Below are 57,671 nucleotides of genomic sequence, written 5' to 3' on the forward strand. Positions count from 1 at the left end.
GCGATGGTGTAGTCCTTCTTCAATTCCACCATCAGCTCCTCCACCCGGCGGGTCGCGATGGGGTCGAGGGCCGAACAGGGCTCATCGAGCAACAGCACTTCCGGCTCGGTGGCGATGGCGCGGGCGATACATAACCGCTGCTGCTGACCACCAGAAAGCGACAAGCCACTGACCTTGAGCTTGTCCTTGACCTCATCCCACAGCGCCGCGCCTTGCAGGGCGTGCTTGACGCGGTCGCCCAGGTCGCCTTTGTAGCGGTTCAGGCGCAGGCCGAACGCGACGTTGTCGAAGATGCTCATGGAAAACGGGTTGGGCTGCTGGAACACCATGCCGATGTAGCGGCGTACCACCACCGGGTCGACGCCCTTGCCATACACGTCCTGGCCGAGGAAATGCACGTGGCCCTCGAAGCGAAAGCCCTTCACCAAATCGTTCATGCGGTTGAGGCTGCGCAGCACAGTACTTTTGCCGCAGCCCGACGGGCCGATAAACCCGGTGATCTTGTTTTTTTCAATCGGCACATGGCTGTCACGCACCGCCATGAAGTTGCCGTAGAAAATCCTGTCCAGCTTGCAGTCCATGACCACAGGCGACTGGGTGACAAACGGAGCGGCTATTTGCGCAGTTGAGACGTTCAAAATTCAGATGCTCCCGTTCTTAATACTTGGGCTTGCCGAAGATACGGCTGACAATATTGACAACCAGCACAATCATCACCAACACCAAAGAGGCCGCCCAGGCGAGCTCAAGCTGGTTGTCGAACGGCATGCCGGAGAAGTTGTAGATCAGCACCGCCAGCGAGGCCGTGGGGTTCATGACCGCGAGGTCGCCGTCGTGGTAGATCCAGTAGTTGCTGAACAGCGCGGTAAACAGCAGCGGCGCGGTTTCGCCGGCAGCCCGGGCCACGGCGAGCATCACGCCGGTGAGGATCGCCGGCAGGCCGGTCGGCAAGATGATTTTCCAAATCACCTGCGAGCGCGTGCAGCCCATGCCGTAGGCGGCGTCCTTCATGATCTTGGGCACCATGCGCATCGACTCTTCGGCGGTGAGCACCACGATCGGCAGCATCAGTACCGCCAGGGCTACACCGCCCGCCGGCGCCGAGTAAGTACCGGTGGTCATGACCACCAGGGCGTAGGCGAACACCCCGGCCAGGATCGACGGCAGGCCCGTGAGCATCTTTGCGGCAAAGCGCGCAGTGTTCGCCAATTTGCTGTCCGGCCCCAGTTCGGCCAGGAAGATCGCCGCCATGATGCCGACCGGTACCGCGATGGCAGCAGCAATACCGACCATCACAAAGGTGCCTGCCATGGCGTTGCCGAAACCGCCGCCGGTTTCGAAGCCGGTGGGCGGCAGTTCGGTAAACACTTCCAGGCTCAGGCGTGCGCCGCCACGGGTGATCAGCATGTAGAGCACGGAAATCAGCGGCACGCTGGCCAGCAGCGCACCCAGCCAGACCAATGTGGTCAACACTAGGCTGCGCAGGGCACGGCCTTCGAACTTGCGCTGCAGGCTGGGCACCGCGGTGATCGGGGACGTGAGGTCAGTCATTGTTTAGTACCGCGCTGGGCGTAGAGCATGATCATGGAACCGATGACGTTCACCAGCAGCGTGATAAACATCAGCACGAGCGCGGCGTACATCAACACCTCGATCTCATTCGGCCCGGCTTCGGGAAAGTTCAGCGCCAACAAGGCCGCCAAGGTATTGGCCGGCGCAAACAGCGACAGTGAGATGTTGTTGGCGTTGCCCACCAGCATCGCCAGCGCCATGGTTTCACCCAGCGCGCGGCCGAGGCCGAGCACCAGCGAGCCGAAAATACCGGTGGCGGCAGAAGGCACCATCACCTTGAGAATCGCCTCCCAATGGGTAGTCCCCATACCGTAGGCAGCCTGCTTGGTTTTCATCGGCACGCTGGTCAGGGCGTCCTGGGACACGGCGGCAATCGTCGGCAGAATCATGATCGCCAATACCAGCGCCGCAGGCAGCAACCCTGGCCCGCTCAAGGAGGTGCCGAAAAACGGGATCCAGCCCAGTTCACTATTCAACCAGGTGGTCAGTGGCCGGATCGCCGGGATCACCACGTAGATGCCCCACAGGCCATACACCACGCTGGGGATGGCCGCGAGCAACTCAACGATGGTGCGAAACACCGCCGCCAGCTTCGCCGGCAGGAAATCCTGAGTCAGGAAAATCGCCATGCTGACGCCGAAAACCCCTGCAATCAGCAGCGCAATCAGGGCGCTATAGAGCGTGCCCCAAATCGCCGGCAGGATCCCGTACTTGCCTTGGTTGACATCCCAGACACTGCCAAAAAGCACGTCGAAACCGTGCTTCTCCATGCCGGGAAGGGCCTTGCGTCCCACCTCGAATACCAAGGCTGCGACCAACGCCAGAATCAGTACCACCCCGATTCGCGCGAGCCCACGGAAGGTGCGATCGACCAGGAAGTCTTTTGCAGAGGGGGGTTGGCAGGCAGAATCCGGGTTAACCGGAACGACGAAAGGTTTGATCATGGGCGAATTCCGGAACAAAGGGGGAAACGCTCCCGGCCTGGCTGACAGCCCAGGCCAAGAGCGACCTCACGGGTGTTACTGGATGTTGGCGGAAGCTTTACGCACCTGATCGACCACCGATTGCGGCAGTGGGATGTAGCCCATCGAGTCGGCGATTTTCTGCCCCTCGGTCAAGCTGTACTCGACCATTTCGCGCATGGCCTTGGCCTTGGCCGGATTACCGTTGTCCTTGCGGAAGATCATCCAGGTGTAGGACGTGATCGGGTAGGACTTGGCGCCGTCCGGGTCCGGCAGCCAGGCCACCAGGCTTTCCGGCATCTTCACTGCTGCCAGGGCCTCGGCACCGCTCTCGGCGTTCGGCACCACGTACTGGCCGGCCTTGTTCTGCAACTGGGCGAAGTCGACCTTGGCCAGCTTGGCGAAGCCGTACTCAATGTAGCCAATCGCGCCTGGTGTCTGGCGTACGGTGGCCGTCACGCCATCGTTCTTGGGCGACTTGATGAATTTGTCGCTGGCAGGCCAGTTGACCGTGTTGCCCTCGCCCAGCGCCGTTTTGAATTCAGGATTGATGGTCGCCAAATGCTTGGTGAACACCGCCGTGGTGCCGCTGGAGTCTGCACGCACTACCACGGTGATCGGTGTATCGGTCAGTTTCAGGTCCGGGTTGGCGGCGACTATCTGTGGGTCGTTCCACTTGGTGATCTTGCCCAGGAAGATATTGGAATACACATCGCGTGGCAGCTTGAGGCCCTTGGGGTTGCCCGGCAGGTTATACGCCAGCACGATTTCACCCGCGGTCATCGGCAGCAATTGCACGCCTTCGGCCACCTTGGCGATGTCTTCATCTTTCATGGCCGAATCACTGGCGGCGAAATCGACGGTTTTATTCAGGAAGTCCTGCACACCTGCGCCGCTGCCCTTGGATTGATAATCCACAGTGACGCCAGCGGTCTTCTTGCTGAAGTCCTTGAACCAGGTGAGGTAGATCGGTGCAGGGAAGCTGGCACCGGAGCCGGTGAGGCGCACGTTTTCGGCGGCGAAGGTCATGGAGGAGGCACACAAAGAAACCGTAACGGCCAGTGCTGCAGACTTCATCAAGCTTTTCATTAAAAGAACTCGTTGTGGTGACGGGCTCCCGAACTGTGCAGCAGGGTTGTTACATTTTTATGAAAATTGAGTGGCGAACCGGGGTTTTGTCCCTGTTTGCCGCTACAACGATGTATTTTCGGGCGATTGGTTAGTAACAAATTGCGTCTAAAATGCTGCGATCCCCTATGGCGGCATAGGTATCTACACATCTTTTGATACGGCGCTGTACCTGTGGCGAGGGAGCTTGCTCCCGCTGGCGGCCTCAGGGCCGACCCGGGTGCTGGGTCAGATCGAGTACATATCCGTTATTTAGGTAACGGCCACTATTGGTTCCGCTCTTACAGCGGCTCACTTTTGAAAAGCGCAAAAGTGAGCAAAACGCTCTTGCCCCACCACTCGGCACCTCGCTCAGGCTCGGCGTGCCCGTAATCCGACAGGGATTTGGGGGGCCGCCGCCACGCGCCATCCATGGCGCGGGGCGGCTAAACCGGCATCCCTGCCGGTTTACCCCCCAAACCCCTGTCGAATTCCGGCCAGCGTGGTTTAACGGGGCGCCTAAGATCAAAAGCAGATCAAGATCAAGAGCAGCTCGCTTCGCATCGTGGTTACCGTAGGGGGCTGCGAACTGAAGTTGTGTAGATACCCATGCCTATGGCGAGGGCGCTTGTTCCTGCTGAGCTACGCAGCAGCCCCGCCCCCGCAGGGCTCATGGCTGGCGACAAATCAAGGCGGCCCCCCTGATCTCGGCGCCATCGGCCGTTTCCTTGCCATCAGCCACAGCCATGCTGTCTGCCCCAAGAACCGCCGCCTGGTTGAGCGCCCGTCGCAAGGTGTCATCCGGCCCAGCCCCCTGCACGGTGAACATTTCAATCAGTCGACACTGGTTCGAAGACGAGGCAGTGACCAGGTTGACGTTAAAACCGCGCTCGGTCAGTTGGGTGGAACACGCAGGCAATACGCTTACCGCCGCAAATGCCAGCGTTACCGGAAAAAGATTGTGCGTTGATACCCCGCCACGCCGACCCGCCAGCGTTCGGCAACGGCGTAGGACACCGCGAGGTTACTGTGAATGGCTTGGCCCGGCTGGAGACTGCTGGCGTTCAGGACCGAGGCCGGGTCGTGATTACGACTGGACCATGCGTAGTTGAAACGGCCGCTCACCTCCAGGCGATCGGTCAACTCCCAGGTAAATACGTAATGAGGGTTGAATACCCAGACACAGAAACGGGCTGACGACCATGTCGCCCTGGCGGGTGCGGCGGCCCTCGGGGCCATGATCGATATCCAGTTCCAGGTTCACCAGCGGCAACAATACCTCAGCGCCGTAATTGGCCCCCAACAGCGTCTTGTCACTGAAGTAGGCCAAGTGCGGCAGCACCGTGGTGCTGTGCACCTGCTGGCGCCCGGGCAGCGAATGGCCGTGGGCATCGTAGGCCGAGTGGCTGCGGTAATACTGCACTGGCAACTCGAACAGCGCGCCGGGGCCGGCGACCCCGTCCATGAAACTGGCATTGCCCAAGGCCAGGGGCGGCAGGCTGACACTGTCCGCCTCGCTGGTGGCGCAGGCCAATGCCGAGCTGATGCCCAGAACCCGAATCCACTGTGTTTGACGCATACAGCACCTTCATTGACTGCCGATTAAAAAACGGCGAATGGGTAATCCACGATCACCCGGTACTCATCGGCATTCGAGTTGCCACGGGTATTGCCCGGCGCGGTATAGCCTTGGCCGGATCGATGCGCGGCCCAGCGCAATGTGACGTTCAAGCCCTTGGCCTTGCCGCCCGGCACCACATAACGCAGGGCGACGTCGCGTTCCCAGTGGTGCGCATCCTTGCCCGCAGCGTTATAGATGTAGCCGTAGCCGGTGCTGTTGGGGTCGACTCGCGTCAGATCCGCTTCACCCCGGGTGTAGGAGGTGCTGAGCTGAAAGTCCGGCGCGTTGATGAAGGCCAGGCTGGTCTGGTATTGGATCTTCCACGACTTTTCACCCGGGGCATTGAAGTCGGCGTATTGCTGGGAATTGTTCAGGTACATGAACGTGCGGTCGTCCAGCACGACGTAGTCGAACGGCGTGTCGCCGTCGACCTTCTGCACACCGAGGGTCAGGCTCTGGCCTGCGCCGGACAGGGTCAGGCCGCCGGTGTAAGTATTGTTGTCGATGCGCCCCAAGTGGCTTTGGCCCTGGTCACGGGTCTTGAAGTAATGCACATACGGCGTCAGCGTGACCCCATGGTTCAACGTGAAGGGGTAGCTGACCCCAGCGTAATACTGGCTCCAGATATCGCTGAGCTGGCCGCCATACAGCGTCAGCGTAACCCCGCCCGGCGCACTGTAAACGCCGCCCAGCCAGCTCATGTGCGAACTCTCGCGCTCGGCCGCCACACCGGCCTTGTTGCCAGTGCCGTAACTGGTGGTCAGGTGGCTCTGGCCGCTCTGGTTGCGCAGGCGTGTGGAATCGACCCAGCCGGTGTCGAGGGTCAGGTTTTGCAAGCTGTAGTTCTTCAGCGTGACGCCACGAAAAGTCTGTGGGAACACCCGGCTCACACCGCTGGCCACCAGTGGGTTATCCAGATACTGGTCACCTGCCTGCACCAAGCTGCCAAAGCCGCGCAGCTTGAGTGCCGCGCCCGCTGCCGAGAAGTCAGACTCCGGAGCCTTTTTCGAATCCAGCGGCAGCAAACCCGCCCCGCCACTGCCTCCACCGCCATCGAGCTTGAGACCATAGAACCCATGCACATCGACCCCCACACCAATCGGCGTGTCGGTGTAACCCGAGCGAAACGACAGGTACACACCTTGCACCCATTCACGCTGATCCAGGCGCGACGGCGTGTTGTGGTTATCGCGGCCCAGGTAGTAATTGCGCAGCAGCCCATTGAGGGACGAGCCGCCGACAAATCCCGGCGTCACCGCCAGTTCGGCTTTCTGTCGTTCATTGATACCGGTGCTGAGGTTATCCCGTTGGCCCAAGGAGTTATCGGCCTGCACGCCCGCCGCCGAGAGTGACACCGTGAGCGATATGGAGACACGCACGATCCGCTTGAAAATAGGCATCAGCGTTGCTCCTGTGGTTGTTCAATCACCGTCACGGTCGCCGTAGTGCCCGCGCGCAAGCGGCCCTATCCCAAGAGCAAGTGCAAGCTGCCAATACATCGGCAGCCTGCATTCCAGGCTTACTTGCCTTCAGTCAACGCGTTGTAGCTGGTGAACAGGTTGCGGTAGTCAGGGATGTGGTTGGAGAACAACGTCCCCAAGCCTTCGATATCGTTGCGCCAGTCGCGGTGCAGCTCACAGGCCAGGCCGAACCAGGTCATCAGCTGCGCACCATTGGCCGACATGCGGGCCCAGGCCGATTGCTGGGTCAGCTCATTGAAGGTGCCGGAGGCATCGGTCACCACGAACACTTCAAAGCCTTCCGCCAGCGCCGACAGCGCCGGGAATGCCACGCACACTTCGGTCACCACGCCGGCAATGATCAGTTGCTTCTTGCCGGTGGCCTTGATGGCCTTGACGAAGTCTTCGTTGTCCCAGGCATTGATCTGCCCAGGACGGGCAATGTACGGAGCGTCCGGGAACAGCGCCTTGAGTTCCGGTACCAGCGGGCCATTGGGGCCGGTTTCGAAACTGGTGGTCAGGATGGTCGGCAGCTTGAAGTACTTGGCCAGGTCAGCCAGGGCCAGCACGTTGTTCTTGAACTTGTCCGGGTCGATGTCGCGGACCAATGACAGCAGGCCAGCCTGATGGTCGACCAACAACACAGCGGCGTTATCTTTGTCCAAGCGAACGTAAGGTGTAGACATCGTGATACTCCTGATAAAGAAGGTGACGCCCCGAGTGGGCGCCCGGTAAAGAACCCAGCGTGTTTACTTGCGCTGTGAGTCTAGTTCTTCGTGATTGTTTGCCACTTCCTGAGCCTTGATGTAGCTCTCGATCAGCAGTTGGTAGTGCGGCATCGCCTGGGTGTAGACGTTCGCCCACTCCTGGGCATCCGGACGGTTCCACGAACCTTGCAACTCCGAGAGCGTGCCCATGATGTCGATCGGCACCGCGCCGGCTTGGGCCAGGCGCGCGATGGTCAGGTCAGTGGCCAGCTTGGAGTGGTTGCCCGAAGCGTCGACCACCGCAAACACCTTGTAGCCTTCATGCACCGCCGCGATGGACGGAAACGCCAGGCATACGCTGGTCAGGGTGCCGGCAATCACCAGGGTCTTCTTGCCGGTGGCTTTGACGGCGGCGTGAAACTCAGGGTTATCCCAGGCGTTGATTTCGCCGCGACGGGCGACGTACTTGGCGTGGGGCGCGGCTTCGTGGATTTCCGGGATCAGCGGGCCATTGGGGCCTTGTGGAACCGAAGCGGTAGTGATGACCGGGATTTTCAACAGGGTCGCGGCCTTGGCCAGCGCGATAGCGTTGGCGCGCAACTGAGGAACATCAATGTCCTTGACGATCTGGAACAGACCACTCTGGTGGTCGATCAGCAACATGGCCGTGTCGGCGGGATCAATCGTCGGCTTTTGACCATTGAAGTTTGCAGCGTTACCTGATGCAGTCATTTGCATTTCCTCTTTGCTTGGATAGACCTCCCTGGAATGGTGTGCCGGAACAGTGCCCGGCAGTGTCTGCACTTCCTGTATAGACACGCTCCGACCGGTATCCAAGACTTGCGCCTGTAGGACACCTGCGAAAAAACAATGGAGCCACCTTAATCATCAGGTTCAGGGTTAGGTAGTGGCTGAACCGGGCCGCTGCATCTCAAAAATGGAACGATGTACCGCCCCTTGCACATTGGCTCAGGCTCGCCTCAATGGCTGGCCATGCCAGCCATATGCATCATCCAGCGCAAGCCACTCGCAAGGATGCCGAGGGCGAGCACGCTGGCGAACCAGATAGCGATCAGCCACAACACCCGCTGGTACCAACGGCCAGCAGGCAGCGGCTTTTCACCCTTAGTGGTAGCCATCGCCAATCCTCACTTTGCCGCGGAATACGTAGTAGCTCCAGCAGGTGTACATCAGGATGATCGGCAGGATGAACAGCGTGCCGATCAGGATGAACAGCTGGCTCGAAGGCGGCGATGCAGCGTCCCACAAGCTGATGGATGGCGGCACAATGTTCGGCCAGATGCTGAAGGCCAGCCCGATATACCCCAGGAACACCAGCATCAGGGTGAATACGAACGGCCAGTGCGAGTGGTGTTGGCGCAACGTTTTCAACAGCCCCACCAGTGCCAGTACGCCCAGCAGCATCAGACCGCCAAACACCACAATGTGCGCCTGGGCAAACCAGCGCAGGGCGATTTCCGGGTGCAGCCACGGCGTCCACACGCACAGCACCGCCACCACCGCCATCAGCGCAAAGGCCAGGTAGCGGCTGAACAGGCGCATGCGCGATTCGAGCATGCCTTCGGTCTTGACCAGCAACCAGGTGCTGCCCAGCAACGCGTAGGCCACTACCAACCCAATCCCGCAGAACAGCGGGAACGGCGAGAGCCAGTCGAGGCTGCCCCCGGCAAACTGGCGATTGACCACAGGAATGCCGGCGATGTAGGTGCCGATCACCACGCCCTGGCAAAAGGTCGCCAGGAACGAGCCGCCGATAAACGCCATGTCCCAGATATGCCGCTTCTGCGGGCTGGCCTTGAAGCGAAACTCAAACGCCACACCACGAAAGATCAGCCCGGCCAGCATGAAAATCAGCGGCAGGTACAACGCCTCCAGGATCACCGAATACGCCAGCGGAAACGCCCCATACAACGCCGCGCCGCCGAGTACCAACCATGTCTCGTTACCGTCCCATACCGGCGCCACGGTGTTCATCATCACATCGCGCTCCTGCTCGTCCGGGATCAGCGGAAACAGGATGCCCAGGCCCAAATCGAAGCCATCCATGATCACGTACATCATCACCCCGAAGGCAATGATCACGCCCCAGATCAACGACAGGTCTATACCTACAATGCCCATGTGCAATCCCCTTGATCAGTTGGTGTGGTCGCCGGACGCGAGCGTCTCGGTGACGGCGGACAGGGGGCGGCGTGGTGTGCGCTCCTGGCCGGGGCCGCCCTGTGGCGGTTGGTCGTGATGGGGCTGCGGGCCCTTGCGCACCAGCTTCATCATGTAGCCGATACCCACGGCAAATACCGAGAAGTAGATCAGTACAAACAACGCCAGGGAGATGCTCAATTGCGTGACGCTGTGATTGGACGCCGCGTCTGCAGTACGCATCAGCCCGTAGACCACCCACGGCTGGCGCCCTACTTCAGTGGTGATCCAGCCGGCCAGCATGGCGATCAGCCCGGTCGGCCCCATGAACAGCACCAGGCGCAGGAATAACCGATTGCGATACAGCGCGCCGTTACGGCGCAACGCCAAGCCCAGTATCCCAGTGAGGATCATCAACATCCCCAGCCCGGCCATGATCCGGAAACTGAAGAAAATGATGGTTGAGTTCGGCCGATCTTCCTTGGGGAAGCTCTTGAGCGCCGGGATCTGTTTGTCCAGGCTGTGGGTCAGGATCAGGCTGCCCAGGTACGGGACTTCTATTGCGTAGCGGGTCTTTTCGGCCTCCATGTCAGGGATACCGAACAGCACCAGCGGCGTCGCGCCGTTACCGACGTTTTCCCAATGCCCTTCAATCGCAGCAATTTTCGCCGGCTGGTGCTCCAGAGTGTTCAAACCATGGGCATCACCGACGACCGCCTGGATCGGAGCCACGATCAACGCCATCCACAACGCCATCGAGAGCATTTTACGCACTGCCGGGGTGTCGTTTTTACGCAGCAAGTGCCAGGCCGCCGATGAGCCGACGAAGAACGCCGTGGCAACAAAGGCAGCGATTGCCATATGCGCCAGGCGGAACGGGAACGACGGGTTGAAGACGATGGCGAACCAGTCCAGCGGCACCACCCGGCCATCGACGATGGAGAAGCCCTGGGGCGTTTGCATCCAGCTGTTGGACGCCAGGATCCAGAACGTCGAGATCAACGTCCCGATGGCGACCATCACCGTAGAAAAGAAGTGCAAACCGCGCCCCACCCGGTTCCAGCCAAACAGCATGACCCCGAGGAAACCCGCTTCCAGGAAGAACGCCGTCAGCACCTCATAGGTGAGCAACGGCCCGGTGATGCTGCCGGCAAAGTCCGAGAAACGACTCCAATTGGTGCCGAACTCGTAGGCCATGACCAGGCCCGAGACCACGCCCATGCCGAAGTTGACGGCGAAGATCTTCGACCAGAAGTGATACAGGTCCTTGTAGACCGCGTTGTTGGTTCTCAGCCACAAGCCTTCGAGCACCGCCAGGAAACTGGCCAGGCCGATGGTGACAGCGGGGAAAATAATGTGAAACGAGACCGTGAAGGCGAATTGAATTCGCGCAAGGTCCAGCGCCTCGATATTTAACATGGCAATACCCTTATGGAAACTTGATGCGCACGCGCACCCAGATCGGCGTGCCTCTGGCCTGGTGGCCTGGGGCAAGCGGATGTGCAGTGATCAGGGAAAACCAGGGCGCCATACTGGCCGCCCCGGTACGACTCAAGCGCCGTGGGACTGGATCAGATTGCTGACCGGCGCGGGTTCAAGCCGGATGGCGATGAACTTCGACGTCGGGGTAAACGTACGGTCGCCATAGCTTTCCAGCGGCACCAACGGGTTGGTTTCGGGGTAATAGGCGGCGGCCTGCCCGGCGGGAATGTCATAGGCGATCAAGGTGAAGCCGCTGACCCGACGCTCACGGCCATCGCCCCACAGCGAGACCATGTCGACTTTCTGCCCCGGCTCGTAGCCCAGCTTGCGGATGTCCTGTTCATTGACGAACACCACATCGCGCATGCCATAGACGCCGCGATAACGGTCATCGAGCCCGTACAGGGTGGTGTTGTACTGGTCGTGGGAACGCATGGTCTGCAGGATCAGCTCCGGCTTGACGTCCAGATTGCGCACGCCTTCGCTGACCAGGTGCGCCGGCAACACGCTGGAGACAAACTGGGCTTTGCCGCTGTCGGTTTTCCAGATGCGTCGCGCTGCGTCGTTGCCCAGATGAAAGCCGCCCGGGTGCAGCAGTTTGGTGTTGAAGTCCTTGAAGCCGGGAATGGTGTCGGCAATCAAGTCGCGGATGCGGCCGTAGTCGGCCACCGTCCACAGCCAGTCAATCGGGTGATTGCCCAGGGTCGCATTGGCGATCCCGGCAATGATGGCGGGTTCCGAACGCATCAGCGGCGACTTGGGTTTCAGCTGGCCGTGGGAGATGTGCACCATGCTGAAGGTGTCTTCAACGGTCACGCCTTGCGGGCCTTGTTCCTGGATGTCGATATCGGTGCGGCCCAGGCACGGCAGGATCAAGGCTTCGCGGCCCGTCACCAGATGGCTGCGGTTGAGCTTGGTAGCGATGTGCACAGTGAGGTCGCACTTGCGCAGTGCCGCGTGGGTGCGCGGGGTGTCCGGCGTCGCTTGGGCAAAATTGCCGCCCAGGCCGATGAAGACCTTGGCGCGCCCTTCTTCCATGGCCGCAATCGCCATGACCGTGTTGTGACCATGGCGGCGCGGGACCTTGAAGTCAAAGCGTGCTTCCAATGCGTTGATCAACTCCGGCGGCGCCAGTTCGTTGATGCCCATGGTGCGGTCGCCCTGCACGTTGCTGTGGCCGCGCACGGGCGATAGCCCCGCCCCTGGCCGGCCGATATTGCCGCGCAACAGTTGCACGTTGATGATTTCCTGCACGGTCAGCACCGAGTGTGTGTGCTGGGTCACGCCCATCGCCCAGCACATGATCACCCGCTTGGCGCGTCGGTACATGCGTGCGGCCAGCTCGATATCCTCAAGGCTCAGGCCCGATTGCTCGACGATATGCTCCCATGAGGTGGCGTCCACTTGCGCCAGATAGTGCTCCAGGCCCGAGGTGTGCTGGGCAATGAAAGCGCGGTCGAAGACTGCCTCGCCATCGTTCTCCAGGGCTTCACGTTCCCATTTGAGCAGGAACTTGGCGATACCACGAAAGGCCGCCATGTCGCCTCCCAAGGCCGGGCGAAAGTACGCCGACGAGGTAGGTTCGGAACCGTTGGTGAGCATCTCCAAGGGATGCTGCGGGTGTTGGAAACGCTCCAGCCCACGTTCCTTGAGCGGGTTGAAACAGATCACCTGGGCACCGCGCTTTACCGCCTCGCGCAGCGGTTCGAGCATACGTGGGTGGTTGGTGCCGGGGTTCTGGCCGATGACGAAAATCGCGTCGGCTTCCTCCAGGTCATCGAAGGTCACCGTGCCTTTGCCCACGCCAACACTGTCGTCCATGCCCAGGCCGCTGGCTTCGTGGCACATGTTCGAACAGTCGGGAAAGTTGTTGGTACCGTAGGCGCGAACGAACAGTTGGTACAAATAAGCCGCTTCGTTACTGGCGCGGCCCGAGGTATAGAACTCGGCCTGGTCCGGCGACTCCAGTTCGTTGAGGTGCTTGGCGATCAGGGCAAAGGCATCGTCCCAAGTGATTTCGACATAACGGTCCAGGGAGTCGTCATAGCGCATCGGGTGTGTCAGGCGGCCCTGGTATTCGAGCCAGTAGTCACTTTGCGCTGCCAGCGACGACACCGTGTATTTGTTGAAGAACGCCGGATTGACCAGGCGCCCGGTGGCTTCCCAGTTGACCGCCTTGGCGCCGTTCTCGCAGAACTTGACCATGCCGCTTTCCGGCGACTCGCCCCAGGCGCAACCGGGACAGTCAAAACCGCCGTTCTGGTTGGTCTTGAGCATCGCACGGATGTTCTTGAGCGCGTTTTCACTGCCCAGCCAGTTTTTCGTCACCGCGATCAGCGCGCCCCAACCGGCGGCAGCCCCCTTGTACGGTTTATAACGTTCAACTTCGCTCATGATGTTTCTCCAGGACTTCACGCATAGGCAGCGCCTAACTTAAAGCCTTTATTGATGGTTATTTTCAGGCATTGCAGAACGCAAACAGTGTTTTCACCGATCTTTCCACGGTCTGGAAATCGGTTTACATATTCAGGCTAGGCCCTGCAAAAACATCTGTCTAATCACAAATAACGACCACGCCATCGACACCATCTATCAACATTAAAATCTTTATTTTTCATAGTGATACGAACCTAAAAAGCTCAAATAAAATCGCTATAGATTTCATCGATCACTCAGTTGTTAATAGTGATTAGACGCCCTTGAAAAACAACTTTAGGCTTGAATCAAATAAGGCTCTCATCTCTGTCGAGCGCTCAAAAACAACGCCATGGCTACGCTCTTATTGAGTCGCAGCCGGAGGTTTCCATGACCGATAAAATCCTGATGGATAGTTTTTCTCGCCGGGTCGACTATCTCAGAATGTCGGTGACCGACCGCTGCGATTTCCGTTGTGTGTATTGCATGGCCGAAGACATGCAGTTCCTGCCGCGCCAGCGCATCCTCACACTGGAGGAGCTGTATCAACTGGCTGAAAGCTTCGTCACCCTGGGCACTCGTAAAATCCGCCTGACCGGCGGCGAGCCGCTGATTCGCCCAGGTGTGGTTGACCTGTGCCAGCGCATCGCCGCCCTCCCCGGCCTGCGCGAGCTGTGCATGACCACCAACGGCTCGCAGTTGGGCAAGCTCGCCGCCCCCTTGTTCGACGCCGGCCTCAAGCGCCTGAATATCAGCCTCGACAGCCTTGATCCCCAGCGCTTTCGCGAACTGACGCGCACCGGCGACCTAGCCAAAGTCATCGCCGGTATTGACGCTGCGAATGCTGCGGGTTTTCAACACACCAAACTCAATTGCGTGGTGATGAAAGGCCGCAACGATCACGAGATCAACGATCTGGTAGCTTTCGCCATCGAACGCGGCGTGGATATCAGCTTTATCGAGGAAATGCCCCTGGGCGTGATCAGCGAACACAGCCGTGCCGAGGCTTTCTATTCCAGCGCGCAAGTGCGCGAGCGCATCGCCGAACGCTACACCCTGATCGACTCGGCCGAATCGACCCAGGGCCCTTCACGCTACTGGCGCCTGGCCGAAGCACCGCATATCCGCCTGGGCTTTATTTCCCCCCACAGCCACAACTTCTGCGGCACCTGCAACCGCGTGCGGCTGACCGTTGAAGGCCGCTTGCTGCTGTGCCTGGGCAACGAGCATTCGGTCGACCTCAAGGAGGTGCTGCGCCGTTACCCGGGTGAACAGCAACGGCTGGAGCAGGCCATTCTCGAGTCGATGAAGATCAAGCCGTATCGACACAACTTCGAGCTCAACGATGACGTGCAGGTGGTGCGTTTCATGAACATGACCGGCGGCTAGCTGGCCGGCCTCTCTTTCTTTGTACTCAGTTGACCCGAGGTACCCCATGCACGAACACTCGCCTACCCTGACCCATCTGGACGCCGCAGGCCGAGCCAGCATGGTCGACGTCACCGACAAAGCCGCTACCACCCGCGAAGCCCAGGCCCAGGCTTGGGTGCACATGTTGCCGGCCACCTTGCAACTGATCCAGGCCAACGGCCATCCCAAGGGCGATGTGTTTGCCGTGGCACGTATCGCCGGGATCATGGCCGCGAAGAAAACCCATGAGCTGATCCCGCTGTGCCACCCGCTGATGCTCAGTTCGATCCACCTCGAACTGCGCGCCATCGAGCCTGACAGAGTGCAGATCCTCAGCACCTGCCGGCTCAACGGCCAGACCGGCGTCGAACTCGAAGCCCTGACCGCCGCCAGCGTGGCAGCCTTGACGATCTATGACATGTGCAAGGCCGTGGATCGGGGCATGGTCATCGACCGAATCCAGCTGCTGAAAAAACACGGCGGCAAGTCAGGCACCTTCATTGCAGGAGACGCCCAATGATTCTGATCAACTACTTTGCGCGCTACCGTGAACAACTGGGCGTTGGCGGTGAAAAGCTCGTATTGGATGAGTCCCTGCGCACCATTGAGCACGTCAGGCAATTGCTGTGCGCCCGCGGTGAGACCTGGCAGCAGGTGCTGGGTGAAACCAGCCTGATGTGCGCGCTGAACCAGGAACTCTGCACACCGCAAGCGCTGATCGAAGACTTCGACGAAATTGCGTTCTTCCCCCAAGTGACCGGAGGTTGACCCATGCCGGTTCAGGTGCAGACCGAACTGTTGGACCTGGGTGAACTGACCCGCAGCGTACACGCCGAAGACCCCGGCGTTGGCGCCGTGGCCACGTTCGTGGGGTATGTACGCGATATCAACCAGGGCGATCAGGTCAGCGCATTGTTCCTTGAGCATTACCCCGGCATGACCGAGCGCGCATTGCAGTTGATCGTTGATCAAGCCCATGAACGCTGGCCGCTACAGCGGGTAAGCATCGTTCATCGTGTGGGCCCGCTGAAGGTGGGTGAGCCCATCGTCTTCGTCGGCGTCGCCAGCCAACATCGCCTGGCGGCCTTTGAAGCCTGCGCGTTCCTGATGGACTACCTCAAGACTCGGGCGCCGTTCTGGAAGCGGGAGCAAACGCCAGCTGGAGAGCGTTGGGTAGAAGGACGGGAAAGTGACCGCCTGGCGCAGGAGCGCTGGGTACTCAGTTAAGCGTACATCGCTCCTGCAAAAGCCTTAACTGACTGGCATTAGCGTGCCCGAATCAGAACAACTCAGAGAACGGTATAAACCGCGCCGTATCACCGGCCCGCAACGTGCTGCCCTCGCAAATTTCAACCAACCCATCCGCCCACGACGCACCCAGCATCACCCCGGAACTCTGGTTCGGATACAGCACCGCCCTGCCCGCCTCGATCCTGGCTCGCAGGTACTCGCGGCGACTGCTGGCCTTGGGCCAGTCAAACCCCACATACACCTCAAAGCTCATCGGCGTGACATCATCGACCCCCTGGATACGCAGTAGATAAGCCCGGGCCAGCAAGCCGAAGGTCACCAGTGCAGAAGCCGGGTTGCCGGGCAGGCCAATCACCGGCACTCGGCCAAACGAACCGACGGTCAGGGGTTTGCCCGGTTTGATCGCAAGTTTCCAGAACAATGGCTTGCCGCATTCACGCAGTACCTGGCCGAGGCAATCGGCATCGCCGGCCGACACGCCGCCGGTGGTCAGGATCAGGTCGGCCGCCTGTTGCAGCTGCTCCAGCTTGAGCCGAGTCAGTTGCGACTGGTCGGGGAGAATGCCGCCGTCGATGACCTCACAACCCAGTGCCCCCAGCCAATGGCTGAGCAAAGTGCGATTGCTGTTGTAGATGCAGCCAGGCTTGAGCGGTGTGCCCGGCTCGGCCAGTTCATCGCCGGTGGACAGCAGCGCCACCCGTGGCCGGCGTACCACCGACACATGGGTACAGCCCTGGGCCGCCGCAATGGCCAGCTCGAAAGGGCCGAGTCGCTTGCCGGCCTGCAGTAATACCTCACCGGCGCGGTTTTCCTGGCCTTGGGTGCGGATATTCTGGCCCTCGCGCAGCGGCTGGGTAAAGCGCACACGCGCATCGTCCAGCACCTCGGCGTTCTCCTGCATTTCGATGCAGTTGGCCCCGTCCGGCACCGGTGCGCCGGTGAAGATGCGCGCACAGGTACCGGGCTGCAGCGGTTCAGGCGCTTGACCGGCGAAGATCTGCTGCGACACCGGCAGTGGCTGGCCGTGCCAGTCTGTGAGGTTCAGGGCGTAGCCGTCCATGGCACTGTTGGGCCAGGGCGGCAGGTCCAGGCTCGCCACCAGGTCATTGGCCAGCACCCGTTGCCGGGCATCGCTGAGCAGCACCGGCTCGCTGTCGTGCAGGCGGTGCTCCTCGGCCAGGGCCAACAACGCAGCAATGGCCTCCTCCACCGACATCAGCGCGGCGCGGCTCATCCTCGCGTGCCGCACAGAGCCACCGGCTTGAGGTGCGGCACGAAGTTACATGGTCGGTGGCGCGCATCGAGCTGCTCGGCCAGAATACCTTCCCAGGCAGTACGACAAGCACCCGTCGAGCCCGGCAGGCAGCACACCAGCGTGCCGTTGGCCAGCCCGGCCAAGGCGCGGCTCTGCACCGTGGACGTACCAATATCAAGAATCGAGATCGCACGGAACAGCTCACCAAAACCATCAATGTGCTTATCCAGCAAACAGCCCACCGCCTCGGGGGTGCTGTCGCGGCCGGTAAACCCCGTGCCGCCGGTAATCAACACCACCTGCACGCGCTCATCGGCGATCCAGGCCGCCACCTGGGCGCGAATTTTGTACAGGTCATCCTTGAGCAGGTTGCGCTCCAACAGGCTGTGCCCAGCTTCCAACAGGCGACTGACCAGCAATTGCCCGGAGGTGTCATTGGCATATTCGCGGGTATCGCTGACCGTCAACACGGCAATATTCAGGGGTACAAACAATGCATCCGACGTGACGCTCATGTGATTCTCCGGCAGGCAATTATCAAAACAATGGCCTGAGGCTAAAGCGCTGAAACGATGGCTGTCTAATCGTTACGACTGACCGGGTTATCGAGCGTTTCTATCACGGCTTTTACTGCCGGCCCTGGACTGCTATCGAGTGCATCAATCACTCTGTCAATACAGGTGATTGGACGTGCCTGCCGTTACAATGAGATCGTCTGCTCATTCATTCGCCGGGTTGCGCGGGGTTCCAGCACCTTGCGCCATGAACGGCTTTTCACTTATTCCCAGGCAGGTGCATTAATGGACATAAAGCAACTCAAATTCCTGATCGCGCTGGAGCAGACCCGGCACTTCGGCCAGGCTGCTGCACGCTGCCATATCACCCAGCCGACCCTGTCGATGCGCCTGCGCAACCTGGAAGATGAGCTTGGCCTGGAGCTGGTCACCCGCGGCCAGCGCTTTGAAGGCTTCACCGAAACCGGCGAGCGTGTGCTGGCCTGGGCGAGGACGCTGCTCGCCGCCCATGACGGCCTGTTTGCCGAAGCCGCCGCATGCCGTGGCCAACTGGTCGGTAACCTGCGCCTGGGCCTGGTGCCCCTGAGCGGCTTCAACCCGATCAGTTTCATTCAGGACTTGTCCCACACCTTCCCGGAACTGAAGTTCAGCCTCACATCCATGAGTTCGGACAGGATCATCGAAGCGCTGGGCACCAACCAGCTGGACCTGGGTGTGTGCTACCTGGACCACGTCAATCCCAACTATCTGGATTTTTTTGAAATGGGCGAGACCCGTGTCGGGCTGCTCTACGACACCCGCCACTTCCATTTCGAAGGCACCCAAATGAGCTGGGAAGACGCCGCCGAACTGCCACTGGGGATGATCAGCAACGGCATGCACTACCGCAAATCCATCGACCTGAGTTTCCGCAGCCGTGGCCTGGATCCGCAGCCGATCCTCGAAAGCGATTCCACCTATCAACTGTTCCAGGCGATCCACGAAGGCTTCTGCTGCGCGATCATGCCGTTGGACAGCGGCCTGGAAAGCCCGATCGAGAACCTGGCGTTCATCAACCTGCCGGACGCCAGCGTCCTCGCGCCCCTGGGCATGGTGATGCGCAAGACCGAACCACGCTCGGCCATTGCCGAGAAGTGTTTTGCCGAAGCCAGGAAGTTGTTCGCGGCCAAGACCGGGGTCTGACGCGCACAAAAAAGGCGCTCCATAGAGCGCCTTTTTACCGCCGTTTGCTTTACTGCACACTTACCTGACGCAGTTCAGGCTTGGTTTCGCCACCAATCGTGATGCGTTTGGGCTTGGCCTCTTCAGGCACCTCGCGCTGCAGGCCGATGCTCAGCAAACCATTGGTCAGGGCTGCGCCGCGCACTTCGATGTGGTCCGCCAGGCGGAACGACAACCGGAAGGCACGTTGAGCAATGCCTTGGTGCAGGTAAGCGACCTTATCGTCGGTTTCGCGTTTACCGCCGGAAACCGTCAAGACGCCCCTTTCGACCTGGATATCCAGATCCTCCTCGGTCAGGCCGGCAACCGCGATGACAATCCGATAGGCGTCATCACCGTGCTTTTCCACGTTGTGAGGTGGATAGGAATTCGGAGCCTCGCTACGCAGCGCCGACTCGAACAGGTCATTGAAGCGATCAAAGCCCACCGATTGACGGAACAGTGGGGCCAACGAAAGGGTAGTAGCCATTTTAAAATCTCCTGAGTTTCTCCAAGTGATTTAGTACGCGACCCGCATTCGGCATCGCGTGATCAAAAATTTATGGACGAGGAAACGGAATTCAAGAGGGCTGCAAGAAATTTTTTCTTGCGCCAATGACTATCGCAAAAACCGCAGTGATACCGCATGTGCTCTAATCTGAATGCCAGGCGTGCTTTAACCCGTGAGCGCCTGAGACAGCCCTTGAGGTACAAAAAAATGAAAATGACATTCCCTGCCCTGGCATTGGGCATCCTGATTTCCCAAGGGGCCCTGGCCGCCGGAGATGGCACTGCCGCGCTGGGCGGCGGTGTCGGCGGCGCGTTGGGCAATGTGGTCGGCCAACAGCTCGGCGGGTCCACCGGTGCGGCCATCGGCGCAGGTGTGGGTGGCGCAGCGGGTGGCGCGGTCGGCGCGCAAAAGGGCAATAAAACCGAAGCGGCGATTGGCGGCGGTTTGGGCTCGGCAGGCGGGTCGGTGATTGGCAATCGCCTGGGCGGCACCACCGGTTCGACCATCGGCGCAGGCGTCGGTGGTGCAGCCGGAGGCGCGCTGGGCAATAACCTGGCCGACGACGAAAGCAATCATCGCTCAGGCGGCACCAAGCACAAAGGCAACAAGCATAAGCACAAGAATAAGCATCATTGATCGGCCTGCCATAATGCCAGGTGTAGGAGCGAGCAAGCTCGCTCCTACGTCGGGCCAATATCCATTTACATCGGCGTGCTGCTCACTACCCGCAATGCCAGCCCTTCATAGGCATCCAGCGTAATCGTGAACGTGCCCTCCTCTGTCAGGTCCCCTTCTACACGCTCATTGATGATATCCACCACCGGCCCCGGCGCGATGTTAGGCAGGTGCAGGGATTCGGTGATCGGCGTGGCACCAAAGTTCAGCGCAGTGATCTGCGTCCCCTTACCCGCCGGCAGTTCGTGAACCATGACCAGCAACCCCGGATGCTCGACATCCGGTATCAGGATCTGACGGCTCGCGGCGATGTCGTAGGCGCGGCGTACGCTGAGGATTTTCTGCAGTTGCGAAGCGAATGAATCCGGATCCTGCAACTGGTGGTTCAGGCTGCCGTACAGGCTTTTGGAGCGCGGCATCTGCCCGGCCGACAGCTCGGCCTCGGGGTTCAGGTCGACCAGATCGTAAGCGCCGCGATGTATCCAGCGGGTATCACCATCGGCCATCAGGTGCGCCACGTCTTCGGCCGCCAACGGCAGCGCGCCCACCAGGTCCCAGCCGGATAACGCGAACACCCCAGGCTGCATGGCGTTATACATCACCAGCAGCAAATGGATCTGGCGAATCTGCTGGATATCCGCAGCGGTAATCGCCTCAAGGTCACGAATGCCCAAGGCAGCAGTGATGATGCTGACCGTGGTGCAGGACACGCCGTTGGTGACGAACTTGAGGTTGTACGGCGCATGTTCACCGGTCAGGCGTTCGTACATCTGCTCGCGGATATGCTCGCGCAGGATGTTGCCGGGAAAAGTCTGGCCCTGGAACAGGAAGGTGTCATGGGCGTGCAGCGTCCAGAAGTGCACCAACTCCAGAGTCAGTTCGTCGTGGTTCTGCAGCGCGTGGATCAACGAACCCGGGTCGATGCCCAGCGTGTGCATCTGGCGCAGCATCAGGCGCAGGAATTCGGTGTCGCCCATCAGCAACGCGTGCTGGTAGGCCGGCCGGGTGATGAAGTCGTATGACAGGTCTGCACCGCCGTGGGACATGGAGGCAATGTCATCCACAGTCAGGTTGAGTTCCTGGAAGCTGAAACCACCGGCCTTGCGAATTGCGCCGCCGAGCAACTGGTTGCCGGTGATCGACAGCGGATGGCTTTCCGACCAGGCCGTGCCGTCCAGCTTGCGCTCCACGCCGAGAAAACCGTTGGCGTCCAGGCGCAGGATCTTCGCGCCCATCACATCAATGGCGTGCAACGCATCACCGATGATCATCTGCTGCGCGGCGAACGAGGGGTCCAGCCAATTGAGCGACGGTTGGCCTTCCTTGAAGTAATGCAGGTACACCCATCGCCGTGGTTTGCCATCCACGCCGACCACCTCTGGCGTGGCGCTCCAGTCGGTTTCCTTTACACCGGGTTCGAAGAAGATCACCCGCTGCAACTGGCCAACGATGTAGTGCTTGTCGCGCAGCGCATCCACCTGCATCGGGCTGAGGTTCTGCGCATCACGGCCCTCGAGCACGTCCGGCAGCAACGGCCAATCTTCCTCACGGATTTCCACCATGTGGTACAGACCGGGATAGTCCTCGTAGGCCATCTCCGCGAGGCGAAAGTCTGCGCCCTTGCCGGTGTGGGATGGGATTACATCGTCGATGATCACCGCATTGTGCGCGGCGGCCATGCGCGTCAACGCCTGTAACTGCGCCTCGGTGCCCAGTTGAGGGTCGATGTCGAAGCTGATGCGGTCGAAATTGCCGTCGATGGTCGGGGTGTGTTCGGTGCCAGCCAAGCCACCGGACTTTTTCAATGGGCCGTTGTGAATGCCTTGAATGCCGATTTTCGACAAGGCATGCCACAGGGTTTCATCCCCCAGCGCTTCGAGCACCGTGCCGCCTTCGCGGGTGACAATCGACGCCGGGTAGGCGGTGAACCACACTGACGACAAGGCTGACGCATCACGCGGCCGGGTATGCGCGTAGGGCTGCTGCCACAAGCGCCCTTGCCCGGAGTAGAGCTTGGCCCGCTGCCGCGCCGCGTGCAGCATCGATTGTTGCACCAGCCAGTTCACATGATCGTTGTTCGCCGCGGTCATAAGCTCGGTACCTGTGGTCGTTAAAGGTTACTCGTAAGCATATGAGGGGCGTGCGCGCCATTCGTTGCATTGAAATAGAGCCAGGGCCGGCAGCAATCTAAAATGTGGATAGCGGTGTGTCAGTCAGCATATGTTTATCTGACCCACAGCTATCGGGAGCAAGTCGAATCGTCGCACCGCCCCTCCCACACTGGATTTTCGTCTGTCTTGTCTCTTGGCGTTGTCTGCCGATACTGCCTGGGGGTGAACCCGGTCGATGCCTTGAACTGGCGGGTAAACGCGCTGTGGTCGGTGTACCCGCATTGCAGCGCCACCTCGGTAATCGGCAGCTCGGTATGCAACAACCGCCGGGCATGTTCCAGGCGTACCTTCTGGATCATTTGCCGCGGCGTGAGGTGGAAGACGCGCTTGCAGTAGCGCTCCAGTTGCGCCACGGAAATCCCGGCGATACGGGTCAACTCACCCAAGGTGACGCGACGGTTGAAATGGGCGCGGATGTGTTCATCCACCGCCGCCAGGCGTTGATAAGCCGGGTGGGTTTCGCTGGCCGATTGCAGGTCTACCGAAATCCCGGCCAAGCCAATGATTGCACCGAGCCGGTTGTACAGCGGCCATTTGTGCGTGAGGCACCAGCCGGGTTCGCGGGTGCCGTAGAGGTGTAATTCAAGCTGGTCTTCCAACACCCGCCCCTGTTCGAGCACACGCCGATCCTGCTCGGTATAGCCCGGCCCCAGTTGCGCAGGGAACACCTCGGCGCTGGTCTTGCCCAGCAGCGGTTGCAACTGCCTCAGGCCGCAGCGCTGCACCAGGGTGCGGTTGGCGAGCACGTAGCGGGCGTCGATGTCCTTGATAAAAATCGCGGCGTTGGGTAGCACGTCGAACATCGGTAATAACTGCTCTACCCCGTTCAATAGCTGCTCGATGCTGTCGGGGCGGCTGCCGTGGAGAAGGCTCGCAAACGCGCTGTGCAACATGACTTTCACCGCCCTTTTATTGATCGACGGCCAGCAGATTGCGCCATGTGCCGGGCGCTGTCGAGTGCGAGAAATTGTGCTGAATTCGTCATTCATCCCCACGTAAAACATCAATCGCCGCCGGGCTGGCGGGTTCACGATAGCGCCACTGCATGCCTATCCAATAACTCACAAGAAGGCGCCGCTATGTCAGGCCAAGGCAAGTTCAAGAAACAGTTGTCACTGATGGACCTCACCTTTATCGGGCTGGGAGCCATCTTCGGTTCGGGTTGGTTATTCGCCGCCAGTCATGTGTCGGCCATCGCCGGCCCGGCAGGGATTTTTTCCTGGTTGCTGGGTGGGTTCGCCGTGCTGTTGCTGGGCATTGTCTATTGCGAACTCGGCGCCGCCCTGCCCCGCGCCGGTGGCGTAGTGCGTTACCCGGTGTACTCCCATGGCCCGTTGCTGGGCTACCTGATGGGCTTTATCACGCTGATCGCGTTTTCCAGCCTGGTGGCGATTGAAGTGGTTGCCTCGCGCCAATACGCTGCAGCGTGGTTTCCGGAGTTGACCAAGGCCGGTTCCAGCGACCCGACCACCCTGGGCTGGCTGGTGCAGTTCGCGCTGCTATGCCTGTTCTTTATCCTCAACTACCGCAGCGTCAAGACCTTTGCCATCGCCAATAACCTGGTGAGCGTGTTCAAGTTCATCGTGCCGTTGCTGGTGATCGGTGTGCTGTTCACCTTCTTCAAACCGGCGAACTTCCAGATGCATGGTTTTGCACCGTTCGGCCTCTCGGGCATTGAGATGGCGGTGTCGGCTGGCGGCGTAATCTTCGCTTACCTGGGGCTGACGCCGATCATTTCGGTGGCCAGCGAAGTCAAGAACCCGCAGCGCACCATTCCCATCGCGCTGATTCTCTCGGTGCTGTTGTCGACTGCCATCTATGTGCTGCTGCAAACCGCGTTCCTCGGCGGTGTGCCCACCGAAATGCTCGCCAATGGCTGGGCCGGCATCAGCAAGGAGCTGGCCCTGCCGTATCGCGATATCGCTCTGGCGCTGGGTGTAGGTTGGCTGGCTTATCTGGTGGTGGCCGATGCGGTGATCTCCCCCAGCGGCTGCGGCAATATCTACATGAACGCCACCCCGCGCGTGGTGTATGGCTGGGCGCAGACCGGCACCTTTTTCAAGATCTTCACGCGCATCGATGAAAAGTCCGGCATCCCGCGTCCGGCGCTGTGGCTGACCTTTGGCCTGTCGGTGTTCTGGACCCTGCCGTTCCCTTCCTGGGAAGCGCTGATCAACGTGGTATCCGCCGCGTTGATCCTGAGCTACGCCGTGGCCCCGGTGACCGTCGCCGCTCTGCGCCGCAATGCACCGGACATGGCGCGGCCGTTCCGGGTCAAGGGCATGGCGGTACTGGGTCCGCTGTCATTCATCATCGCCGCGCTGATCGTGTACTGGTCAGGCTGGAATACGGTGTCATGGCTGTTGGGCCTGCAAATCCTGATGTTTGTGGTGTACCTGCTCTGTGCACGCTGGGTACCGACCGCGCACCTCAATCTCAAGCAGCAAGTACGCTCCTCGGCCTGGTTGATCGGCTTCTACGCCGTGACCATTTTGCTCTCCAAGCTCGGCAGCTTTGGCGGTATCGGCGTGATCAGCCACCCGTTTGACACGCTGGTCGTAGCGGCCTGCGCCCTGGGCATCTACTACTGGGGCGCCGCCACCGGTGTGCCGGCCCATCTGGTGCGCCTGGAGACCGAAGACGATGAAAGCGAAGCGGTCCCTGACAGCCACTACGACACTCCCCTCTCGGCGGCCACTCACTGATGGAACCTTCCATGAAGCGACTGCATGTAATCGATTCCCACACCGGTGGCGAACCCACGCGCCTGATCATGAACGGCTTCCCGGCCCTGGCGGGCACCACCGTCGCCGAGCAGCTTGAAGATCTGCGCACTCATCACGATCAATGGCGTCGCGCCTGCCTGCTGGAGCCACGGGGCAACGATGTGCTGGTCGGTGCACTGTACTGCGCGCCGGTCACGCCGGGCGCCACCTGTGGAGTGATTTTCTTCAACAATGCCGGCTACCTCGGCATGTGCGGCCACGGCACTATCGGCCTGGTCGCCTCCCTGCATTACCTCGGCCTTATCGCGCCAGGTGTCCACACCATCGACACCCCGGTAGGCCCGGTGGCAGCCACGCTGCACGAAGACGGTGGCGTAACCCTGCGCAACGTGCCCGCCTACCGCTACCGCCAGCAGGTACCGGTGCAGGTGCCCGGGTATGGCGTGGTGCTGGGCGACATCGCCTGGGGCGGCAACTGGTTTTTCCTGGTGTCGGACCACGGCCAAGCCCTGCAGATGAGCAACGTTGACGTCTTGACCGACTACACCTGGGCGATGCTCAAGGCCCTTGAGGCCCAAGGTATTCACGGCGCAGACGGCGCGTTGATCGACCATGTCGAACTGTTCGCCGACGACGCCCACGCCGACAGCCGCAACTTCGTGATGTGCCCCGGCAAAGCCTATGACCGCTCCCCCTGCGGCACCGGCACCAGCGCCAAGCTCGCGTGCCTGGCCGTCGATGGAAAACTCGCGGCGGGGCAGACCTGGGTACAAGCCAGCATCACCGGCAGCCACTTCCAGGGCCGCTATGAATGGGACGGCGAACGCGTGCGTCCCTTCATCACCGGCCGCGCGTACATGACTGCCGACAGCACCTTGCTGATCGACGAGCAGGACCCGTTTGCCTGGGGCATCTGAGCCTTTTATTTATTAACCTGAATGGAGTTAGCACCATGAGCGACAACATCTTCACCGGCTGCATGCCCGCCCTGATGACCCCCTGCACCGCCGAGCGCCAACCGGACTTTGACGCACTGGTCGCCAAAGGCCGCGAGCTGATTGATATCGGCATGAGTGCGGTGGTGTATTGCGGATCCATGGGCGATTGGCCGCTGCTCACCGAGGCTCAGCGTCAGGAAGGCGTGGCGCGTCTGGTCGCGGCCGGCGTGCCGACCATCGTCGGCACCGGCGCGGTGAACAGCCGTGAGGCGGTGGCCCACGCGGCCCATGCCGCCAAGGTCGGCGCCCATGGCTTGATGGTGATTCCCCGCGTGCTGTCCCGTGGGGCTTCGGTCACCGCGCAAAAGGCCCACTTCGCGGCGATCCTCAACGCTGCGCCCAACCTGCCGGCGGTGATCTACAACAGTCCCTACTACGGCTTCGCCACCCGCGCCGATCTGTTCTTCGAACTGCGCCGCGAGCACCCGAACCTGATCGGCTTCAAGGAGTTCGGCGGCGCTGCCGACCTGCGCTACGCCGCAGAAAACATCACCTCCCAGGACGATGACGTGACCCTGATGGTCGGTGTCGACACCCAGGTGGTGCACGGTTTCGTCAACTGCAACGCCACCGGCGCGATCACCGGCATCGGCAACGCGCTGCCACGGGAAGTCCTGCAACTGGTGGCCCTGAGCAAAAAAGCCGCCAAGGGCGATGCCAAGGCCCGTCGCCAGGCGCGCGAGCTGGAAGCCGCGCTGGCGGTGCTGTCGTCGTTCGACGAAGGCTGCGACCTGGTGCTGTATTACAAGCACCTGATGGTGCTCAACGGTGACCAGGAGTACGCCCTGCACTTCAACGAAACCGATGTGCTCAGCGCTGCCCAGCGCCGCTATGCCGAGCAGCAGTACGCGCTGTTCCGCCAGTGGTATGCCAACTGGTCGGCGGAACAGAACGTCGCTTGATTTTCTGTAGGAGCGAGCTTGCTCGCTCCTACAACACCCCTCTGTTTTTCAGGATGCCCCATGACTCTGACAGGCAAGATGCTGATTGGTCAGCAATCCCTTTGCGGCCATCGCGATGCGATCCGCGCTATCAACCCCGCCACCGACACGCCACTGGAACCCGCCTATGCCGGCGGCGATAGCGAGCAGGTCGAGCAGGCCTGCGCACTGGCATGGGCCGCGTTCGATACTTACCGCGAAACCACCTTGGCAGACCGCGCCGGGTTTCTTGAAACCATTGCCGATAACATCGAAGCCCTGGGCGATGAATTGATCGAACGCGCCAGCGCCGAAACCGGCCTGCCCCGCGCACGCATTCAAGGTGAACGCGGTCGTACCTGCGGGCAACTGCGCGCCTTTGCCCGCACTGTACGACTGGGTGAATGGCTCGACGTACGGGTCGATACCGCGCAACCCCAGCGCCAACCGCTGCCCCGCGCCGACCTGCGCCAGCGACATATCGCCCTGGGCCCGGTCGCAGTGTTTGGGGCAAGCAACTTTCCCCTGGCCTTCTCCGTGGCGGGCGGCGATACCGCGTCGGCACTGGCAGCCGGTTGCCCGGTGGTGGTCAAGGCCCACAGCGCCCACCCCGGCACCAGCGAACTGGTGGGCCGCGCCGTTGCCCAGGCGGTCAAACAGTGTGGTTTGCCCGAAGGGGTATTTTCACTGCTCTATGGCGCGGGTAACGAGGTGGGTATCGCACTGGTGACCGACCCGCGCATCAAGGCCGTAGGCTTTACTGGTTCGCGCAGTGGTGGTGTCGCGCTGTGCCAGGCTGCCCAGGCACGCCCGGAGCCGATCCCGGTGTATGCGGAAATGAGTTCGATCAACCCTGTGTACCTGTTTCCTGCCGCGCTTGAAGCACGGGCCGAGGCATTGGCCGAAGGCTTTGTCGCTTCACTGACCCAAGGTGCCGGCCAGTTCTGCACCAACCCTGGCTTGGTAATCGCCGTGAAAGGCAGCGCCCTGGACCGATTTATCAAGGTCGCCAGTGATCTGCTTCCACGGTGCCCGGCGCAGACCATGCTCACCCCAGGCATTTTCAGCGCCTACAAAACCGGCGTGAGTGCATTGGCCCGGCACGCCCAAGTCGCCGCCAAGGGCCTGGCGGGAGCTGGGCCGAACCAAGGCCAGACCCATCTGTTCGTAACCCAGGCCCAGGCATTCCTGAGCAACGAACACCTGCAGGCCGAGGTCTTCGGCGCCGCCTCGCTGGTGGTGGAATGCGGCGATTCCGAGCAAGTGCGACGGGTATCCGAACACCTGGAAGGTCAACTCACCGCGACCTTGCATATGGATGACCTGGATCTGCCACAAGCCCGGGCCCTGCTGCCCGTGCTGGAGCGCAAGGCCGGGCGCCTGCTGGTCAACGGCTGGCCGACCGGCGTGGAAGTCTGCGATGCGATGGTGCACGGCGGGCCGTTCCCGGCGACCTCGGATGCGCGCAGCACCTCGGTGGGCACGGCGGCGATCCAAAGGTTCCTGCGGCCGGTGTGCTATCAGGATTTCCCGGATGCGCTGCTGCCCGCTGCGCTCGGGCACGACAACCCGCTAGGGCTGCGGCGCCTGCTTGACGGCCAGAGAGAGGCGTAGCCATGGCTCAGCCCAATCAAGCAGACATTGTGGTGGTCGGCGCCGGCATCATCGGCGTCGCCTGTGCCTTGCAGCTGGCGCGCCAGGGCCGCCAAGTGCTGGTGGTCGACGCGCAGGCGCCGGGCATGGGCGCCTCCTACGGCAATGCCGGTCACCTGGCGACAGAGCAGGTATTTCCCATTGCTGACCTGTCGATCCTCAAGCGCTTGCCGGCCATGCTGCTGGACCCCATGGGCCCACTGCGCCTGGACTGGACCTACCTGCCCCGCGCCCTGCCCTGGTTTATTCGCCTATTGTTGAATCTGCGACCGGCAAGCTACCAGCGCACCGTGGCCGGCCTGCGTGCATTGAACGAAGGCAGCCTGGGCGCGTGGCAGCGCTTGCTGCACTCCATTGGGCAAGCGCATTTGTTGCGTGAAGACGGTTCACTGCTGGTGTTTGAGCGCGCCGAATCCCGCGCTGCCATCGATGCGTTGCAGCAGCGCATGACTCAGCAAGGCGTAGCGGTGAACTTCTGGAGCGGCGATGCGGTGCGCAAGGCCGCGCCACAACTGAGCGACGCGATACAAGGCGGATTGTTCTTCCCCACTACCGGGCACTTTCTCGACCCGTACACCGTGGTGGGCGAACTGGTGAACGCGGCCAAGGCCGAGGGCGTGCAATTTCTGAAGCAGCGCGTGTTGGATGGACGCCTGGAGGGCAACGGCGTTTCACTGATGACCGACCAAGGCGTACTGACGGCACGCCAAGTACTGATCGCCTGCGGTGCGCACTCGGCCAAACTCACCGCCGCACTGACCGGCAAACAGGTGCCGCTGGACACCGAGCGCGGTTATCACCTGATGCTGCCCCACGAGCATCAGCGCCTGCCCTTTGCCGTCACTTCGCTGGAGCGCAAATTCATCATGACCCCCCTGTCCGGCGGTTTGCGCCTGGCCGGCACAGTCGAATTCGCCGGACTCGACCGCCCGGCCAATATGCAACGGGCCTGTCAACTGCACCGTCTGAGCAAAGGGCTGTTTCGTCACGACCTCAGCGACAGCCAAGCCACCCCCTGGATGGGGTTTCGCCCGTCCCTGCCCGACTCGCTGCCGATTATCGACCGGGTGTGCGACGGCAAAGTACTGCTTGCGTTCGGGCACCAGCATTTGGGGCTGACACAGGCGGCGGTGACCGCCGAAAGGGTTGGGCTGCTGGCGGCGGGAGAGTCAGTGTCTGAGTTAAAGCCCTATCGACTCGATCGGTTCTGAGAAAACCGGCCTGTGGAGCGAGCCTACTCGCTCCAGATTTGGCGCCTCGCCTTGAGCCCCCAAAATCAGATAAATCCTGCAAAGCGCGTGGGAAGCCGATCGCGCGGGTCCTTCGCCCCACACTTATCACCATAAAACAAGCGGTTAGACAGATAACGTAGTACCTGGCCCACGTCGCGCAGATGGCGTGTATCGCAGACTTTGGCTCTGAATAAACATTACGTGACGATTCAGCCGGCCCCAACGAAAAAGTAGCTGCTAAAAACGACGCTGGCCCTTTTGTACGAGACCTCGGTTGTGAAAAAAAGCACCTCTTCCACTTCATTCAACGCTTGGGGTTGGGTTGGCAAGCTAACGCCACCTTTGACACTGCAGACTTCCTTGCCTCGTCAGGCTTTATTGAAGTCTTTTCGCGAAAGAATGCGAGGCCCTTTGGTGCTGGTGATCGCACCCGCAGGTTTTGGCAAGACCACACTATTGATGCAGTGGCGACAAGACCTGCTGTCAGCCACGATACCTGCGACCCTCGCTTGGCTGTCATTAGATGAAGCAGATGGCGACCCCAACCGTTTCCTGTCCTATCTGATCCTGACGCTGGACCACGCCGGCCTGGATCTCGGGCACCTTGTGCGCCTGGCGCAGGCTCAATCACTGGATGTCCAACCGCAGCGCACAATCACTGCCCTGCTCCACGCACTGGCCCGTGCAAACCGAAAAGTCACCCTGTTCCTTGATGACTACCACACGACAGCGAACCCTCAACTCGACCCAATCGTTCAGGCCCTGCTGGAACAGGCATCACCGTGGCTTGAATGGATTGTGTCCGCACGTATGCGGCCCAACTGGCCCCTCGCGCAATGGAAGGCCAATGGTTGGGTGCACGAAGTCTGCGCCCAAGCGTTAACGCTCACACCCGCCGAAACCGCTGCCATTCTGGGCCTCGATATTCCGACCGTCGAACTGCATGACTTGCACGAGAGAACCGAAGGCTGGGCGGTAGCCGTGCAACTGGCCAGGTTGTGGCGCGGCAGTGGCGATGCATCACCGTACAGCCTGAATGCCTTTTCCGGGCGTGCCACCGACATGGCCGAGTACCTTACCGAACAGGTGGTGCAACGCCTGTCACCTGAATGTCAGGCTTTTTTGCGTGATATGGCATTGCTGGAGCGCTTCAACGCCGAGCTGGCCGACGCAGTACGTGGTCGTAACGACAGTGCGCAGCTCCTGACGCAGTTGACTCATCTGGACGCCCTGCTCGTCCCTTTGGATGCTGACCGCCAATGGTTTCGTCACCACCGAATACTTCAGGACTTTCTCAACCAGAGCATTGATGCCGACGCAGCCCGTAACCTCTATAACGCGGCAGCGCACTGGCTGGCGGAAGAAAGAGACTGGGTGCAGGCCATCCGCTATGCATTGCGCGCCCGTGACACTCGGCTCGCCGTTGACCTGCTTGTGCAGGCGGGGGGGTGGGAGGTAGTGCTGCATAACGGCATTCGTTACGCAGAAAGCCTGCTGCAGCAATTCGACAAAAAAACACTCAGTACCGAACCAGACCTTTTGCTGCTCCAGGCGTACTTGCACGCAAAGCTTGGCGAGCACGCCCTCGCTAACCAGATGCTTGACCTGACCCGGGCCCGGGCCCAGAAGGATAAAAGGCTGACGCGAGACTTTCATGTGATTCAGACGCTGGCCGATGCCTATATCGATCGCTACGAACTGCCATTTTGCGAAAGCGACTCAGCCGACAACCTGCTCGCAGCAGGTACGCTGGCAGCCGTTCATGCCTTACAGGCACAGGTGCAAGGCCAACTGCCCTTGGCCTTGCAAGTGATTCGTTCGGCGCAGATCAAGATGCGGGTGGCGGCCAGTCCCTTGGGTGAGATTTACTGCCAGGTTCATGAAGCGCAAATCCAGGCGTTGGCAGGCGATATCCGCTCATCAGCACAGATAGTAGACGCAGCCCTGGCCGTGGCCAATATCCAGTTCGGCAGCGAAAGTTCCGTGCGGGCCCTTGTGGGCTGCCTCAAGGCGCAGCATCTGTATTGGCAAGGTGCTTGGGGCGAAGCGACACCTTGGTTTCGCGACGGTTGGGCTTCGCTCAAACACACCGACGGTTGGCTCGATATCGCCGCGACCACTGCCGAAGCGTCATGGCGCACTTCACTGCGCAATCTTGGCCAACAGCCGGCGTTACTGGAGCTTGCGCAGGTGGTCCAACTCGCCACAGCGCGCAACTGGCATCGGTTGACACGGCTGGTCAACGCCTGGCGAGTCGACCTGTTGGTGCAAGCTGGGGCCTTGGCGCACGCGCGTCAGGAGGCACTCGCCACTCAATTGGAAAGTGCCGCGAACAACGCGGATGACTGGCGCAACCATGAGGCAGCGACGTTGGCACTGGCCCGATTACAGTTCGCAACAGGGGCGTCCGGTGAGGCACTTAATCGTCTGCAAAGGGGCGCCAGGACTCTCCAGGAACGCGGCTTGCAACTGCCCGCCTGGCGCCTGCAGTTGCTGGCCCTGGCGATCCACGGTAAAGGCCATCCAGCAGAGCAACACGCAATTTTGACGTCGATCCCGGCTCAGGCATTGCCCGGCCTGCTACTGGAAGCTGGGCCTTGCATACTGGGGGCGTTGGAAGCCTGCCCGAACACCGCCCACAACCAACATGCAATCATCACTCGCCTGCGCGGATGGCGAGCACACCCTGTGCGCTCGCGCCTGTCCTTCAGTGCCAAGGAGACACAGATCCTCACCTTGCTCGCCGAAGGCCAATCGAACAAAGCCATTGCCCTGGCGATGGATATTTCTGAAAACACGGTGAAATTCCATCTCAAACACGTGTTTTCCAAGCTCTGTGTCGACAATCGCACCGCGGCTATGGCCGCAGCGATGCGTATTGGTCTACTCGACGCCCCTCATTGACCTACCAACCTACCCAAGCGGGTAGTCAATGCACCGCAATTCTCGCCACCTACCCACCCTGCTCGTAGCCGCAGCCGAGCAGCGCGCCCTAGCATCCCTCAACACCAGCGAGAGGTGCTCTCCTGGCCCCAACAACAATAAGTACAACAGGAGATGCCCTGTGGGTATGGACGGAAAAACAGTACGCGTGGCCACCGATGTCGGCGGGACGTTTACCGACCTCGTGTATTTCGAAAACGATCCGGCGACCGGCGAACAGACGATTCGTACAGCCAAGGTAGACACCACTCCACCAAACTTCGCCCAAGGCGTGCTCAATGTCATCCGCAAGGCCGACGTAAACCTTACTACCGTAGACTTTCTGGCCCATGGCACCACCGTGGTCATCAATGCCTTGACCGAACGCCGAGGTGTCAAGACGGGGTTGATCACCACTCGGGGCTTTCGCGATGTGCTGGAGATCGCCCGCGCCAATCGCCCGGATTACTTCAACTTGAAGTGGGTGAAACCGGCGCCGTTCGTACCGCGCTATTTGCGTCGTGAAATCACCGGGCGCCTGCACACCAATGGCCAGGAGCGCCAGCCCCTGGACCTCGCGCAAGTTGCCGAAATCATCGAAGCTTTTCGAGCCGACAACGTGCAGGCCATTGCGATCTGCCTGCTGCACGCCTACGCCAACCCTGCGCATGAACAGGCCGTGCTGGAAGAGGTTCGCAGGCTCTGGCCGCAAGTCAGCGTGGTGGCCTCCCATCAGATCACCCGAGAATGGCGTGAGTACGAGCGCTCCAGCACGACCGTGCTTTCGGCCTATGTCCAACCCATCGCCGCACGCTATCTGGACGACTTGGCCAACGGTTTGCGGGACGGTGGCTACAAGGCTCCGTTGTACATCATGCAATCGAACTGCGGCATCGACAGTGTGGAGCATGCGCGGGAAACCCCCATCACCATGGTCGAATCCGGCCCGGCAAGCGGTTTTTGGGCGGCGGCCGAACTGGGGCAGCTGATTGACGAGCCCAACGTATTGGGCCTTGATATTGGCGGCACCACGGCCAAGTGTGCATTGATCCGCAACGGGCAAGTGTCGATCAAGACCGACTACTGGATTGAGCGTAACAGGGTCAATGCGGGTTACCCGATCATGGTGCCCGTGGTCGACCTGGTGGAAATCGGCAACGGTGGGGGTTCGGTCGCCTGGGTGGACGACTTTGACAAGCTGCACGTCGGCCCCGAGTCCGCCGGTGCCGTGCCGGGCCCTGCGGCCTATGGCAACGGTGGCACGCAGATCACCACAACCGACGCCAACCTGATGTTGGGGCGCATCAACCCCGATTACTTTTGTGGCGGCGACATGGTGGCGGACCTGCCCGCTGTTGTACGCGGGTTGAACGCCCTGGGCCAACGTTTGCAACTACCCGCTGAGGAGATCGCGCGCGGTATCGTGCGCCTGGCCAACGACAATATGGTCAACGCGTTAAAGCTGGTGTCGTTGAGTCGCGGACATGACCCACGGGAACTGACCTTGATGGCCTTCGGCGGTGGTGGCGCCATGCATGCCGTGGCACTCGCCCAGGAATTAGGTGTGCAAAAAGTCATCGTCCCGCGCAGCGCCTCGGTGTTCTCGGCCTGGGGCATGACCCTTTCAGACTTGCGCCGCGACCTGTTTATGAATCGCTTTGTCGAGACCGCCCGCCAAGGCGAACTCGAGCAAGCGCAACAGTTCCTGGAAGAGCTAACGTGCGTGGCCCGCGAACAGTTCGTCGCGCAAGCCATCCCCCCTCAGCACGTCGACGTTCAGGTTCATTGCAAGCTGCGTTACCAGAACCAGGAGCACTCGGTAGAAGTGCTGCTCGGCCCGCACGAGCGCATTGATGCGGGCTGGGCGGTGATCGAACAACGCTTTCACCACCTTTACGAACAGCACTACACCTACAGCCTGCAAGCGCCCGTGGAAATCATCGGTTTTCATCTGGTGGCCATTGCCCAGATCGGCAAGCTGGCACCCCAGGCGTTGCCGATTACCGGGCGCTTGGTGAGTGAGGCCTGCAAGGGGCGGCGACGCGTCGACTACGCCCAGGAAGGCATTCACGAGGCCACTCTCTACGACTATGCCTTGCTCGAACCCCTGATGACGTTTACCGGGCCCGCCATTGTCGAGGACGCCGGTACCACCGTGGTTGTGCACCCTGGCAACCTCGTGCAGGTGGATCGCCTGGGCAACCTGCACATCTTGATCAACGGCTGACGGAGTCTCGCCATGAGCAACCTCGATATTTTTACCCGCGACATCATCCAGAACTCACTCCAGGCGATTGCCGACGAGATGTTCACCGCGATGCGCAAAGCCGCCATGAGCCCGGTGATTTACGAAGTGTTGGATATGGGCACAGGCATTACCGACGCCCAAGGCGAGATCGCCAGTTCCGGCGCAGGTATCCCGGCGTTTGTCGGTGTGCTGGATAAAGCGGTAAAAAAAATCCGCCAGCATTATCCGTTGCCACAGGACATCGAAGACGGCGATGTTTTTATCAGCAACGACCCTCATGATGGCGCGGTGACGCACCTTAACGATGTGGTCTTGGCGATGCCGGTGTTTACCGACGGTCATCTAGTGGCCTGGACCGCCAACATTGCGCACTGGAACGATGTGGGTGGCCGAGTGCCGGGTTCGCTGTCTACGGACGCCACGGATATTTTTCAGGAGGGCCTGCGCCTGGCATCGGTGAAGCTGATCAGCAAGGGCCAGCCAATCCGTTCGGTTTTGCAGATATTGCGCGCTAACACCCGTATGCCAGACTTCATGGAAGGTGACCTTTGGGCTGGGGTCGCCGCCGTTCGCGGCGGCGCAACACGCTTGCGCGAACTCACGCAAAAATACGGTACGGCGCTGTTTTTGCTGGCGATGAACGACTTCATGGACCTGGGCGAGAAGGTCTCGCTCAAGGCGCTCGCCGCGCTGCCTGAAGGGCAACTGAGCCTTGAAGAGCCGCAAGATGACGGCTGCCTGTTCAAGGTGCACATAGATATCCGTAGCACCGAACTGGTGATCGACCTGCGGGATAACCCCGACCAGTGTCTGGGCCCGACCAACCTCAGTCGCGACGGCGCGGTAGTCGCGGCGCAAATGGCGTTCAAGGCATTGACTGCGCCACAGGGCATCACCAACGGCGGTACGTTTCGTCCCCTGAGGGTGCTGACACGTCCAGGCTCGTTGTTCGATGCGCTGCCGCCCGCTGCCGAAGGCTTTTATTTCGAGAACCTGATCCGGGTACACGACCTGATCCTGCGCTGTCTGGCTCAGCAATTTCCCGAGCGGTTACCCGCCGGCAATTTCGCCTCGGTGTGCGCCACGATCATTGGCGGCGTGCACCCGGACACCGGCCGCCCGTTCACCCTGGTAGAGCCGGAAATCGGCGGCTGGGGTGCCGAACCCGGCCGCGATGGCAACAACGCCGTTTACTCCGGGCTGCATGGCGAAACTTACAACTGCCCCGCCGAAGTGTGTGAAGCCCGCTATGGGCTGTATGTCGAACGCATGGAACTCAATGACGAGCCTGGTGGGCACGGCCAGTTCCGCGGTGGCCGCGGCGTATGCATCGAGTACCGGATTCGCGCCGACGCCAGCTTCATGACCTGCGGCTACACACGTTCGGTCATACCGCCGTGGGGCCTGGAGCAAGGGGGCGAAGGCACGCCCAACTATGTCGAAGTCATCCGCGTTGACGGCCGAGAGGAGCGCTACTGCATGGCCAGCGGCATCGCCTTGAATGCCGGCGACCTGGTCAGGGTGCGCACGGGCGCGGGCGGAGGGTACGGCCCCGCCAGCCGCCGAGACCCGCACGCCGTTCGCGAGGATCTGAAAAACGGCTATATCGACGCCGCGACAGCTCGCTCGGTTTACGGCCTGACACTTTAGCCTGAGGCACATCGCGCGCCCTGAAGCTCGGCTTACAAGAACAACAACAAAAAGAGAGCACCACTATGAAACTGCAACACTCATCGCATCTATGCGTAGCGCCCGCGCTTGCCCTGATTTTTGGATTCACACCCACGGCACAGGGCGATCAGTTCATCGGCTTCGCCCAACCGGGGGTTCCCGGGAAGTGGGCGCTGGAAACGTTCCCAGTGTTCAACCGTACGGATAATGGCGACGTACGAGCGGGCAGTAATACGGTCCTGACGTACTTCTCCGAAACCGGCTTTACCGGAACGCAACGTGATCAGTTGCAAGTCTGGGTCGGTGCCGATACGGGTTACACCGGAGCCAACAACACGCGCAGCAATGGCTCCTGGGGCGTTGCATCACCCAACGTCGGCCTCGCCTATTACTACAACGTGGTGCAACCCACCAGCGAGTACGGCGCCGATGACTTCACCACATTCTGGGTCAACCCCACCCTCTCGCTGGAGTTTCCCAACGGCAACGATGAAGGCACCGGATATGGCGCGTTTGCCAACCGCTATGGTGCCAGCTTCAGCGTCGCCAACTATCTGCGCGTAGGACGTTTCGCCGCCACCTTCACCCCGGTCGGCATTCATTACGCCGCGCGCAATCGTCACGCTACTGACCTTGGCAACGGCGATCCCACCCGTCTTCAAGGCGGTGTCAGCCTGTGGTTTGCAAACATTGCCGCCGGGTACCTGGTAAGCGATGACTTATGGCTCGGTGTGCATCACGCCTACCACATCAACAACCGTACGGCTTCGGACTTCAAGGAATCGCGCCAGGGCAAGATCGGCCCGGCAATGACCTACACCGGTTTCAGCAAACAGGGGTTCTACCTGTCGAGCAACCTGAACTTCGATTACTACCACAGCGCCAACCTGCCCCGTTCCAATAGCTTGACCATGGCACTGGTGAAGTTTTTCTAGCGCCACTCAATCTTCTATGAGGAATACCGTATGGACGACACCACAAGCACTCTCGCGCCACATGACATGCCTGTCATCGTGCGCTGGCTCAATCCGATAGGTTGCCCGACCTTCGACGCCCCTATCGCTGCGCTACTGCACAGCATCAAACAACCGTCCACCGAGGTTGAGGTGGTGTCGTTTGATATGACCCCAACCCCGACACACCTGGAATACCGCGCCTACGAGGCACTCACCTATGAGCGCACGGTGCGCATCGCCCGCGATTGTGCACACTCAGGTGTGGATGCCTTGGTGCTGGGCTGTTTTTACGATCCTGCACTGGAGGATGCCCGAGAAATCTCGGGTAGAACCCTGGTCATCGGGCCCTGCCAGGCGAGCCTGCAAGTGGCCGCGCACCTGGCCAATCGTTTCTCCGTCATTGTCGGGCGTACCAAATGGATCGAGCAGATGCGCACCCTGATCCAGGGCTATGGTGCTGGCGACAGGTTGGCCTCAATGCGACCGCTGGGCATGGGTGTGGATGAGTTCCAGCAGGACCACGCATTAACCCGCCGCAAGATCATCGAGCAAGCCCATCGCGCAGTCGAAGAGGACGGCGCCGAGGCAATCATCCTGGGTTGCACCATTGAATTCGGCTTTTTCGAGGAGGTGCAAAGGGAGGTCGGCGTGCCGGTGATAGACCCGGTGGTGGCGGCCTTCAAAGTGGCCGAAGCCATGGCGGGCATGAAACGCAGGTTCGGCTGGCGGCCGAGCCGAGTGGGCAGTTGTGAGCCGCCACCGGAAGCCGAAATCGAACGCTTCGGTTTGTTCCAGGACCCCGCCCCCATCGGCAATCGCGTCAGAGCCTGACCCTAAAAAAGGATCACCACCATGAGTGATATTCCCTTGAAACCGCACCAGCCCCATTTGGAGCAGAGTACTGCGGCCCAACACCGCAACGTGGGAGATGTCTTTAGAGACGTACCACTGACAAGCACCCATCTGCGGTGCTGTCTGGTGCTGTTCTGTGTGTTTGCGATTGAAGCGTGGGAAATGATGATCATCGTCTACACCGCGCCGCTGATTGCCGCAGAGTTTTCCCTGGATGCACTCGCCGTCGGCCACCTGATCGGCGCGATGTTCATCGGGATGCTGCTGGGTGCGTTGGCGTGGGGCAAGGTAGCCGAGAGGATTGGGCGTAAACGCGCGATTACCTGGAGCCTTGGCACTTATGGGGTGATCTCCCTGGCCAGCGCGTTTGCACCCGATTATTCAACCCTATATGCCCTGCGATTACTCTCTGGCGTTGCGGCCGTGGGCATGATAGTGGTGACCTTTGCGCATTTCCAGGAGTTGCTGCCGGTGCGTCACCGCGGTGCATTGACGGTGTATCTCGCGTCGGGCTGGCCGATCGGCATGTTGCTGGCTTTGGGCGCCACGGTGTGGCTACTGCCGCAAGGTTGGCGCGCCATAATCTTCTTGAGTTCGCTCGGCGGGTTATGGGCGATTGCCGTAGCACGCTGGGTACCGGAGTCGCCTTATTGGCTGGCGTCGGTGGGTCGTCAGGAAGACGCCAGGGCAACAATCGATACATTGAGTCGAGGCACGGTGCACATACCAGCAGAATGTGAACTGCGGGTTGATCGTACGAGTTCTGGTCGCCAGCGAGACTTGTTCAGTGGCGCCCTGTTCAAGGTCAGTTTGCTGCAAATCACCATCAACTTCACGTTTTCGTGGGGCTACTGGGGCTTGCAAACGTGGCTGCCGACGTTGCTGCAACAGCGCGGCTTGAGCCTGCCCCAAAGCTATGGTTTTATCGCGTTGTCGGCGCTATGCATGATCCCAGGGTACATGGCCGCGTCTTATTTGACGGGGCGCCTGGGGCGGAAAAAAGTCATTGTGAGTTTCATTGGCGCTTCAGTGCTTGCCGGTTACAGCTTCGCCAACGCCCAGAGCCTGGAGATTCTCTACCTGAGCAACTTCGCCCTGGCCTTTTTCAGCCTCGGGGCATGGGGAGTATGGGGTGCCTGGATCGGCGAGCTGTACCCCACGGCCCTACGCACAGTGGGCTACGGTTGGGCCATTTTCGCGCAACGCGTGGCGAACGTGCTGGCGCCCTCGTTGATCGGTGCGCTGATCGCCTATGGGTCCTCGTTCAACCTGACCACCACCATCATCAACGGTTTTTTATTGGTCACTGTGGTGCTCGCCATATTCATCCCCGAAACGGAAGGCGAGGTGTTGCGCTGAAGCCTTCTTGTTTCACCGTCGAATCCGACTAGCCCGAAGGCACGCTGCTGGCATTCGCCGGCAGCGAACCCGGATTGAATACCTTCCAAGCCCCCTCCCGACATCAGTCGGGAAGCCTACATTCCCCTTGGAAACGGAGTTCCCATGAACCATCCCCCCTCGCCAAGCCACGTAGTTTTCCCCATGCAGCGCGGCCCCTTTCAAAACAACGGCGCTTCGCCCTGGTATTGCACGATCCTACTCGGCACGCCGGCGCAATCGCTGAAGTTTGCCATCGACTCAGGCACTAATATCAACTGGATCACGTCGACGCTCTGTCGTGACGATCAGTGTGTGCATTATGCGGGTGGCCGTTTTGACGTAGAAGCTTCCAGCACCTTCAGTTTCACCGATTGCCTGCGACGGCCCTACAGCTTTGGCCCATGGGGCACCATGCAAGTTGAGTCTGCCTCAGACGTATTGACTACACCTGCAGGCGCTCACCTGGACACTCAGCTGTTTTTGGCCGCTGCCTATGAAGGCGAGCAATTCAAACAGCTCGACTGGGACGGCGCACTTGGCTTGCCTTGCAGCAGTGCGTATGTGGAAGGTCGCAGTTCGTTTGTGCTCCAGACGTTGATGCGTGAGGGGCAGTTGGACCCTGCTTACCCTTTTGTGACGTTTGACTACAACAGCCGCGAGCGCAATGGCAGCTGCCAAATGGGGGCCGTCGACCCATCGAAAACCCAAGGCCCACACCTGTTTTTGCCCTGGTCCGTCTACACTTCCTTGCCTGGAGTGGAATACATCTGGTCAGCCGAACTGAAGTCTTATTCAGTCGGCTCAGAGCAACTGGCGTCCAATATAAAGTTTGCTATCGATTCCGGCTCTTCGCGGTTCAAGGGCGACGACACACTGATGCGCCAAACCCTTGCCCGTATTGCCGTGGGCGACCAACCCAAGGTTGTGCTGGGATTTGCCGACGGGGAAATCACCCTGGGTGCCGACCTGTACAACTGCCTGATCGAAGAAGGCCCGCAGAAAGGCCAAGTGCTGCCACAGTTCAATGCTCTGGGGCTTCGAGACCTGGTACTGGTGGGGTCGGTGGTGATGGAACACTGCTATACGGTGTATGAATACCAAGTGGTGAAATGCTCTAACACGGTTTATTCCCTGGCCCCGGTGGGCATCTGGTTGTTTAATCGCCCTGATGGGCCTCAGATCATTACGCAATCGTCTTCGAAGCGCTTCATACCCGGCGAACGAACGGTGCTTAACGGCAGGACCACCCTGCCGAACTCTGCTGACGCAACTGTCTCAGTCGCGGGGACGTGGCAGAACGACTATGGCTCCTTGATGTCCCTGCAGGTCTCGGGCCAGCAAGTCTTCGGCACTTATCAATCTTCAACAGGTTCAACTGGGCATTACGCAATCAGCGGTTTTTCATCGAAAACAGGCGCCACGCACGCTGAAAACCAGCCGCTGTCGCTAGCTATCGAGTGGCACGACCTTGACGAAAAAACCAGCGATCCAAGTTGGAATTGGGTCTCGGGGTTAAGCGGGCAGCTGAGTACCGGCGACAAAGGCGATGTGCTGACACTCTCACACCTGTTGATCGCGTCCAGTGATTTTCCAGACTTGGCGGGCAGTGGAACCTACATCGACAAACTGATTTATCGTCGAGTGGCAAATCCATCACTTGCCAACCCCGGTCACACTATCGAATCAATACCTGTCGACAACGAGTTGGCCGGTCGCTGGATCGCCCATGATGGAACAACCCTGACGCTGACGGTCGAGTCTGAACGTCAGCATCGCTTTGGGGTTGTTCGGGGGTATCTGACATCCAGCGCTAGCGATGCAGTCGTCGACGTCTGCGGTTTTACCGATATCAATGCAGTTAAGAGCAAGCTTGCGTTTCAATCCGTGAGTTTGACCGTCAGCAATACCCCGGACGCAACGCTTGCGACACTGAGTGGCACATTGGACCTGGCACAGAGCACCTTGAGTCTACTTGTGCTAACAAGTGTTCCTGGCGTGCCGGCACAGGCGTACCTGGCAACGAAAATTTCGCCATTGAGTTTCATCCGCGCTACTTGACCAACCTTTTTTCCTTCGAGGGCCTGTAACCGAAATACGCGCTGTAGCACTTGCTGAAATGGCTCGGCGAGACAAACCCGCACGCTACCAGCACATCCACCTGGGACAGCTCGGTATGCTGCAACAGGCGCCGCGCTTCGGTCACACGCAGTTCCATGTAGTAGCGTTGCGGCGTAGTTCCCAGTTGCTCCTTGAACAGGCGCTCCAGTTGGCGGCGGGAGCGACCGGCATAGACGGCGAGTTGGTCGAGTTCCAGGGGTTCTTCGAGGTTGGCGTCCATCAACTTCACCACTTCACGCAGCGGTGCGCTGACACAGACGTTTTCGGTGGGTTTGATACGGCGATAGCGCGACTCTTCGAACGCCAGGATATCTTCGATACCTTCGACCAATGCTTTGCCATGCAGGCTCTTGATCCAGTCCAGCGCCATGTGGAAAGCACCGGAGGGGCTGGACGCAGTGAGGCGATCACGGTCGATCACATAGGGCTCGCTGGTGACCTGGGCGCCTTTGGATACTTCCGCCAGCGCCGGACGGTGCTCGGGGTGAATGGCGCAGCGATAGCCCTGCAACAGGCCGGCGCGACCGAGAAACCACGAACCGTTCCACAAACCCGCCAGGCTGACACCCGCCTCGGCCGCGCTGCGCAACAGCTGGATAAAGGGTTCGCTGGCCTTGAGTTCGGTGCGAAAGCCCCCGCAGATGACCAGCAGGTCCAAGTCCGGCAAGACCGCAGGTTCCAGGCTCGCATCGGGGCGGATGACCAGGCCCAGGTCACTGATGACTTCGCCTTCGCCCCAACCGAAGGTGCGCGAAGCAAATAGCTCGGGGCGCAACAGATTGGCGGTCACCAGCGTGTCCAGGGTCTGGGTGAAAGCGGGCAGAGAGAAGTGTTCAAGCAGCAGGAAACCGACGCGGGTCACCAACGCTGCTTGCCGGGAGGGATCGTTGAGGTAGCGCAGGTTCTTGCCTTGCATGCCACCGCTGAACTGGCGTCTTTCCATCGAGGGTGGACCCACTCTTATTGTTGATGCAGTGGGCGCTATCTTAGGGGCAAATGCGGTGGCTGTCTCAGGGGCGGCGCTGATCTTTATAAAAACTGTTGGCTTGAAAAGCCCCGGCGCAGGCGCTAACGGGCAATCTGATACGGTTTTTTCTTTTCTATCTGCGCCTGTATTGAAAACCGCTCCAGGCGGACAATAGCCCCATCCCGACATTCCTGTCGTCCCCCCTTCCCTTCGGAGGCCTTATGACCAAGATGGCAATTTTCCTGTTCGGCTTTTTGGTGCTGACCATTGGTATCGGGATGCTGGCGACTATTTCGCCGGTGTAGACGCATTTCAATTCAGGAGCGCGTTTCACAAAGCTTTCACAGACGTGCGCCTATTGTGCCTACAGCTCCTGAAAACATCCCCTTTAGCCCGCCCCCCATCGCGGGCTTTTCTTTGTCTGTAATTTTCCCTTGTGCACCGGTATGACTACCCTGTCTTACACGCTTAAGCTTTTTACCCCGCACAGAGTGCACGCTTTTGATAGACGACCTCGACGGCCCCAGGACAGCGCAACAGGAACTGTTCTACGACCTTGAAGACGCCAGCGCGGTTATCGGCTGGTCGGTGGTGCAACTGACGGCATTGGCAGCTGGCGGCGCATCCAATAACGTAGCGACGTTAACGAAGGTCTGCGCGCTACTCACAGCTCAGCAGCAAAGGCTTGAAGCCTACGCAAGTGAAGTCAAGGCCCAGAGAATCAATAGATCCGAGGCCAGTGGCTGACGCCGAGCCTCGGATCATCGGACTGAAACCGGCGCGAATGGCTGGCCCGGATTTATGCTCAATCAGCGGTTTTGAGCGGAAGGCTGCTGATTACCACCTTGTTGTTTTTTTACACGCTTGCGTGACCTGAGCTCGTATTGATGGTGAATAAACCAGGCAATCAACAGTACGCCTGTCACGGCGAAAACCAGGGTCAATAGCTCTATTGCGGTACCTTCGTGTGAAAACATTTTTTCGTCCCTCATCCTGAAGTCGTTTGACCGAAAAAAGCCAAACCGAAATTGTTTGTAATAATTCAAACATTTTCAGGGTAGTTGGCAAACACACACGTGACAACCCCAACCGAGCTGGAACCGTTGATCTAGACATGTCACTCGTCGAAAACCGGCCATTTTCTCGAACGTCACCGGCTTTAGGTCTCGGTTACTGACTAGTCCCGGAAGCGTCCTGCTCGACCACCATATCCAGTGCGTAGACCTTTGAAGGTGCGTCTGCGGGCGGATTTTTCCATTCGTATTGCTTGACCCGCAGTACAGTGCGCACGCCGTCATGATGCTCGAAGCCTTCGATAGACTGATACAGCGGATGCCACGCATCCTGGGTCGCAAGTTGCAGGCCGGCGTCGTCATAGCGTCGCTCGCGCACTTGAAGGCACTGATAGTCAGGAATCATCGGGTGACTGCACTTGATGGTCTTGGCGGCCACCTCCAGGAATTTGACCTCACCCTTGCTCCCGTAACGCGTCTGCGGCGTAGCCTCGCCCTGCAGCTTGAGCACCGAGCCGTTGGCGGTAGTCAGTTGCAGCGTCGGCGCCGCGTTGTCGCCAGTGATGACAGCACGCAGGTCGCCCTTGAACAGTCGAGCGACCTCTGCGTCAAGGTCCATCAGGCTCTTGTCGCAAGCCATAAGCGTTGAAGCCAGTGACTGCACTCTCAACACCCCATCCTGATACTGATAGCCGCCGAACTGGCCGTTGCAGCCACCGCTGATATTCAGATTCTTGTCACCGAAGGAAACGCGCAGCTTGCGTTCGATGCCTTTATTCAGAGCGAAGAGAGGTTTACCCGCGGCATCATTGGCCGAAACCAGGTTCCAGTAATAGGCGGGTAAAGCCGGCTGGGCTACAGCAGCCGAGGTAGTCGTGAGCATGGAGGGCGAGTCCTCATGGCTTTTGGAGGTGGAGGCACAGCCCTGGATCAGTACAGCGCAAACGGCTGCAAGAAGAATGTTCTGTTTCATGGTTGTCTCGGTCAGCTTTGATAAGTACGGACATAGTCCTGCGCTTGCCACCATACGCACTGAATAAGGGTGCTGGAAGCGCTGCCAAATCACAGGCAATAAAAATCCGTGGCCTCATTGCGCCGACTCACAGGCCTTCAACGGCTCCTTGGGGTGCAATGCACAGATGTCAAAACCGTCACGCCGGGTATAGCCCGCACGCTTCATACATACAAATCGCTGGGCCATCTCTTGGAAGCTGGCCTTGGGATCAACGCCGGAGCCATTCTTTTCACCACACGCCAACATGGACGCAACAACATCCTGGTGACTGGCGCCGGGTTTCTCCCACAACTCGGCATCGGCTGATTACTGCTGCCTGCAACCGACACAAGGGCGAGCACATAGGGCTATTTTTTGGACGCCCCCGTATTTCTCCAGGAAAATTAGGTCCTTGCGTTCTCATAATTTGGCGGTGGCTTCCGTAGGCCAACCGTGTGGCGGGCCTATTCGATGTCTACCGGGCATCTAGATCGATAGGGGCGAAAGCGACAGGCAGTTGCACCTTCACAGCGTCCCGTTGTGCCAGGGGGAGCAACATGGCCATGCTCTGATCGAAAGCGTCCAGTATGCGCGGCATAGCGGTCAACGGTTGGTCCAAGGGCTCAAAAAAATTATCCCAATGGATCGGGATCACGATTTTAGCGCCCGTCTGGACAACCGTCTCTTGCCAATATTGAGCGACAAACTCCGGGGTTTGTTTACCTAAAGTTCCGATGCCGAGAAACACCACATCTGCCCTGACATCCTTGAACTTGCCTGGACTGTAATTACCACTGGCGATCACCAGAAGACGGCGGCTGCCATGAGTGATCAGGTATGAGAAGTTTTCGCCAACTTTGAAATCCCCCTCCGGGACAGGGGTGTGCAGCGGATGATCTATGAAGCCTGGTGAGGTGGGATGTGGTGAATGCGGGGTCTCGAAGGCTTTGATTTGAAATTGACCAAACAAAAAAGAATCTCCGTCTTTGATTACCTTGATACGCTCAGGAGGTAATCCGGCACCCAGAACGGCGTTGGCAGTCGATTTTGTACCCAATATGGTAGCGCCTGTTTTGAGAGCCACCAAGCCACTGTCCAGGACATGGTCGTAATGCGAGTGCGCGACGAATATCGCTGCAAGCTTGGAAATGCCAGCGCCGCGCAAACTCGCATCGATGCGCTGCTCATTAGGCTGTATAGGCGTCAGTAGCACCGAAAAAATACTGGGCCGTGAGAAAAAACCGTCCTCCATGATTGCTGTCTCCCCATCATCGAAGCTCAATGTGCCAGCCCCCAGAAAACGCACCGTCAAGTCCGGAGATCCTTGACCGCCTTGCGGTCTTAGCGAAGCAAAGGGTTGAACCGAGGGTGATGAAAATTTCCATGCCCCCCAGAGCGCCCCTGCCACCACTGCAATAACAAATGCACAGCCCAACATTTTTTTGCTACGACTCACGCTTCATCTCCCGATATTGAAATGGACAGGCATCGCTCGCCTGCATAGGCGGATCTAAATTTTTGTATCTAAGCCGCTAGGAAATAGTACGCCCGGCCTCAGCATCGTGGATGCAGCCAAAATATACATCACCAGTTCACACCAAAACCGGCTGTATATCTAGCACTGTCCAAGTTGCTATTATCGGACTTACCCGCGACTACTGCGTGTTCGTACTTCAAATTTAAGGAAGCCCATTCTGTGACGCTGTAACGCAAACCTAGCTCAGAGTCATAAGCATAGTATGCTATATCACTGAGCGGCCTTCCCAGCTCACCCGATGCGAAAAATTCAAACTTTCTTCCGACTAGATATCGTTTGAAGTCCCAGCGGGCAGATGTGAAGTAAAACGTATTACTGCCACCGCCTGAGTACCCGAATCGCATACGATTTAGCAGTGCAACAACGGTAAAGTTGCCTAATTGATCGTCCCAGAATTGGTAGCCGGGACCGGTGCCAATTTTTCGCCTAGTTTGTAGGTTTTCGATCTGGTCTTTTTTGTAACTCAAGCCGCCTTCCCAAAGCCATCTATCGGTGAGGAAACGAATCACAGAGTACTCGGCACTCCAGTTTGCCGTACTTGCAACCTCATCGTCGTCTTCGCGGACGTGAGCAATCGCGCTATGGCGCCAAGGGCCACTGACAAAACTTGTTTGTGCTGCCAGGTTAACATTATCCTTCTCTGTCTTAACCTTTTCAGCATGAAGCGCAAGGTCAATATTCCCCTTCCAGATTGCAGCCTTGAGGTCGGGTTGGGGTTTCATAATCTGATCGATATTATTAAGGTCGACGAAATTCAAACCAACGCCTACAGCAGGCTGCACATTACCTCGCGGACCGGCCCGAATCGATTCAACCGCTCCTTGTGTCTGGCCCACTTGCCTTACCATGAGCGGCTGCTTGCTTTCCAAAGTTTGAATCTGGTCCTTACTGATCGTTATATCGCCTCCGTAACTCGTACTTAGAACAAGATTTGCGCCCTCCATCAAAATGATGTCTCCGCTGATATGGTCACCATTTTTCAGCATTACATTGTCCGCAGATGCGCATGGTGAAAGAACGCTCACGCAGACATGGCACGATAACATCACCGCCGCTAATCGCATGACGAACCTACCGCGCTTGGGATACCTACCATATAGTACAATTACCGTGCTTTACGTTCGAAGAACCGCCCTCCGTTCGCTCTGCAGCATGAAGTCAGCATCGCAATTTCAATGCCGTCGTTAGCCGCGAGATCTTAGTATCTAAATAAAGCTATTTAGCCAGGGGGATAGTTATTAAAAGCGCTCACTCTTTGTATCTCAAAGGCAAGCTTATCGGCAAAGCGAACAATGCCTGTGCGTTCTTTGATTGCTGCCAAATTGGTGCCGGCGATGCACGGTGGATAGTCATCATCTTATAAGGTAATCCATGTGGAAGCTGGACAGCGATTGGTGAAAACCCTATCTACACGGGCGCCGTTTAACGCCGCGATAAAATGAACTTTTTCACGTGTGCTTTCCCACCTTCTGCATGAACGCCAGATTTAATTGACAGTTGGCACTCGCACTTACGCTAAAGAAAACAAGCTATTTTATCCATGGCTTGTTTCGCTTCAGGTATCGGGAAGATTGGCCATACGTGAATCATTCCTCGCCCTATATGCAACTGAACCTCACCTCCGAGTGCCAACGTTTTCTCAGAGAAATTGATTGCATCGTGGTGAGCAATGTCGCGCGTGCCAGCGAAAATAAGGATCGGAGGTAGATTTTCTGGATCTCCGTTAATCGGGCTTACGTAGTCGTGGTCCGTGCCGAGACCTCCCGCATACATCATGCCGGCCGCTCTTAAACCTCTCGCGGAGAGCATTGGATCTGACTTCTCCGTTCTTGATATCAACTCGTTACTCAAAGTGACATCCATCCATGGGCAGATCAATACTAGTTTTGTAGGTTGAATACATCCGATGTCTGTTAACGCGTAGCAGAGGGCAACTGCAAGGCCGCCGCCAGCTGAATCGCCCATTACATTTATTGCGTGACGTCGTGCGTTAAAGCAAGCAAGCTTATATATAGATAATATTCGAAGAATAACGATTTTACACTTAGTTTCTGGTGCAAGTGGGTAGAGCGGCACTGTAATAATATAGCCATATCTTTCAACTAACGTTTGAAGGAAGCGCCAGTGCAGAAATGTGATAGGCCAAACGTAAGCACCACCATGAAGATAGAAAATATGTTTGGAGTTTGCTTGGTCATCTTTAGGGGCTAGCCTGTAGATCTCGATACCATCAACTATCTGGAGTTCGATAGAGATTTTTTTGTGCATTTTAATAGTTGGTCTTGCAGGACCCTGCTCTCGTGATTTTCGAAAACTCTTGAGCACTTTGTCCAAGGAGCCATAAACTGATTTTCGCCTGATCAACAAAAGATAGGCTATCAGTGCGCGACTTCTAAAACTAGGCTTTTGAGGATTAGTTAGCGAGCCCACAGTATCACCCAGTATAAATATAAAAGTTAAATAAGTAATCGTTCAGACCTGCGCTGATCAACGAGTCAGCATTGGCGAACGGTACATCGCGGAACACTACCGCCCATTCTCCAATGCCTGCTATTACCGCTTTTCATCGCACTATAGTGAGTTGGCCATCAAGTGATTGGCCACCGTTCGATAGGCGGGCAAGGTAGTCGGATCGAAGTTCGAACTGCGAGCCAGGGGATGCGAGGCATAACGCACAATGACCATTTTCGCCTTGGGGTCGATATACATGCTTTGTCCGTGAAGCCCACGCGCCGAGTAGACGCCATGAGTGTCGTGGGACACCCACCACATGTCGCGATAACTCCAGTTTGGCAGTAGCTCATAGCCCGCCTTCGCGAAGTCTTGCTGGCTGGCGCCCCCGCGAATATCCGCGATCACGCTCTTGGGCACGATCTGCTGGCCGTTAAACTTGCCGTCCAGGCGCATCATCTCGCTGAAACGGGCCAAGTCGCGCAACGAGGTGTTGAAACCGCCACCGGTAAACGCGGTACCCACTTCATCGACGATCAAGTAGGCGTCCTGCTCGGCACCCAGCTTGCTCCAGATGCGCTCTTGTAGATTGACCGCGATGGGTTTCCCCGTTGCGCGCTGGATCACCCAAGACAAAACGTCAGTATTGACCGTCTTGTAAGCAAAGGCCTGACCGTGCTCGCCCTCTTTGCGCAGTTTCATCAGGTATTCGGTCACCGTGGTAGGGCCGGCGTATCCCTCCGGCCGCGGTGTCATATGGGCGGCTCGCAAGTACTCCCAGATTTCCGCTTTGGGGTCGGCGTAGTCTTCCGAGTAGCGAACACCGACTGTCATATCCATTACCTGGCGTACCGTGGCATCGCCAAATGCACTGTCCTTCAACTCCAGAACGTAGTGGCTGACCTTCGCCTGTGGGTCGATACTACCTTCCTCGACCAGCATCGCCCCCAAGGTGCCGATAAAAGATTTGGTGACCGACATCGCAATGTGCTGGCCCTGATCAGTCAACGCGCCGAAGTAGCGTTCATAGACCACCTGCCCACGGTGCAGTACCAGGATCCCATCGGTGTAGTTGGCCTTCAATGACTGTTCCCAGGTCATAGTGCGGTCGCTGCCCAGTGGAGTGAAGACCAGGGCGTCGATGTCTTCGCGTTCGGCGCGAGGTAACGGGCTGGCTGCTCCCTTTCCACGCGCGACCTGCACGCTTGGCAACAGCTCGCGCAGATGCGAGAACGACCAGCGCGTCTGCGGGAACTGCAGGATGCTGCTGAACCCCACGACCTTTTCCGGCACCGGCGGTGAACCTTGCATCCAGCCTATGACCTGTGGATCGCTGGCGTCGGCGCTGAGGAACTGCGGCTGGACATCAGCCTGAGCCTGGGCAGATGACAGGGTCGCGCTGCCCAGCAAGGTTTGCAGAGCGTCTATTTTCACTTGCATGTTTGTCTCCTTCGCACGCTTGATTCTCGGATTGCGTCGCAATCGGGTGGCCGGCAGGCCTTTTCCATTCACGGCAACCAATTAGGCCTAAGGCCGCAAGATCACCACGGAGCTCTGTACTCAATTGCAGATCGTGAATGCCTTTGAAGATCTTCGAGAAGGTCTCACTCTTTTTTAAAGTTGAGCCGGCCGTCATCGTTTCAGGACATCGAAACGCAAACGGACAGGCTGCCAACCAAGCGCAAACTCTGGCGAAGTTTCTGGGAGTGAGGTACAACCGTCCAATGCAAATATGAAGAGTGATTGATGCATTGAGCGACTTAATTGACTTGAAGCGAATTCGTCACCTGGTCTTGCTTGGAGAGGAACTACACTTCTCCCGGGCCGCAGAGCGAGCCCATCTTTCGCAGACGGCGTTCAGCCGTAGCATCCAATCGCTGGAAAAAGACCTGAGGGTACGCCTGTTTGATCGGGACACCCGTTCAGTGACGCTGACATTCGCCGGTCACCAGCTCATTGCTCGGGCACGCGAGATGCTGGCGTGCGCCGACAAACTGGTCGCGGAGGCCAGCGACATCGCCGGGGGGCAGGGAGGTGAACTCAACTTCGGCGTCGGCATGATGACCGCCAACACCACCCTTCCCAACGTGCTGCTGGCCTTGCGCAAGAGTTCGCCCAAGCTGGTGGTGACCCCTGAGGTCAATTACTGGCATCACCTGGCCAACCAACTGGCCCGGGAAGACATCGAGTTTGTCGTAGCGAGCGTGCGGGTCGAACAGGGGGTGGACCCACGCTTTGACGTTCGGAGTTTGCCGCCACAACCGGCCTCTATCTTCTGTCGCCACGAGCACCCACTGGCTCGACAGGTCGAGCCAGTGACGTATCAGCAGCTACTCGCCTACCCGTGGGCTGCCGTGACCACGGACGACGTGCACGCCCGGGCGCTATTCGGAATGCCCTCGACGACACTGCTGCCGTGGACATTGGTGTGCAATGAGCTGAACTGCCTGCGTCAGGCCACGCTGACTAGCGACGCCCTACTGCTCACTTGGCAATCTTGGCTAGCGCCTGATCTGGAGAGTGGGGTGCTGATTGATCTAATCCAAAAAATCCAGCCCGCGATCCCCATACATCTGCGCTATATCCCGGAAACCATCGTGTTTCATGCCGGCCGCACGTTGTCACCCATCGCCAGAAAAACCATCGCACTGATCGTCGACGAGGCAGAAAGACGCCTGCCTGTCGTAACTCAGCCAGCGGTCATCTCAAACTAACTTCAGACTACGGTCGAGTTCCATCTGAGCAAAAGACGCGCTGGCCCGCATGAGAACCGAACTTTCTCTCTTTCCCCTCCGTTGTATGCAGGGCTGGGGGGAGTTGGAGGCTGCTTTCGACATGGATCAATCTGCTGGAGCAAAAGGCCAACCACACCCTCCCCTGGCATTGTTCTGCCCCCTCATTGCGATCAACAATGAGTAGGGTTGCGGAACACTTCTCAAATCACAGGCAATAAAAAACCCCGTAGACGTTAATCTACGGGGTTTCTAAGAGTGGAGGCCGAGGTCGGAATCGAACCGGCGTAGGCGGATTTGCAATCCGCTGCATAACCATTTTGCTACTCGGCCTCAAACGATCAATGCCCTTGTCGCTGACATTCACCGCATACAAACTGGAGTGGGCTATGTGAAGCCTGCCTCTACTCTAACTCATTGAATACATTGAAGTTTTTAATGCTTCATTGCGTTCGATGGGCGCCATTATGTACTCATTTGCCTATGCCTGCAACCCCTTGATTTCAAAAAATATTCTGCTCTGGCATCAAGGGCTTGCGGGTCTGCCCTACTCCTTGACGGTGTGGAGCTGGTACTGCGGATCGGCCTTGATCTGAGCGTCGGTGAACGGCAACGGGCGCAGTTTTTTCTCGGAGAAGGCCTGGGTCTGGTCCTTTGAGTAAGGGGACGCCGGGTTGCTGGATTCGGAGAACGCCAGCACGCCGACTGCGTTGGGGCCGTTGTTATCGAAGGTGACGATTTGCAGGTAACTGGTGCCGCTGATGACTTCGCGCTTACCATCTTCGCGGGGCACGGTTTGCATGGCGTTGTAGACACCCAGTTCTTGCGGGCCGCCGTGGATGGGGGTTTGGCCGCTGACCTGGATCTCACCCCAACGGCTCAGGCCGAGTTGGTTGACGTCTGCGCTGGAGGCCAGCATGGCTTCACGCAGGGCGGCGGCCACCGGCGCGCGATCAATGGCGAGGCCGCGGGGCGTGGTCAGGGGGTGGGCCGGGTCGAAGGCGACACGCCAGGCATCGGGAGTTTGCTGCAGGTGCTGCATCAGGTTGATGAAGTGCAGCAGGCCGATGCCGCTGTCGAGGTTGGCGCGCCGATCCCAGGTTTTCAAGCTGGTGCACAGTGGCTGGAGCGCGGCGGCGTCGGTGCCGAGTTGCTTGGCGCAAAAATCGAGCAGGTCCGGCATGACTTGGCCCGCCAGGTACACCTCGTTGTCCATGACCATGTTTTGCAGGTCGCTGACGCTGATCGGCTGTTTGTCCAGGGATTGCAGGCGTTGCAGGGCGAAACGTGCGCGTGGACTCAGGCCGATATTGTCCTGGCTGATCACCGGCGAGAACCCGCTCAGCGGCGCCTCGGGGTTAGCCATCCAGGCAGAGTCGTTGGAGTGCTGTACATAGTCGGTGCGTTGCAGCTGCGGCAACTGCGCCGCCGGGAAGATCCCTGCTTGCGCAGCCTTGGGGTCGATGTCCCAGGCGCACGCACTGCGGCTGCCATCGAGCATGATCATTTGCAGGCCGGCCCGTGGGTCGCTGCATTGCGCCAGTTTGGCGGCGCTGACGTTGGGTACGACCGACAGGTTCATGTACAGGCTCTGCCCCTGATCATCGGCAGCCAGGGTGTTGACCCATGGGATGCCCTGAAGGGAGTGCACCGCAGTTTGCAGCTCAGTGATGCTGCCCGCACGGTTCATGGCATGCCACTGTTGCAGTACGCGGTCGTTGCCCAGGTTCGCGTCGCGCAGGCTGAAGGCGTATTTGTTGTCCCAGTCCAGCTTGCCGGGCCATTGCACCACGGGGCCGAACTGCGAACTGTAGACGGTGTGGGCAACGTCCTTGAGGCTGCCATCGGCCTGTTTGACCTGCACGGTCAGCATGGTTTTATCCAGGGCAACGGACTTGCCGTCAAGCATATAGCGCGTGGAATCCTTGGGGTCCAGGGTCAGTCGGTACAGGGTGAAATGCTTGGAGGTGTCTACGGTATGCGTCCACGCCACGTGCTGGTTGAAGCCGATATTCACCACGGGTAAACCTGGCAGTGCGGCACCCATTACATCCAGTTGGCCAGGGATGGTCAGGTGCATTTCGTAGAAACGCATGCCACCCACCCATGGGAAATGCGGGTTGGCCAGCAACATCCCACGGCCATTGAAAGAACGATCACGCCCCACCGCGACGGCATTACTGCCCCGGTCGAGGCTGAAGCGTTGCTGATGCGCGGCGGCCTGTGCAAATGCCTGCGCGCCGGGTTGCACACCGGCGATGGCTTGGGGCGGCGTGGCGCCCACCAAGGCTTCGGTGAACTGGCCAACGCCACCTTCTACCAGCAACCGGCGCGTCAGTTTGACCAGATCCTCTTTAACCAGCGGTCGTACCCACGCCGCCTGGCATTGTGCGGGCGCGCCCTGCTCCTTCAAATAGCGGTTATAGCCGGCCACGTAGCCTTCGATACGCTGGCGGATCTGCGGGGTCTGCGCACGCCAGAATGCCTGCACCGCGCCGGGTGTATTGAGCCAGGTAAAGAACACATCGCTGGCAAGGTTGTTGCGTTCCTCCAGGGTTGCCTGCTCGGGGCCGAAATAGCGCGCGCGCTCGCCGTTCACCGTGACCACTTCATTGGCCAGCAGGCACAGGTTGTCCTGGGCATACGCGTAACCGATGCCAAAGCCCAGGCCGCGCTCGTCATTGGCGCGGATATGTGGCACGCCGTAAGTGGTACGGCGAATATCGGCCGACGCCTGAGCCACATGCTCGCGCGCCGACGCCGCAAAGCTCAGCCCCAGCAACACCCCTGCCACGCAGCCCCTGAACAACCCGTTGGAAATAATCACGCAGACCCCGCAGTCAAATTGAATACCCTCGGTAGATACAACTACCCCACCGTAAGGACGCAATTAACCGGGAAGAATTTAGCCACGAACGGGGCTTATCCAGGCCGGCGACAGTGTGACAAACCTGATACCGACAAATTTTCTACATTCGGCACTTCATGATTTTGCTCTCTCGTTCGTCTTATTGAATAAGAGCACCATCATTTTCCTGATCAGGCTCTGATAAGGAGTTTTTGCATGTACAACCCGCAAGTGCCCACGGATGGACATTCACCGACAGCCGAGGCCAACTATGGCAACGGTTCACAAGGCTTTGGCAAGGCGCCCGAACAGCAGGGCAACCAGCGCATTCGCCATTTGCTCAAGTGTTTCGGTCTGCGCACCAGCCTGATTCGGCTGAAGGTCATCGACGCCCTCCTCAACGCCGCCGACAATCAGCGCACCCTGGGGGTGCGGGGCGTGCACAGCCACTTGCTGGAGCTGGGCATCCCGTTGTCGTTTCTCAGTGTGCGTGAGGTGCTCAAGCGTCTGTGCAGCGAGGGCGTGATCACCCTCAATGCCGATAAAAGCTACAGCCTCCATGAAGAGGCTGCCAAAGTGCTCGAAGGTCGCGCCTGAGTCACGCCGCGCTGATCAGAAGTGCGGCTTGACCTTGCGACGCATGATGCCGTTGATCACCACTACCACCACGGCAATCGCAATGGCCAGGTACTGGAAGGTCTTTTCGCTGATCACGCCAATGTTCTGCAGGTAGGACAGGCCGAACATCGAGGCCAGCACGGCCAGGGCGATCAGAATCGAGTATTTCAAGCGTTGCTTTTGGGTCATGACGAAGTTCCTGAACCTTAAAGAATGTATCCGCTGTGTTTCGCCGCACATACCCGAAAATCGGGACGAACCGGGTCGGCTGCGTCTCATGTTACAGGCGATCAAAAATTTTGGCTTGTTCGGCGCTCACACGGGCCGTCGGTTTTAATCGTTGAGAGGGCAATCTTCTCGCGTCTTGCTGACTTGATTTCTCACACACCACAGGTAGCCATGCGGGAACCGTAATGCCCAGAGCGCACACGAATCAGTGCGCTCAGGCTACAGGTATGTAGCCTTTTGGAGCGTTGACGTTTCCATGCCTGAAAGGTGAGTGACTGTGAACATTCAACATGCTGCCCCACTTCGTAATTTGCGACTTTCGCCGCTATCTACCGACCTTCCTCAAACACCGCCAGATGTTGACGCTCAGGTGGGCGATACCACCGCCACCGCTGAGCCAGCGCTGCCGGATGGACGCCAGACACTGAGAAAAAAATTAAGCGACCGCCAGGAGCTGCATAACCTTGCCAAGGCCCTCGATACGGCGCTGGAGAAACTGCCCGAAGACGCAACACCAGAGGCCCTGGCCGCGTATTTTCTGTCCACCCATCTCACGCTTGCGTCCGCCGATGCGTCCCCACGCACCGCCAGCCTCGAATCGCTCATCAAAGCAGCAAGCCCTTACTATCCCAAGACCCGAGTAGAGCTGCAGGAGCTTGCCCAGAACCTCTGCGAGCACGTCCAGAAGCACCCATTGGGCAACTTGAGTGGTGCTCTGGCCTGGACGCTGCCATTAAGCATTGAACATCAGCGCACGGCCTACAATGTCATCGCGTCGAATAGCGCGAATCTGCCAGGCTTGCCACTGCCCAAGCCTGGCGTCGGCGCCCTGGACTACCTTGCCAACGCCGTCACCCTGTCTCCACAACTGATGCAAGACCCTGCTGCCGCGCTGGAGAAACTGCTCGACTCACCGCAAGCCGCAGCGCTAGGCGCCGCGGTTCAAGCCAGTGTGGGCGGGATTGCCACAAGCAGCAGCGCCAATGACTATGTGCTGGCGACCATCCATTTGAGCCTCGACCCTGAAGCGCTGGATCAAAAATCCAATCGAAACATAGTGGCCGGCTTTGATTTGGGCGTCGAAATCCACAGGGACTCATCGCCCGCCTCCGTGGTTGAGGCCCTTGCCAATCACCTGAGCAGCACTGGCCGTACCTCCCCTGCTACTGCCGCGCTGGCAGCCCGGTTGCTGCTGATGCGGGTCGCCCCCCAGTTTTTGATCAAAGACATTCCAGCGTCAGTACGTTGCCACAGCCAGGCGTGGGCAAACTTATGTATCGCGGTGGCCGGTATCGAAGCCCACACGCCCGGCAGGACGATGAACATGAGCTTCGCCGAAGTGATGTGCGCAGACCCGTCGCAATACCCAGCCAGTGAAGCGGCAAAGAAAAATGCACTGATTGACTGGTGTGTGGCCAACGACGTGATTTACCGCCTCGACGACGCACACTACACCGCGGAGGATTTCGAGTACGCCCGCAAAGCTTTCAATGCTCAACATGAAGCGTTGAAAGAGGCGTCCGCTTTGCTCGACAAGCCCTTGCCGAATCGAGAAAGAATGGCACAAGAACGAATCAAGCAGCACTTGGGTGATGACTTTCCTCTGGATGACAAACTCTTTTGTCTGAATTATCACAAGATGGGGCTCAAGGGCCAACGCTTCGGCCCTCTCTACTCGCTGCGCGAGCTCACCATGCAAGGGCTGAAAATCAACACCAACGACTGGGTGATCCGCAATAACACCAAGGGCGTCAACCTGGGTGCCGTCGCTCTTTTCACGCGCAGCCCACACTTCAACGTCCCAGGGGAATTTGATAAGCAGTTCGCTGAAGTGACGACCCAGTGTAAAAAAATCCACCATTACGCGTGGATGAATGCCATTACCCAGTTGCCCGTCGCAGATCGACACATTTTAAACAACGCAAAGTTGAGTTTTTATCAAGAGAACTCCTACCGCAGCTCCCCTATTCCGTTTTGGCCAAACAAACTGTTCCACACCAGCCCAAAAGTATTGATGCAAGCAGAGCTCAAGGGCGAGAAACACGTTTACGAGTTCGACCCGATCACCGCGACTATCAAAAAAGCTTCTTCGGGACGCATCGCAGCGGATGAATACATAGCCAATGAAGTCAC

Annotated in this window: 48 protein-coding genes, 1 tRNA gene and 2 pseudogenes (2 of these 51 running past the window's edge); 22 read left to right on the forward strand and 29 right to left on the reverse strand. The window is 59.1% G+C overall.

Features of this window, described 5'->3' with window-relative positions; translation table 11 throughout:
* The 13 genes and pseudogenes from pstB to FW800_RS05215 form a co-directional block, all read right to left on the reverse strand.
* Positions 1–581, reverse strand: the 5' portion of a protein-coding gene (gene pstB, locus FW800_RS05155; RefSeq protein ID WP_019817112.1) for a phosphate ABC transporter ATP-binding protein PstB. 181 nt of this gene lie to the left of the window's left edge; only the first 581 of its 762 coding nucleotides appear in the window; it begins with the start codon at positions 579–581; its stop codon lies off the left edge, out of view.
* 76 nt (positions 582–657) lie between these two features.
* Positions 658–1,551, reverse strand: a complete 894-nt coding sequence (pstA, locus tag FW800_RS05160; protein ID WP_005788134.1) for a phosphate ABC transporter permease PstA — start codon at positions 1,549–1,551, stop codon at positions 658–660.
* Positions 1,548–2,516, reverse strand: coding sequence for a phosphate ABC transporter permease subunit PstC (gene pstC / locus FW800_RS05165; RefSeq protein WP_005788132.1), 969 nt, complete (start codon positions 2,514–2,516; stop codon positions 1,548–1,550). Before pstC ends, pstA begins: the two co-directional genes overlap by 4 nt.
* A gap of 75 nt (positions 2,517–2,591) precedes the next feature.
* Entirely contained in the window at positions 2,592–3,623 is a 1,032-nt protein-coding gene (gene pstS, locus FW800_RS05170) for a phosphate ABC transporter substrate-binding protein PstS (protein WP_005788130.1), read from the reverse strand.
* 688 nt (positions 3,624–4,311) lie between these two features.
* Positions 4,312–4,560 (reverse strand): hypothetical protein, encoded by a 249-nt coding sequence (locus FW800_RS05175; RefSeq protein WP_446437133.1) that lies wholly within the window; start codon positions 4,558–4,560, stop codon positions 4,312–4,314.
* A gap of 26 nt (positions 4,561–4,586) precedes the next feature.
* Positions 4,587–5,220: pseudogene (locus FW800_RS05180) on the reverse strand (SphA family protein).
* A 23-nt stretch (positions 5,221–5,243) separates the two neighbouring features.
* Positions 5,244–6,662 carry an OprD family outer membrane porin gene (locus tag FW800_RS05185; RefSeq protein WP_446437134.1) on the reverse strand — a complete coding sequence of 473 codons (1,419 nt, stop codon included), beginning with the start codon at positions 6,660–6,662 and terminating at the stop codon, positions 5,244–5,246.
* Between the two features lie 119 nt (positions 6,663–6,781).
* Positions 6,782–7,408 carry an isochorismate family cysteine hydrolase YcaC gene (gene ycaC / locus FW800_RS05190; protein ID WP_003191542.1) on the reverse strand — a complete coding sequence of 209 codons (627 nt, stop codon included), beginning with the start codon at positions 7,406–7,408 and terminating at the stop codon, positions 6,782–6,784.
* A 63-nt stretch (positions 7,409–7,471) separates the two neighbouring features.
* Positions 7,472–8,161, reverse strand: coding sequence for an isochorismatase family protein (locus tag FW800_RS05195; protein WP_446437135.1), 690 nt, complete (start codon positions 8,159–8,161; stop codon positions 7,472–7,474).
* A gap of 248 nt (positions 8,162–8,409) precedes the next feature.
* A complete protein-coding gene (locus tag FW800_RS05200; protein WP_005788120.1) occupies positions 8,410–8,568 on the reverse strand; it encodes a DUF2474 domain-containing protein in 159 nt (52 codons plus the stop codon).
* On the reverse strand, positions 8,555–9,571 hold the full coding sequence (gene cydB / locus FW800_RS05205; RefSeq protein ID WP_446437136.1) for a cytochrome d ubiquinol oxidase subunit II: 1,017 nt from the start codon (positions 9,569–9,571) through the stop codon (positions 8,555–8,557). The genes FW800_RS05200 and cydB overlap by 14 nt, the downstream gene beginning before the upstream one ends.
* A gap of 15 nt (positions 9,572–9,586) precedes the next feature.
* Positions 9,587–11,008: a cytochrome ubiquinol oxidase subunit I gene (locus FW800_RS05210; RefSeq protein WP_446437137.1), complete on the reverse strand. Its 1,422-nt coding sequence runs from the start codon at positions 11,006–11,008 to the stop codon at positions 9,587–9,589.
* Between the two features lie 132 nt (positions 11,009–11,140).
* Positions 11,141–13,465: an FdhF/YdeP family oxidoreductase gene (locus FW800_RS05215; RefSeq protein ID WP_005788114.1), complete on the reverse strand. Its 2,325-nt coding sequence runs from the start codon at positions 13,463–13,465 to the stop codon at positions 11,141–11,143.
* A gap of 411 nt (positions 13,466–13,876) precedes the next feature.
* Here FW800_RS05215 and moaA point away from each other — a divergent pair, with 411 nt between their 5' ends.
* Genes moaA through moaE form a run of 4 tightly spaced genes read left to right on the forward strand, consistent with a single transcriptional unit; the run spans position 13,877 to position 16,123 of the window.
* Complete coding sequence (gene moaA, locus FW800_RS05220; RefSeq protein ID WP_446437138.1) at positions 13,877–14,875, forward strand: GTP 3',8-cyclase MoaA; 999 nt, start codon at positions 13,877–13,879, stop codon at positions 14,873–14,875.
* 46 nt (positions 14,876–14,921) lie between these two features.
* A complete protein-coding gene (gene moaC / locus FW800_RS05225; RefSeq protein ID WP_005788109.1) occupies positions 14,922–15,416 on the forward strand; it encodes a cyclic pyranopterin monophosphate synthase MoaC in 495 nt (164 codons plus the stop codon).
* Positions 15,413–15,664 (forward strand): molybdopterin converting factor subunit 1, encoded by a 252-nt coding sequence (gene moaD / locus FW800_RS05230; RefSeq protein WP_122732895.1) that lies wholly within the window; start codon positions 15,413–15,415, stop codon positions 15,662–15,664. The genes moaC and moaD overlap by 4 nt, the downstream gene beginning before the upstream one ends.
* A 3-nt stretch (positions 15,665–15,667) precedes the next feature.
* Positions 15,668–16,123, forward strand: coding sequence for a molybdopterin synthase catalytic subunit MoaE (gene moaE, locus FW800_RS05235; protein WP_446437139.1), 456 nt, complete (start codon positions 15,668–15,670; stop codon positions 16,121–16,123).
* A gap of 52 nt (positions 16,124–16,175) precedes the next feature.
* On the opposite strand, the gene FW800_RS05240 is transcribed toward moaE, so the two are convergent.
* Together FW800_RS05240 and moaB are read right to left on the reverse strand one after the other, a co-directional pair.
* Entirely contained in the window at positions 16,176–17,381 is a 1,206-nt protein-coding gene (locus FW800_RS05240) for a molybdopterin molybdotransferase MoeA (RefSeq protein ID WP_446437140.1), read from the reverse strand.
* Positions 17,378–17,917, reverse strand: coding sequence for a molybdenum cofactor biosynthesis protein B (moaB, locus tag FW800_RS05245; RefSeq protein ID WP_005788101.1), 540 nt, complete (start codon positions 17,915–17,917; stop codon positions 17,378–17,380). The genes FW800_RS05240 and moaB overlap by 4 nt, the downstream gene beginning before the upstream one ends.
* A 285-nt stretch (positions 17,918–18,202) precedes the next feature.
* Here moaB and FW800_RS05250 point away from each other — a divergent pair, with 285 nt between their 5' ends.
* Positions 18,203–19,099, forward strand: a complete 897-nt coding sequence (locus tag FW800_RS05250; RefSeq protein ID WP_446437141.1) for a LysR family transcriptional regulator — start codon at positions 18,203–18,205, stop codon at positions 19,097–19,099.
* 49 nt (positions 19,100–19,148) lie between these two features.
* Here FW800_RS05250 and FW800_RS05255 read toward each other — a convergent pair whose 3' ends face one another.
* Positions 19,149–19,607, reverse strand: a complete 459-nt coding sequence (locus FW800_RS05255) for an Hsp20 family protein (protein ID WP_446437142.1) — start codon at positions 19,605–19,607, stop codon at positions 19,149–19,151.
* A 228-nt stretch (positions 19,608–19,835) separates the two neighbouring features.
* Between FW800_RS05255 and FW800_RS05260 the strand changes: the two genes are divergently transcribed.
* Complete coding sequence (locus FW800_RS05260) at positions 19,836–20,264, forward strand: glycine zipper domain-containing protein (protein WP_446437143.1); 429 nt, start codon at positions 19,836–19,838, stop codon at positions 20,262–20,264.
* A 65-nt stretch (positions 20,265–20,329) separates the two neighbouring features.
* Here FW800_RS05260 and treS read toward each other — a convergent pair whose 3' ends face one another.
* Positions 20,330–22,393 carry a maltose alpha-D-glucosyltransferase gene (gene treS / locus FW800_RS05265; protein WP_248128672.1) on the reverse strand — a complete coding sequence of 688 codons (2,064 nt, stop codon included), beginning with the start codon at positions 22,391–22,393 and terminating at the stop codon, positions 20,330–20,332.
* A gap of 149 nt (positions 22,394–22,542) precedes the next feature.
* Complete coding sequence (locus tag FW800_RS05270; RefSeq protein WP_446437144.1) at positions 22,543–23,367, reverse strand: helix-turn-helix domain-containing protein; 825 nt, start codon at positions 23,365–23,367, stop codon at positions 22,543–22,545.
* Between the two features lie 186 nt (positions 23,368–23,553).
* On the opposite strand from FW800_RS05270, the gene FW800_RS05275 reads away from it, so the two are divergent.
* The 12 genes from FW800_RS05275 to FW800_RS05330 all read left to right on the forward strand — a co-directional run bounded on the left by FW800_RS05275 (position 23,554) and on the right by FW800_RS05330 (position 42,090).
* The gene (locus FW800_RS05275) at positions 23,554–25,179 is read left to right on the forward strand and encodes an APC family permease (protein ID WP_032875592.1); all 1,626 of its coding nucleotides are present in this window, start codon (positions 23,554–23,556) and stop codon (positions 25,177–25,179) included.
* A gap of 11 nt (positions 25,180–25,190) precedes the next feature.
* Positions 25,191–26,117 carry a 4-hydroxyproline epimerase gene (locus FW800_RS05280; protein WP_446437145.1) on the forward strand — a complete coding sequence of 309 codons (927 nt, stop codon included), beginning with the start codon at positions 25,191–25,193 and terminating at the stop codon, positions 26,115–26,117.
* A gap of 35 nt (positions 26,118–26,152) precedes the next feature.
* A complete protein-coding gene (locus FW800_RS05285; protein ID WP_032875598.1) occupies positions 26,153–27,100 on the forward strand; it encodes a dihydrodipicolinate synthase family protein in 948 nt (315 codons plus the stop codon).
* A 60-nt stretch (positions 27,101–27,160) separates the two neighbouring features.
* Positions 27,161–28,732, forward strand: a complete 1,572-nt coding sequence (locus FW800_RS05290; protein WP_446437146.1) for an aldehyde dehydrogenase (NADP(+)) — start codon at positions 27,161–27,163, stop codon at positions 28,730–28,732.
* A 2-nt stretch (positions 28,733–28,734) separates the two neighbouring features.
* Positions 28,735–29,982, forward strand: coding sequence for an NAD(P)/FAD-dependent oxidoreductase (locus FW800_RS05295; RefSeq protein WP_446437147.1), 1,248 nt, complete (start codon positions 28,735–28,737; stop codon positions 29,980–29,982).
* Positions 29,983–30,402: 420 nt separating this feature from the next.
* On the forward strand, positions 30,403–32,907 hold the full coding sequence (locus FW800_RS05300; RefSeq protein ID WP_446437148.1) for a LuxR C-terminal-related transcriptional regulator: 2,505 nt from the start codon (positions 30,403–30,405) through the stop codon (positions 32,905–32,907).
* 166 nt (positions 32,908–33,073) lie between these two features.
* Entirely contained in the window at positions 33,074–35,152 is a 2,079-nt protein-coding gene (locus FW800_RS05305; protein WP_446437149.1) for a hydantoinase/oxoprolinase family protein, read from the forward strand.
* A gap of 12 nt (positions 35,153–35,164) precedes the next feature.
* On the forward strand, positions 35,165–36,823 hold the full coding sequence (locus tag FW800_RS05310; protein WP_446437150.1) for a hydantoinase B/oxoprolinase family protein: 1,659 nt from the start codon (positions 35,165–35,167) through the stop codon (positions 36,821–36,823).
* 65 nt (positions 36,824–36,888) lie between these two features.
* Complete coding sequence (locus FW800_RS05315; RefSeq protein ID WP_446437151.1) at positions 36,889–37,779, forward strand: hypothetical protein; 891 nt, start codon at positions 36,889–36,891, stop codon at positions 37,777–37,779.
* Positions 37,780–37,809: 30 nt separating this feature from the next.
* The gene (locus tag FW800_RS05320) at positions 37,810–38,631 is read left to right on the forward strand and encodes an aspartate/glutamate racemase family protein (protein ID WP_446437152.1); all 822 of its coding nucleotides are present in this window, start codon (positions 37,810–37,812) and stop codon (positions 38,629–38,631) included.
* Positions 38,632–38,652: 21 nt separating this feature from the next.
* Complete coding sequence (locus FW800_RS05325) at positions 38,653–40,011, forward strand: MFS transporter (protein ID WP_446437153.1); 1,359 nt, start codon at positions 38,653–38,655, stop codon at positions 40,009–40,011.
* Positions 40,012–40,155: 144 nt separating this feature from the next.
* Complete coding sequence (locus FW800_RS05330; protein WP_446437154.1) at positions 40,156–42,090, forward strand: pepsin-like aspartic protease; 1,935 nt, start codon at positions 40,156–40,158, stop codon at positions 42,088–42,090.
* Here the strand turns inward: FW800_RS05330 and FW800_RS05335 are convergent.
* Positions 42,083–43,066: a GlxA family transcriptional regulator gene (locus FW800_RS05335; RefSeq protein WP_446437195.1), complete on the reverse strand. Its 984-nt coding sequence runs from the start codon at positions 43,064–43,066 to the stop codon at positions 42,083–42,085. The two genes, FW800_RS05330 and FW800_RS05335, sit on opposite strands and share 8 nt — an antisense overlap.
* A gap of 552 nt (positions 43,067–43,618) precedes the next feature.
* On the opposite strand from FW800_RS05335, the gene FW800_RS05340 reads away from it, so the two are divergent.
* The gene (locus FW800_RS05340) at positions 43,619–43,864 is read left to right on the forward strand and encodes a hypothetical protein (RefSeq protein ID WP_032875609.1); all 246 of its coding nucleotides are present in this window, start codon (positions 43,619–43,621) and stop codon (positions 43,862–43,864) included.
* Positions 43,865–43,926: 62 nt separating this feature from the next.
* On the opposite strand, the gene FW800_RS05345 is transcribed toward FW800_RS05340, so the two are convergent.
* The 7 genes and pseudogenes from FW800_RS05345 to FW800_RS05375 form a co-directional block, all read right to left on the reverse strand.
* Complete coding sequence (locus FW800_RS05345; protein ID WP_216091436.1) at positions 43,927–44,094, reverse strand: hypothetical protein; 168 nt, start codon at positions 44,092–44,094, stop codon at positions 43,927–43,929.
* Positions 44,095–44,287: 193 nt separating this feature from the next.
* Positions 44,288–45,013 carry a DUF4377 domain-containing protein gene (locus FW800_RS05350; RefSeq protein WP_446437155.1) on the reverse strand — a complete coding sequence of 242 codons (726 nt, stop codon included), beginning with the start codon at positions 45,011–45,013 and terminating at the stop codon, positions 44,288–44,290.
* A 586-nt stretch (positions 45,014–45,599) separates the two neighbouring features.
* The gene (locus FW800_RS05355) at positions 45,600–46,580 is read right to left on the reverse strand and encodes an MBL fold metallo-hydrolase (protein WP_199803501.1); all 981 of its coding nucleotides are present in this window, start codon (positions 46,578–46,580) and stop codon (positions 45,600–45,602) included.
* Between the two features lie 128 nt (positions 46,581–46,708).
* The gene (locus tag FW800_RS05360; RefSeq protein WP_241092099.1) at positions 46,709–47,647 is read right to left on the reverse strand and encodes a DUF481 domain-containing protein; all 939 of its coding nucleotides are present in this window, start codon (positions 47,645–47,647) and stop codon (positions 46,709–46,711) included.
* A gap of 529 nt (positions 47,648–48,176) precedes the next feature.
* Positions 48,177–48,929 carry an alpha/beta hydrolase gene (locus tag FW800_RS05365; RefSeq protein ID WP_446437156.1) on the reverse strand — a complete coding sequence of 251 codons (753 nt, stop codon included), beginning with the start codon at positions 48,927–48,929 and terminating at the stop codon, positions 48,177–48,179.
* A 303-nt stretch (positions 48,930–49,232) separates the two neighbouring features.
* Positions 49,233–50,552, reverse strand: a complete 1,320-nt coding sequence (locus FW800_RS05370) for a serine hydrolase domain-containing protein (RefSeq protein ID WP_122732879.1) — start codon at positions 50,550–50,552, stop codon at positions 49,233–49,235.
* A gap of 121 nt (positions 50,553–50,673) precedes the next feature.
* Positions 50,674–50,752 (reverse strand): annotated as a pseudogene (locus FW800_RS05375) (hypothetical protein); the annotation flags it as partial.
* Between the two features lie 111 nt (positions 50,753–50,863).
* Here FW800_RS05375 and FW800_RS05380 point away from each other — a divergent pair.
* Complete coding sequence (locus FW800_RS05380; protein WP_122732911.1) at positions 50,864–51,826, forward strand: LysR family transcriptional regulator; 963 nt, start codon at positions 50,864–50,866, stop codon at positions 51,824–51,826.
* 277 nt (positions 51,827–52,103) lie between these two features.
* Here the strand turns inward: FW800_RS05380 and FW800_RS05385 are convergent.
* Together FW800_RS05385 and pvdQ are read right to left on the reverse strand one after the other, a co-directional pair.
* Positions 52,104–52,177 (reverse strand) — tRNA-Cys (locus FW800_RS05385).
* Between the two features lie 214 nt (positions 52,178–52,391).
* Positions 52,392–54,671 (reverse strand): bifunctional acylase PvdQ, encoded by a 2,280-nt coding sequence (pvdQ, locus tag FW800_RS05390; protein WP_446437157.1) that lies wholly within the window; start codon positions 54,669–54,671, stop codon positions 52,392–52,394.
* Positions 54,672–54,908: 237 nt separating this feature from the next.
* Here pvdQ and FW800_RS05395 point away from each other — a divergent pair, with 237 nt between their 5' ends.
* Entirely contained in the window at positions 54,909–55,289 is a 381-nt protein-coding gene (locus FW800_RS05395) for a fe2+ zn2+ uptake regulation protein (RefSeq protein ID WP_032875618.1), read from the forward strand.
* A 15-nt stretch (positions 55,290–55,304) separates the two neighbouring features.
* On the opposite strand, the gene FW800_RS05400 is transcribed toward FW800_RS05395, so the two are convergent.
* On the reverse strand, positions 55,305–55,499 hold the full coding sequence (locus FW800_RS05400) for a hypothetical protein (RefSeq protein ID WP_005788056.1): 195 nt from the start codon (positions 55,497–55,499) through the stop codon (positions 55,305–55,307).
* Positions 55,500–55,815: 316 nt separating this feature from the next.
* On the opposite strand from FW800_RS05400, the gene FW800_RS05405 reads away from it, so the two are divergent.
* Positions 55,816–57,671, forward strand: the 5' portion of a protein-coding gene (locus FW800_RS05405; RefSeq protein WP_446437158.1) for a membrane-targeted effector domain-containing toxin. It continues 1,609 nt past the right edge of the window; the window shows 1,856 of its 3,465 coding nt (coding positions 1–1,856); it begins with the start codon at positions 55,816–55,818; the stop codon falls past the right edge of the window.

The sequence above is a fragment of the Pseudomonas sp. 910_23 genome (assembly GCF_052850795.1).

Excerpts from the sequence above, each read along its gene's own strand:
- FW800_RS05260 (WP_446437143.1), top strand. The coding sequence starts at position 19,836 with ATGAAAATGACATTCCCTGCCCTGGCATTGGGCATCCTGATTTCCCAA.
- FW800_RS05295 (WP_446437147.1), top strand. The coding sequence starts at position 28,735 with ATGGCTCAGCCCAATCAAGCAGACATTGTGGTGGTCGGCGCCGGCATC.
- FW800_RS05370 (WP_122732879.1), bottom strand. The coding sequence starts at position 50,552 with ATGCAAGTGAAAATAGACGCTCTGCAAACCTTGCTGGGCAGCGCGACC.
- FW800_RS05270 (WP_446437144.1), bottom strand. The coding sequence starts at position 23,367 with ATGTTGCACAGCGCGTTTGCGAGCCTTCTCCACGGCAGCCGCCCCGAC.
- FW800_RS05310 (WP_446437150.1), top strand. The coding sequence starts at position 35,165 with ATGAGCAACCTCGATATTTTTACCCGCGACATCATCCAGAACTCACTC.
- FW800_RS05250 (WP_446437141.1), top strand. The coding sequence starts at position 18,203 with ATGGACATAAAGCAACTCAAATTCCTGATCGCGCTGGAGCAGACCCGG.
- moaA (WP_446437138.1), top strand. The coding sequence starts at position 13,877 with ATGACCGATAAAATCCTGATGGATAGTTTTTCTCGCCGGGTCGACTAT.
- FW800_RS05255 (WP_446437142.1), bottom strand. The coding sequence starts at position 19,607 with ATGGCTACTACCCTTTCGTTGGCCCCACTGTTCCGTCAATCGGTGGGC.
- pstS (WP_005788130.1), bottom strand. The coding sequence starts at position 3,623 with ATGAAAAGCTTGATGAAGTCTGCAGCACTGGCCGTTACGGTTTCTTTG.
- FW800_RS05185 (WP_446437134.1), bottom strand. The coding sequence starts at position 6,662 with ATGCCTATTTTCAAGCGGATCGTGCGTGTCTCCATATCGCTCACGGTG.
- FW800_RS05360 (WP_241092099.1), bottom strand. The coding sequence starts at position 47,647 with ATGCTGAAAAATGGTGACCATATCAGCGGAGACATCATTTTGATGGAG.
- FW800_RS05305 (WP_446437149.1), top strand. The coding sequence starts at position 33,074 with ATGGACGGAAAAACAGTACGCGTGGCCACCGATGTCGGCGGGACGTTT.
- FW800_RS05350 (WP_446437155.1), bottom strand. The coding sequence starts at position 45,013 with ATGCTCACGACTACCTCGGCTGCTGTAGCCCAGCCGGCTTTACCCGCC.
- FW800_RS05325 (WP_446437153.1), top strand. The coding sequence starts at position 38,653 with ATGAGTGATATTCCCTTGAAACCGCACCAGCCCCATTTGGAGCAGAGT.
- FW800_RS05240 (WP_446437140.1), bottom strand. The coding sequence starts at position 17,381 with ATGAGCCGCGCCGCGCTGATGTCGGTGGAGGAGGCCATTGCTGCGTTG.
- moaD (WP_122732895.1), top strand. The coding sequence starts at position 15,413 with ATGATTCTGATCAACTACTTTGCGCGCTACCGTGAACAACTGGGCGTT.
- FW800_RS05400 (WP_005788056.1), bottom strand. The coding sequence starts at position 55,499 with ATGACCCAAAAGCAACGCTTGAAATACTCGATTCTGATCGCCCTGGCC.
- moaB (WP_005788101.1), bottom strand. The coding sequence starts at position 17,917 with ATGAGCGTCACGTCGGATGCATTGTTTGTACCCCTGAATATTGCCGTG.
- FW800_RS05300 (WP_446437148.1), top strand. The coding sequence starts at position 30,403 with ATGCGAGGCCCTTTGGTGCTGGTGATCGCACCCGCAGGTTTTGGCAAG.
- FW800_RS05320 (WP_446437152.1), top strand. The coding sequence starts at position 37,810 with ATGGACGACACCACAAGCACTCTCGCGCCACATGACATGCCTGTCATC.
- treS (WP_248128672.1), bottom strand. The coding sequence starts at position 22,393 with ATGACCGCGGCGAACAACGATCATGTGAACTGGCTGGTGCAACAATCG.
- pstC (WP_005788132.1), bottom strand. The coding sequence starts at position 2,516 with ATGATCAAACCTTTCGTCGTTCCGGTTAACCCGGATTCTGCCTGCCAA.
- moaE (WP_446437139.1), top strand. The coding sequence starts at position 15,668 with ATGCCGGTTCAGGTGCAGACCGAACTGTTGGACCTGGGTGAACTGACC.
- FW800_RS05215 (WP_005788114.1), bottom strand. The coding sequence starts at position 13,465 with ATGAGCGAAGTTGAACGTTATAAACCGTACAAGGGGGCTGCCGCCGGT.
- FW800_RS05365 (WP_446437156.1), bottom strand. The coding sequence starts at position 48,929 with ATGCACAAAAAAATCTCTATCGAACTCCAGATAGTTGATGGTATCGAG.
- FW800_RS05195 (WP_446437135.1), bottom strand. The coding sequence starts at position 8,161 with ATGACTGCATCAGGTAACGCTGCAAACTTCAATGGTCAAAAGCCGACG.
- FW800_RS05210 (WP_446437137.1), bottom strand. The coding sequence starts at position 11,008 with ATGTTAAATATCGAGGCGCTGGACCTTGCGCGAATTCAATTCGCCTTC.
- FW800_RS05315 (WP_446437151.1), top strand. The coding sequence starts at position 36,889 with ATGAAACTGCAACACTCATCGCATCTATGCGTAGCGCCCGCGCTTGCC.
- pstA (WP_005788134.1), bottom strand. The coding sequence starts at position 1,551 with ATGACTGACCTCACGTCCCCGATCACCGCGGTGCCCAGCCTGCAGCGC.
- FW800_RS05345 (WP_216091436.1), bottom strand. The coding sequence starts at position 44,094 with ATGTTTTCACACGAAGGTACCGCAATAGAGCTATTGACCCTGGTTTTC.
- FW800_RS05395 (WP_032875618.1), top strand. The coding sequence starts at position 54,909 with ATGTACAACCCGCAAGTGCCCACGGATGGACATTCACCGACAGCCGAG.
- FW800_RS05200 (WP_005788120.1), bottom strand. The coding sequence starts at position 8,568 with ATGGCTACCACTAAGGGTGAAAAGCCGCTGCCTGCTGGCCGTTGGTAC.
- ycaC (WP_003191542.1), bottom strand. The coding sequence starts at position 7,408 with ATGTCTACACCTTACGTTCGCTTGGACAAAGATAACGCCGCTGTGTTG.
- moaC (WP_005788109.1), top strand. The coding sequence starts at position 14,922 with ATGCACGAACACTCGCCTACCCTGACCCATCTGGACGCCGCAGGCCGA.
- FW800_RS05280 (WP_446437145.1), top strand. The coding sequence starts at position 25,191 with ATGAAGCGACTGCATGTAATCGATTCCCACACCGGTGGCGAACCCACG.
- FW800_RS05330 (WP_446437154.1), top strand. The coding sequence starts at position 40,156 with ATGAACCATCCCCCCTCGCCAAGCCACGTAGTTTTCCCCATGCAGCGC.
- cydB (WP_446437136.1), bottom strand. The coding sequence starts at position 9,571 with ATGGGCATTGTAGGTATAGACCTGTCGTTGATCTGGGGCGTGATCATT.
- FW800_RS05335 (WP_446437195.1), bottom strand. The coding sequence starts at position 43,066 with ATGCAAGGCAAGAACCTGCGCTACCTCAACGATCCCTCCCGGCAAGCA.
- FW800_RS05290 (WP_446437146.1), top strand. The coding sequence starts at position 27,161 with ATGACTCTGACAGGCAAGATGCTGATTGGTCAGCAATCCCTTTGCGGC.
- FW800_RS05285 (WP_032875598.1), top strand. The coding sequence starts at position 26,153 with ATGAGCGACAACATCTTCACCGGCTGCATGCCCGCCCTGATGACCCCC.
- FW800_RS05275 (WP_032875592.1), top strand. The coding sequence starts at position 23,554 with ATGTCAGGCCAAGGCAAGTTCAAGAAACAGTTGTCACTGATGGACCTC.